The sequence below is a fragment of the Blattabacterium cuenoti genome (assembly GCF_014251735.1).
In the GTDB taxonomy this organism is placed as follows: domain Bacteria; phylum Bacteroidota; class Bacteroidia; order Flavobacteriales; family Blattabacteriaceae; genus Blattabacterium; species Blattabacterium cuenoti_C.
On the sequence record NZ_CP059197.1, the window covers coordinates 593,187 to 642,499 of the forward strand.

The following is a 49,313-nucleotide window of genomic DNA, read 5'->3' on the forward strand; positions in this document are numbered from 1 at the left end:
CTCATTGGATTATTTGATAATTCCAAAACTATTTTTTCCAAAAAGAAAATCATATCAAATAATTGACATATTTACAATATCTAATTACTGAAACTATTTTATATTTTATTGTCAATCAAATCAAATAAAAAAATACAATTACAATGTCAAATCATAATAAATTAGATCATCTTTTTCTATTAATTCAATCTTTATCAAAATCAGAAAAAATAAATTTCAAACTTTATGCAGGTCGGATAAAACGAAATAAAAATGCAAAGTTTATAAAACTATTTGAGATTATGAGCAAAATACATTTTTATAATGAAAAAAAAATTTTGGAATACACCCATATAAGCAAAACGCAATTATCCAATATGAAAGCCCATTTATATAAGCAAATTTTAATTAGTCTCCGATTACAACATACTGAAGAAAACTACGATCTACAAATACGTGAATATTTAGATTTTGCTAAAATATTATACCACAAAGGGTTGTATATACAAAGTTTAAAATTTTTAGGAAAAGCAAAAATCATTGCTAGATGTTATGAATCCAATACCATTCTTTTAGAATTAGTGGAATTTGAAAAAATGATAGAATCTCAACACATAACTAGAAGTATTTATTCTAGATCTGGAGAATTATCTGTAGAATCTAAAGAATTAATTGAACGAGTTCAATGTCATGATGCTCTATCCAGTCTTTCCTTGGAATTATACGGATTGTACTTAAAAGTTGGATACGTAAGAAATGAAAAAGATAAAATATTTATAGAAACCTACTTTCGTACTAATCTTCCAAAATTTGATATCGAAAAACTTAGTTTTTATGAAAAATTATTTTTATATCAAGCTCAAGTTTGGTATCATTATATTAGACAAGATTTTATCATGTGTTATAGATCATCTTGTAAATGGGTAGAATTATTTCAAAATCATGCACAAGCAAAAAAAATAGCTCCTGTAAGCTATCTGAAAGGATATCATTATTTGTTAGATACTTTATTTTATTTAAATCACTATTCTAAATTCACTAAAGTTTTAGAACAGTTTGAAAATGAAGTTCAAAATGAGAAAATAATTTTAAATGGAAATACTAGAATATTAATTTTCATGTATAAATATACTAATCGTATCAATAAGCATTATATGGAAGGGACTTTTTCAGAAGGAGTAAAAAAAGTCATTCCTCCATTATTAAAAGATTTTAAGAAAATTTCTAATCGTTTGGATTCTCATTATATCATGGTCCTTTATTATAAAATTGCTTGTTTATATTTTGGAAGTGGAGATAATCAAAATACTATTTTATATTTATTAAAAATTATGGAAAATCAAGAAAAAAATATACGACAAGATTTACAATGTTTTGCCAGACTTTTACATCTAATCGCTTGTTACGAAAGTGGATTAGATGAAAATATGGATAAAAAGATTCAATCAGCATATAAATTTTTTATTCAAATGGATGATTGGTACATTGTACAAAAAAAAATTATCCATTTTTTTAAAAATTTAGGCAATGTATATCCACATCAAATCAAAGGACAATTCAAAAAATTGAGAGAAAAACTACTGAAATATTCTGATCATCCTTATGAAAAAAGGACTTTCTTGTATCTAGATATTATTTCTTGGTTAACTTCTAAAATAGAAAATAAATCTGTGGAGATGATTATAAAAGAAAAATTTATAAAAAACCATTGCTAGTTCATTTTCTTCATTAAGAAAAAAGTTCTAAAAAAAAGAATCATAAAATATGAAAAAACGAAATCCAAAAGATTCTTAAATAGATTCAAATATTCCAGGATAAAATAAAAAAATACATAAATACTTAAAAACAACTTTATAATTACACCTATATAAATAGATACAGCGATATTGGCTTTTTTAGTTATTGTAAACAACGAAAAATAGAAAAAAAAACTACTGACAGGTAATAAAAAAATATATATTTTTAACAAAAAAAAATCTTTTTCAAAAAAGATTAAATTGCTAACTATATGAATGCAAGCAAAAAAAACAGTTAAACAATTATAAAGTATAATTTTTTTTATCATTATGCAAAAATTCATCAAACTGGACAAAACATAAATAAAATAATATTTTATTGTTATATTTTTCACATGCAAAACATTATTGATGAACTCTCCTGGAGGGGATTAATACAAAATAAAGTTCCTGGTGTAGAAAAACAATTAAAAAAGCGTACTACTATATATATAGGTTTTGATCCTACATCGGATTCTTTACATTTAGGTAGCTTACTTCCTATTATTATATTGATACATTTTCAAAAACGGGGACATAAATCCATAGTATTAATTGGAGGAGCTACAGGTTTTATAGGAGATCCATCCGAAAAAAAAGATCAAAGGATTTTTTTAAGTATAGAAATTTTACAAAAAAATACAGAATCTATAAAAAAACAACTATCGAGATTACTAGATTTTTATTCAGAAAAGGTAGAATTATTAAACAATTTTAATTGGATAAAAAAAATTTCCCTTTTAGATTTTATACGCAATGTAGGAAAACACTTTACTATAAATTACATGATGTCTAAAGATTCTGTAAAAAATAGGATTTATAACAATAAGAATAACGGAATGTCTTTTACAGAATTTTCTTATTCTCTTATACAAGGGTATGATTTTCTTTATTTGAACCAAGAAAAAAACTGTCTACTGCAAATAGGTGGATCCGATCAATGGGGAAATATAACTACTGGAATAGAACTTATTAGAAAAAAAACAGGAAAAAAAGCATATGGAATAACATTTCCTTTAGTTACAAAAGCTGATGGAATAAAGTTTGGAAAAAGTGAAAAAGGAGAAAATATATGGTTAGATAGAAAACGTACTACTCCATACAAATTTTATCAATTTTGGATGAATGTTTCAGATAAAGAAATTGAAAAATTTATTAAGATTTATACTTTTTTTTCAAGAGAGAAAATAGAATCTTTGATTTTAACACATAGAGAAAATCCTGAAAAAAGATTTTTACAAAAAAAAGTAGCGGAAGAAATAACTAAATGGGTTCATGGAAAAGATGCTTATGAAGAAGTAGTTAAAATATCGTATGTTTTATTTGGAAAAAAATATATCAACGAGCTATTACTTTCTCTAGATGAAAAAACATTGTTCTCTATATATGAGAATATTCCACATATGAAACTTTCTTATAAAGAATTTGAAAAAGGAATTTTTTTATTAGACATCTTGAAAAAAAGCAGTTTGTTTACTTCTAAAAGTGAAGCCAATCGTGCTTTGAATTTAAATTCCATTTATATCAACAAAAAACTCATCAAAAAAAACATTCTTCTTCATAGAGAAAACTTAATAGGAAAAAAATATATTTTATTTCAATTTGGAAAAAAAAACTTTTTTATTATTAAAATTGAATAAATTTAATATCCAAATTTTTTTAATAATTTGTAATCTGAACGCCAATTTTTGCATACTTTTACATCTAATTTTAGCCATACCTTTTTCTTAAAAAATTTTTCTATTCCTTTTATAGATAAAGCTCCTAACTTATTTATATAAGTTCCTTTTTTTCCAATTATAATCCCTTTTTGAGAATTCCTTTCTACATATATAGAAGAAAATATATGTATACAAATCTCATTTTTCTTGAATTTTTCTGTGAAAATTTCTACAGAATAAGGAATTTCTTTTTTATAAAGAAAAAATATTTTTTCTCTGATTATTTCATTCACAAAAAATCGTTCTGATCTGTTACTCAATAACCCATTAGGATAATAAGGAGGATGCTCCGATAATAAACCTATAATTTTATCCATTAGTAAATCTTGATTTATGTTTTTCAATGCAGATATTGGTAATATTTCTGAATGAGGAAAAATTCTATGCCAATAATTGATTGTCTCATATAATATTTTTTCATCATATTCTACTCCAATTTTATCGATTTTATTGATTAAGATAAGAAAATGTTTATTTTTATTAATATTTTTAAGAGAATTAAAAATAGAAAAATATTTATCGGAAATAAAAAATTTTCCTATTTCTGTTGTAAATAAAATAATATCCGCATCTTCTAAAGATCTTTCTATATATTTCATCATAATTTTTTGCATAAAAAATGCTGTTCTTATCATAAAACCAGGAGTATCAGAAAAAATAATTTGAGCATTATATTTATCCACTATTCCTAGTATTCTATGACGAGTTGTTTGTGGTTTAGGTGTGATGATAGAAATATCCTCTCCTACAAGAGAATTCATTAATGTAGATTTTCCGACATTAGGAAATCCTATAATATTCACAAAACCAGACTTATGTATTAATTGTTCATTGCACATTAACAGGATCAGATTGTCTAAATACAATTCCTTGTTCTCTAAAAAAATCCACTAATATCTTATTGTTATCATGTATTTTTCCTTTCAATATTTCTTTAGAAAGATTGTTAAGAATATCGTGTTGAATGACCCTTTTTAATGGCCTTGCTCCAAAATGTGGGTCATAACCTTTTTCGGATAAATAATCTATGGCTTCATTGGTCGCTTCTATACGAATATTTTTATGAGATAATAAATCAGCTAATTTTTTCATTTGTAATTTAACAATATCTCTAATCTCTTTTCTAGAAATAGGTTTAAATAAAATAATTTCATCAATTCTATTAATAAATTCTGGTCTCACTATATTTTTTAACAAGTCTATCAAAGCCTTTTTTGTTGTTTCCATTCTATTGATAGACATTTCCGGTTCTAAATTTTCATGAATAATATCTGCACCTATATTGGAAGTCATGATAATAATAGTATTGGTAAAATTAACAGTACGACCTTTATTATCTGTTAATCTTCCATCATCTAATACTTGTAAAAGTATATTAAATATATCTGAATGAGCTTTTTCTATTTCATCTAAGAGAATAACGCTATAAGGACGGCGACGTATAGCTTCTGTTAATTGTCCACTTTCTTCATATCCAATATATCCAGGAGGTGCTCCAATAAGTCTGCTTACAGAATGACGTTCCATATATTCACTCATATCTATACGTACCATGTTATTTTCGTTATCAAACAGATATTCAGCTAATGTTTTGGCTAATTCCGTTTTTCCAACTCCTGTACTTCCCATAAAAAGAAAAGAACCTATGGGTTTTTTTTCATCTTGAAGTCCTGCTCTAGAACGTCTTATTGCATTTGCAACAGATTGAATGGCATCATTTTGACCTATAATCCTTTTATGTAACTCTTTTTCTAAAAAAAGTAATTTGTCCCTTTCGCTTTGCAACATTTTAGTAACAGGAATTCCTGTCCACTTAGATACAACCTGAGCGATATCTTCTTTAGAAACTTCTTCTTGTATCATTTTTTTTCCATTATCTTCCTGCTTTTTTAATTCTATTTCAAACGATTTGACTTTATTTTCTTCTTCCTTAATTTTTCCATATCTTAATTCCGCAACCTTTCCATAGTCTCCGGATCTTTCTGCTTGTTCTGCTTCAAATTTGAAATTTTCTATTTTTTCCTTAGCCTTTTGGATTCCTTCAACCAAATCTTTTTCCTTTTGCCATTGAACTTGTAATTGCATTCTTTCTTCATTCAATTTTGCTAATTCTTTTTTCAAAAGAACCAATTGTTTTTCGTCTTTTTCTCTTTTGATAGCTTCTATCTGTATTTCCATTTGCATAATTTTTCTATGCAATACATCCAATTCTTCTGGTTTAGAATTAATCTCCATTCTAAGTTTCGAAGCAGCTTCATCAATAAGATCAATAGCTTTATCCGGTAAAAAACGTTCATTAATATAACGCTGAGATAATTCCACTGCAGCGATAATAGACTCATCTTTAATTCTCACTTTATGATGACTTTCATATTTTTCTTTAATTCCACGCAATATGGATATGGCATCAGTGACTGAAGGTTCATCTACATATACTTGCTGAAATCTTCTTTCTAAAGCTTTATCTATTCTAAAATATTTTTGGTATTCATTTAAAGTAGTTGCTCCTATAGCACGAAGTTCACCTCTCGCCAATGCAGGTTTTAGAATATTTGCCGCATCCATAGCTCCTTCTCCTCCTCCTGCACCTACCAAAGTATGTATTTCATCAATAAATAAAATAATTTCTCCATCTGAAGAAGTCACTTCTTTTACAACAGCTTTTAGACGTTCTTCAAATTCTCCTTTATATTTAGCTCCTGCAATAAGTGAAGCCATATCCAATGAAAAAACTTTTTTATCTTTTAAATTATCCGGAATATCTCCATTAATAATCCGATGAGCTAATCCTTCAGCTATAGCGGTTTTTCCAACCCCTGGTTCTCCAATTAAAATAGGATTATTTTTCGTTCTTCTGGACAATATTTGCAAAACTCGACGAATTTCTTCATCACGTCCAATAACAGGATCTAATTTTCCTTTATATGCCCAATCATTAAGATTTTTTGCATATTTATCTAAAGCATTATAAGTATTCTCTGCTGTTTGAGAAATAACATTTCCGCTTTTTTTTCTAATATTTTCAATCAAATTTTTTATTTTAAATTCTGTAATTCCTTGATTTTTCAAAACTTGAGAAGTTGCATCCGAAGTCATAAAGATTCCATAAAAAATATGTTCAATAGAAATAAATTCATCTTTTAATGTTTGAGCATAATTTTCTGCTATATTGAACATTTGTGTAACTGAATTGCTTAAATGTTGTTGAGTCACTGTTCCACTTACTACTCTAGGATAAGAATATATAATTCGATCCAAACCGATCATAATTGCTTGATGGTTCACATTTAATTTTTTTAGAATAAAAGGAATGACATTTTCCTCTTTTTCTAAAAGAGATTTTAAAATATGTGCATTTTCAATTGAAGGTTGATTGTTTTTTAAAGCAATACGTTGTGCTTCTTGTATTACTTCTTGAGTTTTTATAGTAAATTTATTATTGAAATTCATAATAAAAGTGGAATTATTAATAGACAATTAGTTCCATATATTTCTGGATGATTAGATTTAGTTTTTCTTTTCTAACCAGAATTTACAAAAAATTCAAGAATTAATATAGAAAAACAGTGTTATAACTTAGATGTAATTATTTTTTTTACGAAAAAATTTATTTTCGTATTATGATAAAAAAGGAAGACATTCAATCTATTTCAGAAAGAATTAATAAACTTCAGGAAGTTCTAAACATAGATCAAATCAAAGATTCTATTAATAAAGAAGAAATAAAAATTTTAAATCCAAATTTTTGGAAAAATTGTAAAAAAGCTAAAAATTTTACAAAACGTTTGCATGCTATGAAGACATGCATAAAAGATTTTTTTGAATTAAAAAACGCTTTAGAAGAATTAGAAATACTTTTCTCTTTATCTAAAGAAGAAAATATAGAAAAAGAGCTTCAAATTCAATTAAATAAAACGAAAAACCTACTGTCAAATATAGAATTTAAAAATCTTCTTTCGGAAGAAGAAGATATTTTAAACGCTGTATTACAAATATCCTCTGGAGCAGGAGGAACTGAAAGTTGTGATTGGACTTCTATGTTAATGAGAATGTATATTATGTGGGCTGAAAAAAATAAATTTTCTGTAAAAAACATTCATCATATTCCTGGAGATATTACAGGAATAAAATCGGTTACTCTAGAATTAGATGGATTATATGCTTTTGGATATTTAAAAGGAGAAAATGGAGTTCATCGATTAATACGTTTATCTCCATTTGACAATAATTCAAAACGTCATACTTCTTTTTCTTCGGTTTATGTATATCCTTTAGTAGATAAAGATATCGATATAAACATAAATATATCTGATATTCAATGGGAAACATTTCGTTCTAGTGGATCTGGAGGACAAAATGTAAATAAAGTGGAAACTGGGGTCAGATTACGTCATCATCCTACGGGAATTATTATTGAAAATACAGAAACCCGTTCGCAAATGCAAAATAGACAAAAAGCCTTGCATCTATTAAAATCTAGATTGTTTGAAATAGAAATTTCAAAAAAAAATGAAAAAAAAAATAAAATAGAATCCAGTAAAAAAAAAATTGAATGGGGATCTCAGATTCGAAATTATATAATGCATCCTTATAAATTGGTAAAAGACTTACGAACAGGTTATGAAACGACACAAATCCATTCTGTAATGGATGGAGAAATAGATATTTTCTTGAAAAAATTTTTGGTATACAATAAAAAAATAGAAGAAAAGTAAAAATAATGAAAAAATTAAAAATTTTTAAACTAAACCTTACTTTTATCTAACCATAAAATTAATTTTTCTTTAATGAAAATTCGCTATGCAGATCTTATCGATCAAACTTTTGATTTTCCTACCGAGGAATTTTCTCTCAAGAATAATCTTCTAGAATTTCATGGAATTCCACTAATGGATATTATTCAAAAATATGGAACTCCATTGAAATTTACTTTTTTACCAAAAATATCTCAAAACATACAAAAAGCTAAAAAATGGTTTGAAAAGGCCATCCATTCTAATAAATATAATAATAAGTATACTTATTGTTATTGCACAAAAAGTTCTCATTTTTCTTTTGTATTAGAAGAAGCCTTAAAAAATAATATTAGCATTGAAACTTCATATGCTTATGATATAGAAATTGTGAAAAATCTTTATCAAAAAGGAAAAACGAATAAAGATATTGAAGTTATTTGCAATGGGTTTAAAACCCATAATTACATAGAAAATATATCATATTTGATTAATAATGGTTTTTATAATACTATTCCTATATTAGATAATTCCGATGAATTGGAAAAATTAAGTTTTTTTATCCATTATCCATTTAAATTAGGAATACGCATAGCTTCTGAGGAAGAACCAAAATTTGAATTTTACACTTCACGTTTAGGAATAGGATATAAAGATATTATTGTTTTTTATTTGAATAAAATAAAAAACAATCCAAAAGTGGAACTCAAAATGCTCCACTTTTTTATAAATACGGGAATTAAAGATACGGCTTATTACTGGAATGAACTTTTCAAATGTTTACATATTTACGCTAAATTAAAAAAAATTTCTCCAGAATTAGATATTTTAAATATAGGAGGAGGTTTTCCTATTAAAACCTCTATGTCTTTCAAGTATGATTATGAATACATGACTAATGAAATTGTTTATCAAATAAAAAAATTTTGCCAAGAAGAAAATATTTCCGAACCTCACATATACACAGAATTTGGAGCTTATACAGTTGGAGAAAGTGGAGGAATTATCTATAGAATACTTAATCAAAAAAGACAAAATGATAGAGAAAAATGGAATATGATAGATAGTTCTTTTATGACTACTATTCCTGATACTTGGGCTATTAGTCGGAGATTTATTATGATGGCCATAAACCGTTGGAATGATTCTTATGAAAGAGTTTTCTTAGGAGGTTTAACGTGTGATAGTGACGATTATTATAATTCTGAACAGCATATGAATGCAATATATCTTCCTCGTTTTCGTGAAAAAACTCCACTTTATATTGGTTTTTTTAATACTGGAGCCTATCAAGATACCATCAGTGGATATGGAGGAGTCCATCACTGTTTAATTCCACAACCTATTCATATTTTAATTGATCATGATGATCAAAAAAAATTGGTATATAAAATATTTCGTCATTCTCAGAGTCCTGAAGAAATATTGAAAATATTAGGTTATTAAAGTGATTAAAAAAAATATTATGAAAAAAAAAACATTCGCAAAAATTCCTCTAAAGTATGCTACTCTTGAAAAATCTCAAATAGTGCTTATTCCCGTTCCATATGATTATACAGGAACATGGAAAAAAGGATCTAAAAAAGGACCTAAAGCTTTTTTATCCGCATCAGAACATATGGAATTATATGATATCGAAACTAATTCCGAAGTATACAAAAGAGGAATTTTTATTGTTCCATCTGTTGTGAATTCTTCAATTTCTTCCAGAAAAATGGTAAAAAAAGTCTACAATATTACTAAAAAATATCTTTTAAAAGAAAAATTTGTTACTTTCATTGGTGGAGAACATTCCATTTCCATAGGAAGCATCAGAGCTTTTGGAGAAAAATATATGAATATGAGTATTCTCCATATGGATGCACATGCAGACTTACGTCCTATTTATAATGGAGATCCTTATAACCATGCATGTTCAATGCATGAGGCGTCTCAAAAATACCCTGTAATCCAGATAGGAATTCGGAGTATGGATATTTCAGAAAAATCGTACATACAAAATGGGAATATCTTTTATTTTCATGAAATCTATCAAAATGATTTATGGATGAAAAAAGCTATTCAAAGACTATCTGAAAACGTATTTTTAAGCATAGATATAGATGTTTTTGATCCAAGCATAGCACCTTCTACAGGAACTCCGGAACCAGGAGGTTTATCTTGGTACACCACTTTAAAATTTTTGAAAATGGTTTTTCAAAAGAAAAAAATTATAGGTTTTGATATCGTGGAATTTTTGCCAAATGAACAAGAATCTTCTACAGATTTTTTAGTTGTTAAACTTTATTATAAACTATTGTCATATAAATATGAATTAATAACTTATCAATCATGAATCAAAAAATAATCATAACTATAGATGGATATTCTTCTTCTGGAAAAAGTACTTTAGCTCAAGCACTTTCTAAAAAGTTAGCATATTCCCATATAGATACTGGAGCTATGTTCAGGAGTATAACTTTATTAGCTATTAGAAAAAAAATTTTCAACAGTGACTTATGGAATGTCAAAAATTTTATACCTATTTTGAATCATTTAAATTTCCAATTTAAATGGAACAAAAAATTGAATCAGACAGAAATTTTTTTAAATCAAGAAAATGTTCAATCCGAAATTAAGTCTATAGAGGTTACAGATAAAGTAAGCTTAATAGCCAGAATACCAGAAGTTCGGGAAAAGTTAGCAGTGATACAAAAAAAATTTGGAAATCGAAAAGGAGTTATTATGGAGGGTAGAGATATAGGACATAGAATTTTTCCTCATTCAGAATTAAAAATTTTTATGAAAGGATCTATAGACGTTCGTGCTTATAGAAGATATCAAGATTTTCAAAAAAAAGGAAAAAAAGTTTCTTATGAAGAAATACGAAGAAATATTTTCCATAGAGATATGATGGATATTTCTCGTAAAATTTCTCCACTTCAAAAACCTATAGATTCTGTAGAAATAGATAATACATTTCTTAATATTGAAAACCAGTTAGATCTTATACTTCAATTAATAGATAAAAAAAAAAATAAAATATGAAACTTCTAAATAGAAAAATAGCCATAGTTACAGGTGGTTCAGGAGATATAGGACAATCTATAGTAAAAACATTTGTAAAACATGGAGCCTATGTTATTTTTACATACTTTTCATCAAAAACATACGCTAAAAAATTAGTTAAAGAATTAGGAAATTCTGTAGAAGCTTACGAAATAGACCTAAAAGATTTAAATTCTTCTCAAACATTTGTTCAAACAGTTATAGAAAAATACGGATGTATAGATATATTAGTCAATAATGCTGGAATTATAAAAGATAATTTTTTATTTAGAATGTCTGAAAAAAATTGGGATACAGTTATTCGTACAAATATTTATTCTGTTTTTCATATGACTAAATTTGTTATGTTTCCTATGATTAAACAAAAAAATGGAAGCATCATTAATATGAGTTCCGTGATCGGAATAACAGGGAACCATGGACAAGCAAATTATGCAGCATCTAAAGCTGGAATTATTGGATTTACTAAATCTATAGCTAAGGAATTAGGAAAAAAAAATATACGTTGTAATGCCATCGCTCCTGGATATATTTCTACAAAAATGAATTCTTATTTTTCTCCCAAAAAAAAAGAAAATTGGATAAAGAACATTCCATTAAAAAGACCGGGGATCCCTCAAGATGTAGCTAATTGTACTCTATTTCTAGCATCGGATTTATCTAATTACATAACTGGATCTGTTTTAAATGTTAACGGTGGATTAATTTAATTTAAATGTATTCAAATAAAAAAATTGTACAAAGTTTAGGAGAAATCCTGAAAGCTAAATCCATATCTCATATCATAATCTCTCCAGGTTCTAGAAATGCTCCAATAATTATCCACTTTACACAACATAGATACTTTAAAACTTATAGTATTGTAGATGAACGCTGTGCTGGTTTTTTTGCTTTAGGAATCGCTCAAAAAATAAATAAGCCTGTAGTTCTTAGTTGTACTTCTGGATCTGCTGTAGTTAACTATTATCCTTCAGTTACAGAAGCTTTTTATCAAAATATTCCACTTATTTTTATTACAGCAGATCGTCCTAAAGAAATTATAAATACTCTAGAAGGACAAACTATTCATCAAGAAAATATTTTTCAAAACCATGTAGAATCATCTATTCAATTAACAGAAGATGAAACCCAATTAGGATTATGGTATAACGACAGATTAATCAATGAATCTATTAATAAATGTATTGAAAAAAAAAAACCTATACATATTAATATCCCTTTTTCAGAACCTCTTTATGAAACCACTAATCTTTTACACGTAAAACCTAAAATAATCAATACTTTTCCTGTAAAAAATTGTATTGAAAAACCTAAATATTATCGAAAAGAAAAACATATATGGAAAAAATCTAAAAAAAAAATGATTTTATTAGGTTTATATAATACAGGAAAAAAATTAGAAAAAATTTTAAATAAATTAAGTATAGACCCTTCCATAGTTATTTTTACGGAAACAACATCTCATGTATACGGAAAAATTTTTTTTTCCTGTATAGATCAACTGCTTTTCAGTATGAAATATCCAGAATGGATAAAGTTAAGACCTCACATTTTATTAACTATTGGTGGAAATATTATATCCAAAAAGATCAAGTTCTTTTTAAGACAGAATCCTCCCAAGTATCATTGGCACATAGGAGAAAATAATAGCAAAAATTATCCAGATACCTATTATCGATTAACTACCTATTGGCCTATAAAACCAGAAATTTTTTTCAAAATATTCCATTTATCCAGTTTAAAAAATTTAGAATCATCGGATTATCGATATAAATGGGAAAAATTGAGAAAATATAGAAGAAAAAAAAATGACTCTTTTTTTAAAAAGGAGAAAAGTTTTTCAGATCTAAAAGTTTTATTTTGTGTATTTAAATCTATTCCTAATCATTCCGTTTTACAATTAGGAAATAGTACTATAATAAGATATTATCAACTTTTTGATGATAATAAAAAATATTCAATAAATTCTTATTGTAATAGAGGTACTTCTGGGATAGAAGGAAGTGTTTCTACTGCTATAGGTTATGCTGTCAGTAGCAAGAAAAAGGTAACTTTAATTATTGGAGACATAAGTTTTTTTTATGATAGTAATGCATTATGGAATAATTATACTCCAAATAATTTTCGCCTTATACTTATTAACAATGGTGGGGGAAATATTTTTAGATCTATTTCAGAATATGAAATACCTGAAAAAATATTAAATTTTTTTGAAACAAAACATTTTTTTACTGCAGAAAAAATTTGTGAAATGCATAATTGGAAATATGAAAGAGTATCAAATAAATTCTCTTTGAAAAAGAGTTTAGATATTTTTTGGAATAAATCGGATGTTCCTTGTTTATTAGAAATAGACACTCAAAAATCTAATAATGCAAAAATATTGAAAAAATATTTATCCTATCTTTCTTGATTTTTTTAAAGATAAAAAAATATCCCATATAGCTTTTATTCTAGCTAAAAGTTCTCGAAATTGTGTTTTACAGTCAAAAGAGAGACTTTTTGCGTTAAAACCTATAACATCTAAACCTAAACAATTTCCAATGAATATGGCTCTTTCATTATGAAATCTTTGAGAAATTATAGTAAACTTTTTTTGATTAAAAACTTTGTATACTCTTAATACAGAATGTATCGTGCTGATTCCAGAAAAATCTTCATATATAAAATAAGCAGGTATCCCCTTACTTATTAATTCCTTTTTCATCATTTTTGGTTCATTATAATTCTTTTCTCTATTATCTCCACTCACGATAATATAACGGATTTTTTTATGATAAAACAGAAAACAAGCGGCGTCCATCCTATATTTGAAATAAGCGTTCAATCCCCCCCCGTGTAAATACTTAGAAGTCCCTAAAACCACTCCAAATGTATTATATGGAATTTTTTCAATATTATCATAGCTTTTTCTTATAGACCACAAACTAATTCCAAGATAACAAATAACTATGATAAAAATTATAATAAAGAATATACGTTTTATTTTTAGTTAACACAATCGTATTCTAAAAAAGATCGTCTTCTATGACCCATTCTCCCTTTTCTAAAAAAAAATCCACTTGTTTAAATTTTATGTTTTTAGTTTCTCCTGTAATTAGATGACGGATATTAATTCTATTATTTCTTCCTAATTTTTTCCCATTTTTTACCTTTAAAAAAGGATCTATCATTCTATGATGATTTGGAATACATAAAATATCACTTGTCATTATAGTAGACTTTAACAAAAAAGAAATTACCTGTTTATTAATTTCATAAACTCTTTCTTGAAATAAATTAAAAGCATTCTGCTTATAAACAATCAGAGGATCTTTTTGTTCAAAAACGGCATTTTGCACTGAATATCGCAAACTATCCATTTCTCGTAAATGTTCTTTCCATTTCTCATCTAAAAAACACAATATAGTTTTTTTTTCAAATATAGATAATAACGATAATCCACGACTATCATAAATTTCTTTTAAGTTAGATGCAGAAATAATATTATTAATGCCATCCGTAAACATAACTTGAATTTGATAATCAGCTTCTCCCTTTCCTATTATATTAGATATAACAGGAATAATTTCTTTAAAGATCATTCTTTCTTTTTTTTTCTCATAAAAATTTATAATAAGATCATGAAGATAATTGATACAATCACGTTCTTTATAAGAAAAAAAATCACTCTCTTTTATAGGAAACTCTAGTCCAAAAATTTGGATGAATTCATATTCCAAATTTTTAAAATCATTCAAAGATTTGTTTACCAATATCATATTATCTAATAAAACATAGATCATATTGGAAATATCTAAACTTAACTCTTCTCCACATAAAGCATTTATACGTTTTTTATAAATAAATTCTCGTTGTTTATTAATTACATCATCATAATCTAGCAAACGTTTACGTATACTAAAGTTATTATCTTCTATTTTTTTTTGTGCTCTTTCTATAGATTTTGTTAATAAAGGATGTTGAATGATATCTCCTTCTTTGTGTCCAAAACGATCCATTAATTTAGAAAGTCTTTCTGAATCAAGGAACAAACGAATTAAATTATCTTCTAACGATACATAAAACTGAGAACTTCCTGGATCTCCTTGACGTCCAGAACGTCCTCTTAATTGATTATCTACCCTTCTAGAATCATGTCTTTCCGTACCTAAAACAGCTAAACCTCCATATTTTATGACTTCTTTGGATAGCTTTATATCCGTTCCTCTACCCGCCATATTGGTTGCTATAGTTACGGATCCAGGTAGGCCAGCTTTTTCTATAATCTCCGCTTCTTTATCATGTAATTTAGCATTTAAAACATTATGTACAATTTTTCTAAATTTCAAAGCTCTGCTAAGAAATTCAGAAACTTCAACAGAAGTTGTTCCAACAAGAACAGGACGTTTTTCATATTTAGATAAATGAATAATTTTTTCTATAATAGCGTTATACTTTTCACGTTGTGTTTTGAAAACTAGATCTTGTAAATCCCGTCTTTGCATAGTCTTATGTGTAGGAATGACTACTACATCTAATTTATAAATATGCCAAAATTCTCCAGCTTCTGTTTCTGCAGTTCCAGTCATTCCAGAAATTTTTTTATACATTCTAAAATAATTTTGTAAAGTGATGGTAGCAAAGGTTTGACTAGAAGATTCTATTTTCACTTTTTCTTTAGCTTCAATAGCTTGATGAAGACCATCTGAATAACGTCTTCCTTCCATAATACGACCAGTTTGTTCATCAACTATTTTCACTTTTCCATCCATAACTACATAATCTATATCTATTTCAAATAAAGTATAAGCTTTAAGAAGTTGATTAACAGTATGTATACGTTGTAATTTTACAGTAAAATTTTTTAAAAGTTTTTCTTTTTCTTTTGTTTCTTTTTCTTTTGAGTAATTTTTATTCTCTAATTCAGTAATTTCCACATTAATGTCAGGTAAAATAAAAAAACCTACATCTTCTACATTTTTAGATAAGAATTCAATTCCTTTGTCTGTTAATTCTACAGTATTATTTTTTTCATCAATAACAAAATAAAGATCTTTATCTACTTGATGCATTTCTCTCCCATTATCTTGTAAATATTGACTTTCTGTTTTTTGTAAAAGCAAACGTATTTTATCTTCACTTAAGAATTTAATCAAGGATCTTTTCTTTGGCAAACCACGGTAAGCCTGAAGAAGTTTAAATCCACCTAATTTTTTTTCTCCAGATTTAATCAAATTTTTAGATTCTTGAAAAAATTTTGTAACTTCTATATTTTGTTGATTAACAATGTTTTCTACTTTATCTTTTAATAATTTAAATTCCTCTTTATTATCTTTATGAGGATGAACTGGTCCTGATATTACTAAAGGAGTACGCGCTTCATCTATTAAAACAGAATCAATTTCATCTATAATAGCATAATTCAAATTCCTTTGAACTAATTCTTCTTTAGAACAGGCCATATTATCACGTAAATAATCAAAACCAAATTCATTGTTTGTTCCATAAGTGATATCCGCTTGATAAGCTTTTTTACGCATATATCCAGATGGATAATTATCAATACAGTCGACTCTTAATCCATGAAATTCCATTAAAGGAGCCATCCAATTTGCATCTCTTTTAGATAAATAATTGTTTACTGTAACAATGTGAACACCCCTTCCAGATAGAGCATTTAAATAAGCAGATAAAGTAGCCACAAATGTTTTTCCTTCTCCAGTTGCCATTTCCGCTATTTTTCCTTGATGTAAAACTATTCCTCCCATTAATTGAACATCATAATGAACCATATCCCATATGATAGATTTTCCATATGCATCCCATTCATTCTTCCAAATCGCCCTATTATTTTGCAATAAAACATAAGATTTTTTTTTAGACAATTCTTCGTCAAAAAGAGTCGACTTGACTATAAGTTGCTTTTTTTCTTTAAAACGTTTGGCAGTTTCCTTAATAACTGCAAAAGCTTTCGGTAAAAGATTCATTAAAACTTTTTGTTCAGTTTTATAACATTCTCTTTGCAGTTTTTCTATTCTCAAGTAAATTTCCTCTAAAGTGCTTATAGAATAAGATTTTTCCTTTATTTTTTTTAGAAAAAATTTTTCCTTTTCATAAAATTCTTTTGTAGATTCTTTTATGATTATTTGAAATTCTTGAGTACGATTCCTTAATTCATCATCTGATAAAAACGATATTTTTTTCTCTTCTTCTTTTATATGAATGATTAATTTTTTCATTTCTTGAAGATCTCTATCATTTTTATTTCCTAATAAACTTTTTAATATTTTTTTAAAAAAACTCATTAAATACAATGATTAAAATATAAATCGAAGTCATATTATTAAAGTTCATATTCATCTCTATTCCAATAAAAATCTTCGTCATCACGTGGATAATCTGCCCATATATCTTCTATAGATTCAAAAACTTCTCCTTCTCCATTTTCTAATTGCTGAAGATTTTCCACCACTTCTAATGGAGCACCAGTACGAATAGCGAAATCGATTAATTCCTCTTTTGTTGCCGGCCAAGGAGCATCTTCTAAATGAGAAGCTAATTCTAAAGTCCAATACATATATTTTATTGATATTTTATTTATACTGAATTATATTTAATAATAATCATCAAAAAAATCCCTAAAATTTTTTGAAAAAATGATATTTGTTTGATTTTCAAAAATCAATAAAATTTCTCATATACAAGATAAAATTAGTGTATTTAAATTACAAATAATTTGATATTATTTTAAACATATGTTAAGATGAAAAAGTTTCCTAGAATTGTATTTATAGGTTCAACTCCTTTTTCTTTTTTCTCTTTGAAAGAATTATATACTCGAAAATATAATATCGTAGGAATAATAACGGCTCCTGATCCTCCATTTTCTAAAAGAAAAAAAAATTCTTTTCCTGTCAAAGAATACGCTTTAGAAAATCATATTCCTCTTTTACAACCAAAAAATCTTTTGGATTCTTCTTTCTTAAGAAATTTCACGATGTGGAAAGCGGATATACAAATTGTTGTTTCTTTTCGTCTTTTACCTAGAGAAATTTGGTCTCATCCAAAAATGGGAACTTTTAATTTACACGCCTCACTTCTTCCTCAATATAAAGGACCCGCTCCTATAAATTGGGCAATTATTAATGGAGAAAAGAAAACTGGATTAACTACTTTTTTTATTTCTAATCAAGTAGATTCTGGAAATATTCTTTTACAAAAAGAAATAGAGGTAAAAGGAGATGAAACAGCTGGAGAACTTGAAAATAAATTAAAAAAGATTAGTGGATCTATAGTTAGAAAAACATTAGAAGGAATTTTGCAAAAAACAATTAAACCTATTCCGCAAAAAATCATAAGTTCTTCATCATTAAAATATGCTCCAAAAATATCTTCTATAAATTGTAAAATTCATTGGAAAGTATCATCTATAGATGATATTTATAATAAGATAAGAGGATTGAGTCCTTATCCATCAGCATGGACTACCTTATTTTTTAAGGAAAATAGATTTGTAAGATTCAAGATTTTCTTGGTCAAGAAAATACGTAAAACACATAATTTTCCAATTGGATCAGTAATTATTTCTTCCTGCGAAATGAAAATTTCGGTAAAAGAAGGATTTATATCTGTTATTGAAGGACAAATAGAAGGGAAAAAAAAAATGAATATAAAAAATTTAATTAACGGAATAAAAATAAGAAAAAACCTTTTTGTTCGATAAAAAAGTATTTTTTTTTACTGCGTCAGCCATTTTATCCATGATAAATCTTTTATATTTGTTATCGAATAAATAAATGTTTTATAGTTAATTCAAATTAAATTAATTATACATGAACAAAACAGAATTGGTAAATTCAATATCTGAAAAAACAGGTATTACGAAAATAAAAGCAAAAAACGTTACGGATGCATTTATTGAAACGGTTATTGAATCCCTAAAAAAAGGAGATAAAGTTACCTTAGTTGGATTTGGAACATTTTCTGTTGTAGAAAGAAATCCCAGAAATGGGATAAATCCTAGAACAGGGAAAAAAATTCATATTCCAGGAAAAAAGGTAGCTAAGTTCAAAATAGGTGCAGAATTGACAAATTTGTAATTTTATTTTTTCAATAGAAGATAAAGTAGCATAGTGCTTTTATCTTCTATTTTTTTCTTAATCTTTTCATGGAGATAATCTATACAAATTCCATTTATTAGTTTTTTTAGTTAAACTATAAACCAATCTATCATGAAGTCTATTCTGTTGTCCTTGCCAAAATTCCATTTTATAGGGTTTTACGATATAGCCTCCCCAATCAAAAGGACGCTTTATTATATTTTTTTTAAAGAATAAACTCCACTTTTGATATTGAATCAATAAATGTTGTTTAGATGGAATAACGGTACTTTGTTTAGAGGCCCAACATCCCACTTGGTTTTCCATGGGTCTTCTAGAAAAATATTCATCTGATTGATTTTTTGATAATTTCATTACATCTCCCTTAATAATAATTTGCCTTTCTGTATTTGGCCAATAGAAAGATATACATGCTTTTGGTTTATTTTGAATGGATCGACCTTTAAAACTCCGATAATTTGTGTAAAAAATAAAACCCTCTTCAGAATACATTTTAAGCAAAACAATCCTTGTTTCAGGAACCCCATCTTTTCCTATAGTTGAGATAGACATCGCATTATGTTCTTCATTTGCTTTATTATGAATATTTTTTTCTTCTTGAAACCATTTATGAAATAATCTGAAAGGATCTAAGGGCGCATCAGTTTCTATCAAAGAATTTTTTTGATAAATTTTTCTACAATTACTTAAATCAGAAATCATAATATTTTATGTAAAAATGTTGACTTATTATCTATCAAATAAAAATATATTAACTTTATTACACAAAAGTTCTCTATTACCTGTTTCATTATTATATGAGGCGTGATAGCTCAGTTGGTTAGAGCGTTGGATTCATAACCCAGAGGTCGGGGGTTCAATTCCCCCTCACGCTATTATTATCTGTATTATGTGTAAAGTTAAAAAGTATCACATGCACTTTTCCGTTTCTAGCTTTTCTCTTTTACAAGAATTATATTTTTTACATAAAATTATAAATACTAAATATTCTCTTTTTAAGTTAAAAATTTTTGGGAAAAAATTGGTGATCATGGTTTCTGATTCAGAAAATCATTTGATTACTACAGAGATACAAGTATATGTAAAAAAAGCATCCGAAGAAAAAATAGCTATTCATCCAAAATTAATGATAGAAATTTTAAAAACTTTTCCGAATGAAACTATTTTTATCAAAAAAGAAAAAAATACACTTAACATTTATTCCAAACAGGGAGATTACCCGATTCCTATTATCTGTCATGAAAATAAAAATAGGCATCATATAACTATTTTTTCCAGTATGGAAAATTTTGAAAAAGGTAATACTTTGAAAATTACTTTATTTTCCAAAATACTTTTAAATATCTTGAATAAAACTTTATTTGCTATGGGAAATGAAGAAATAAAACCTGTTATGAATGGAGTTTTTTTTCGATTCTCTCCAAACGGAGCTACTTTTGTATCCACAGATACTTATAAATTAGTCAAATATACCTTAAAAAATATTAGATCTAATCAGTACATAGAGTTTATTATTTCTAGAAAATCCCTTAGGATACTTCAAAATATTTTATTTAATGAAAAAAAAAGTGTGACAATTGAATACAAACAAATCGGAATGCTCAAATTTAGCTTTGAAACTAAAACTTTTCTATGTGGACTAATAAACGAAAAATATCCAGATTATAATTCTGTGATTCCTAAAAATAAAGATATATCATTTATTATTAATCGTCTTTTTTTTTTAAATTCTATTAAAAGAATATCTCTTTTTTCTAAAGAAGAAACAAATTTTATTCGATTTAATTTAAGTGATAATACATTAAAGATTTATGAAGAAAATACAAGAATTTCTAGTTTTTCAAAAATTCGATGTAAATATATTGCTGATTATTTTCGAGATGAGTCTATAATAAAAATGGGTTTTAATTCAAAATTTTTAATAGAAATCTTATCCTCTTTTAAGGAAGATTTTGTTAGTTTTGAATTATACAGTTCAAATAGAATAGGTATTTTAAAACCATTTTATTCTTCAAAAAAAGAAGAATCGATTTTAATATTGATTATGTCTATAATAGTATGAAAATATCATATAATTGGCTTAGAAAATATATTTCTATTGATCTTAGCGCAAAAAAAATATCAAATATTTTAACGGAAATAGGTTTATCAGTAAAACATGTAATAAAAAAAAAAACAGGAGAAACAGAAGATTCTATTTTTGATGTAGAAATAACTCCTAATCGTTCTGATGCAATGAGTCATTACGGAATAGCTCGTGACTTATATGCGGTTTTAACATTTCGTGGTTATAAAACCCATTTGTTAAAACCCATAATAAGTAATTATCAAAAAGACATTAATAAATATTGTTTTCAAATTTATATTGAAGAAAAAAATAAATGCAGAAGATTTTCTGGACTAATTCTTTCTAAAATAGAAATAAATTCATCTCCAAATTGGTTAAATAATCAATTAAAATCTATTGGAATAAAACCCATAAATAATATAGTAGATATCACAAATTTTGTAATGAATGAATTAGGACTACCTATACAGGTTTTTGATATGGACCAAATAGAAGGACAAAGCATTATAATAAAAAATGTAAGAAATAAGATGAATTTCAATTCCGAAGATAATCGAAAAAGAATACTAAATGAAAAAGATTTTATCATTTCTGATAAAAAAAAACCTTTATCAATAGCTGGAATTATAAATGAAACTAACTTAAATGTTAGTATAAAAACTAAAAATATTTTCTTAGGATGCGCTTATTTTAATCCTGTAGATATCCGTTCTATTGGAATAAGACACATGATAAAAACGGATGCAAGATTTCGATTTGAAAGAGGAGTAGATCCTAATCTAACAGTATATGCTTTACAAAGAACCGCTCTTCTCATAAAAGAAGTGACAAAATGTAATATTAGTTCTGACATAATGGATATTTATCCTAATCCAATAATTCCTTCGAAAATAAAACTTCGTTATCAAAAAATATATGATATTATCGGAAAAAAAATTTCCAAAAAAAACATCAAAAAAATTTTATTACTACTTGAAATAGTCATTCTTGATGAAAATATAAAATCTCTGCTAGTTATTGTTCCTCCTTATCGAATAGATGTACAACGAGAAGTAGATTTAATAGAAGAAATATTACGCATTTATGGGTTAACAAAAATAAAAATTTCTAATAAAATACAAATTTCTCCACTTCCCAATTTTTTTTATAAAACAAAAGAAAAAATACAAAAAACTATTTTCAATCAATTAGTAAATTTTGGATTTCAAGAAATTATAAATCCTCCTATCATAAATAAAAATAAAGATTCTTTATTATTGAATTCTTTTTTCAATAGAGAAGAAATTAAAATTTTAAATTCTGTAAATAAATCCTATAATTCCATGCGTCCAAGTTTATTATTTGGAATGATAGATTGTATTAAACATAATTATAATAGAGGAAATCAAGAAATTAAATTCTTTGAAATAGGGAAAATTTATTATAAAAGTAATAATCAATTTTTAGAAAAAACCTGTTTGAGTATTGCTTTATCGGAAAAAGATAAAAACAAAAAAAAAATCATGGAACCAAGAAGTTCTTTATTTTTTGATTTGAAAGGAATTATAGAACAAATTTTTCAGAGAATCGGGATTTTCCATTATACTCAAATAAACTCTCCTCATCCTTTTTTAAGAGAAAGTATATCTATTAAATATAAAAATAAAAATCTAGTAAAATTAGGAAAATTAAAAGAAGAATTACTCAAAAACCAGAAAATTTTTTACGCAGAAATAGATTGGGAATATTTGATTTCTATCATTCAAAAAAAAAGAGTAATATTTGTTCCATTTTCTAAATATCCTACTTCAAAAAGAGACTTATCATTCTTAGTGGATAAAACTATTTCCTTTGAAAAAATTTATCAGTTAATAAAAGAAAAAGAAAAAAATTTCATCAAAAAAATTGAAATATATGATTTATATGAAGGAAAAGATTTACCAAAAGAAAAAAAATCCTATACAATAAGTTTCTTTTTTGAAAGTCAAAAAGGAACGTTAACTGATTTAATTATTAATGATGTCATGAAAAAAATAGAAAAATTTATAACAAATGAGTTAGGAGCAAAAATTAGAGGGATATCTTAATAATTTAAGAAAAATAAATTCTAGATAAACTGAGATAATTTTCTTAAAATTTTTTTCATTCCGGTTTCTTTTTCTATAATTTTGGAAATTTCTTTTATATGAACTCTTTTTTGTAACATCGAGTCTCTATATCTTATTGTTACTGTATCGTTATCTATGGTCCCATAATCTACTGTAAAACAAATAGGAGTTCCAATAGCATCTTGTCTACGATATAGTTTGCCAATAGATTCTTTTTGATCATAAACTAATCTATAATCTATTTTCAAATCCTGAAATATTTTCTTCGCAATTTCTGGTAATCCATCTTTTAAAACTAATGGAAATATAGCTGCTTTTACAGGTGATAAACAGGGTGGAATTTTCAATACAACCCGTTCCTTTCCATTATCCAATTTTTCTTTTTTAAGAGAAGAAGAATATATGGCAAGAAAAAAACGGTCTAAACCTAGTGAAGTTTCTATTACATAAGGAATATAGTTTTCTGGATGATCTCCAAAAACTCTTAGTTTTTTTTTGGAAAAAAACTCATGTTTTTTTAAATCGAAATCTCTACGAGAATGGATTCCTTCTATTTCTTTAAATCCAAAAGGAAAATGAAATTCTATATCCGCTCCTGCACTCGCATAATGAGCTAGATGATCATGATTACGCAACTGATATTTTTTATCTCCTAATTTTAATCCTAAATGCCATTTTAATCTAATATTTTTCCAATACTCATACCATTTCATTTCTTCTTCCGGAAGGATAAAAAACTGCATTTCCATTTGTTCAAATTCACGCATTCTGAAAAGAAATTGTCTTGCAACAATTTCATTTCTAAATGATTTTCCTATTTGAGCAATTCCAAATGGAATTTTCTTTCTACTAGATTTTTTTACATAAATAAAATTAGAAAATATGCCTTGAGCTGTTTCTGGACGAAGAAATAAATCTCCTTTTTCTTCTTTAATCTTAAACATCATATTAAATGAACGAATATTTGTCCAATTATTCGAACCACATATAGGATCAGAAATATTTAATTCATCAATTAAAACACGAATATCTAATAAATCCTTTTTTTTTATAGATTTATCTAAACGAGATAATATTTCATTTTTACTATTATTTATGAATTTAGAAGTTTTTGGTTCTTTTTGCATGAAATTTACATACGTTCTAATTAATATCTCAGGATTATATCTTTTCTTAGAATCTTTGTTATCAATTAACAATTCATTAAACTTATCAATATGCCCAGATGCTTTCCAAATATCAGAATGCATAAGTATAGACGAATCCAATCCGACTATATTTTCATGAAGTTGAGTCATTGATTTCCACCAATATTTTTTGATATTATTTTTTAATTCTATTCCATATGGTCCATAATCATATACTGCATTCAATCCTCCATAAATATCACTAGAAGGAAAAACAAAACCGTAATTTTTAGCATGAGATGCCAAAAAATGGAAAAAATGATCGTTTTGCATTATAGAAATGAAAATTGGATAAAAATTAACACAAACATAAATACTTTTCTAAATCCAAAGCGGCCATACATCCTGTTCCAGCAGAAGTGATAGCTTGTCGATATGTAGGGTCTTGTACATCTCCTGCAGCAAATACTCCTGGTTTATTAGTAATAGTACTTCCTTTTTCTACAACGATATATCCTCTTTCATCCAATTTCAATTGATTTTGAAACAATTTTGTATTAGGAGAATGACCTATAGCAATAAACAAACCACTTATTAAAATAGTTTGACTAATTTTATTTTTAGTGTTAAATATCTGAATTCCTTCTAAAAAATTATCTCCCATAATTTTTGTAATATGAGAACAAAAAAATATATTCACATTATTTATTTTTGAAATTCGATATTGTAAAGCTTTAGAAGCTCTAAAATAATTTTTTCTAACTACCAAATATACATTTCTGCAAATTTTTGACAAATAACTAGCTTCTTCCAAAGCCGTATCTCCTCCTCCTATAACAGCTACATCTTTTCCTTTATGAAAAAAACCATCACAAGTAGCACAAAAAGAAACTCCCAATCCTAAAAATTTTTTTTCTTTATCCATTCCTAAAAATTTAGGACTGGAACCTGTAGCGATAATAATCCCTTTACTTTCTATATTTTCTTTATTTTCCATCATATAAACACGATGTATCCCGCCTTTTTGATCAGAAAAATCTACTTTCGTAATGGTTTTATGAATAATAATAGTATTAAAACGCTTAGCTTGTTTTTTACAATTTTCCATAAGTTCATTTCCGCTAATTCCTGCAGGAAAACCTGGATAATTATCTACCTTTGTTGTAGATGTTAATTGTCCTCCCGGTTGTAATCCGACAAATAGGACAGGTTGAAGATCTGCTCTTGCTGCATATATAGCCGCTGTATATCCAGCTGGACCAGATCCAATGATTACACAATCCATTATTTTTTTGTTCTTTAACATAAAGAAGGCATACTTTATTTTGGATTTTACTTATTTTTAATTTCAAAAATTATCATATATGTCCATTTTTAACTTTTTTATCAATCATTTACATTTAAAAAAAATTCAAAACAAAACTTATGTATTTTGCATGATTCGAAAAAAATGGTATCCCTTTACAAAAGAAGAAGGAATCCGTCAATATATAATTTTTTTTCTAAAAAAAGTAAAAAAATACAGAAGTTCTAATATTCGAGTAGAAGTCCCTTTTCAAATCAATCAATTAAACAAAAGGTTAGACATACTAGTTATTTTGAAAGAAAAACCCCATATCATCATCGAATGCAAAGCTCCGAATATTTTATTAACACAAAAAACTTTCGATCAAGTATCTAGATATAATATAAAGATACAAGCTCCATATTTAATGGTTAGCAACGGGATAAAAAATTTTGTCTTTCAAATAGACGCATATAATAAAAAATTCTCATTTTTGAATCATCTTCCGATGAACGATTCTTCTATTATTCAAAAATCGAAGACATATAATTAATTAAATCTACTAGTTTAGTCGAATAACCTACTTCATTATCATACCATGACACTATTTTGATAAAAGTGGGGCTCAACATGATACTTGAACTTGCATCGAAAATAGACGTTCTTGTATCTCCTAAAAAATCTGAGGAAACTACAGCTTCTTCTGTATAGCCTAATATTCCTTTTAATGAAGTTTCAGACGCAACCTTCATACAATACTTTATATCATCATAAGTAACGCCATTCTTCAAACGAATAGTGAGATCCAATACAGAAACATCAGAAATGGGAACCCTGAAAGCCATTCCAGTTAATTTCCCATCTAAACTTGGAATAACTTTTCCAACTGCATTTGCTGCACCTGTAGATGCGGGAATAATATTAGTTAAAGATGACCTCCCTGCTCTCCAGTCTCTGGTAGATATAGAATCTACTATTTTTTGAGTTGCAGTAGAAGCATGTATAGTAGTCATTAATCCTTCTAATACTCCAAAATTATCATTCAGAACTTTAATTATCGGAGCCAAACAATTCGTAGTACAAGAAGCATTAGATATTATTCTTTGATCATTTTTTATAGTTTCATGGTTCACTCCCATCACATACATGGGAATATTTTCTTCTTTTGGAGGAGCCGATAATATAACTTTTTTTGCTCCTGATTGTAAATGTAAACCTGCTAAATTTCTGGTTAAAAAAAGACCCGTAGATTCCACTACATAATGAACATTTAAATTTCTCCATTTTAAATTATGAGGATCTTTTTCATTAGTAACTTTTATTTTATTTCCATTTACAATTAAATAATTCTCATCTTCTATGCATATATCTCCCTTAAAAATACCATGAACAGAATCATATTTTAATATATATGCTAAATATTCTATGGAAACTAAATCATTGATAGATACGACTTGGATATTTTTTCTATTTAAAGCAGACATTAAAACTAACTTACCTATCCTTCCAAGACCATTTATTCCTATTTTAATTTCGGACATATTTAATAAATTTTTTATAATTATTTTATAAGTTTTTAACTTTTAAAAAAGTCATAAAAGCAGATGATGGGATCTCTACTTTTCCTATTTTACGCATTTTTTTCTTTCCTTTTTTCTGTTTTTCTAAAAGTTTCCGTTTTCGAGAAACATCTCCTCCATAACATTTATCTGTTACATTTTTTCTTAAAGCTTTAATAGTTTCTCTAGCTATAATTTTTCCAGAAATAGAAACTTGAATTGGAATGCTAAATTGATGTTTTGGGATCAAAACAGATAATTCTTGACATATTTTTTTTGCCATAAAAAATGCTTCATTTTTATGAACCAAAAGAGATAGTGATTCTACTTTTTGATGATTGATTAATACAGTAATCTTTTTTAAATCAGAAATTCTATAATCTAAAAAGGTATAATCAAAAGATGCATAACCCCTAGAAATTGTTTTTAATTTATCATAAAAATCAAATATTATTTCAGATAAAGGCATTTCAAATGTCACTTTAATCCTTCCAGATGGCAAATAATCTTGATTCCCAATTATTTTTCCTCTTTTTCCAATACATAGAGAGATGATACTTCCTATAAAGTTTTCTTTAGTAAGAATAGAAACTAATACATAAGGTTCTTCGACTCGTTGTATTTTTTCTACTTCTGGAAAATTTGAAGGATGGTTCACGATAATCATCTTTTTTTTCATAAAAATTCTATAAGAAACATTAGGAATGGTAATAATAACTGAAATTCCATACTCTCTTTTTAGACGAGCTATAACAATTTCCATATGAAGTAGACCTAAAAAACCGCAATGAAATCCAAACCCTAAAGCTGGGGAAGATTCTGGACTAAAAGTAAGAGCTGCATCGTTTAATTGCAATTTTTCCATAGAAGAACGTAATTCTTCGTATTTATCAGAATTTATTGGATAAACACTGGAAAAAACCATAGGTTTGACTTCTTCAAATCTACTTATGGCTTTTGAAGCTGGATATTTAGCATCTGTAATAGTATCCCCCACTTTGACTTCATAAGTATTTTTGATTCCAGAAACTACATATCCAACATCTCCTGTTTCAATTCTATCTTTAGAAATACGTTTCAATTTAAGAGTACCTATTTCATAAGCACAATAAATTTTTCCTGTAGACATAAAACGTAATTTTTGTCCTTTTTGGATATATCCATTTTTTACTCTAAAATAGGCCAATACTCCAGTAAAAGGATTGTATAAAGAATCAAAAATCATTGCTTGTAGAGGTGCATTTGGATCTCCTTTTGGTGGAGGAATCCGTTTGACTATTTGATCTAAAACTTCTTTAATCCCTAATCCATTTTTAGCACTAACAGAAATAATATCTTTCGATTTACATTTTACTAGTTCTATAATTTCTTCTACACATTCAGATCGTGAATGAGGTAAGTCTATTTTATTTAAAATAGGGATAATTACAAGATTTTTTTTCAATGCTAAATAAAGATTAGATATCGTTTGAGCTTGTACACTTTTGGTGCAATCTACAACAAGTAATGCCCCCTCACAAGCTGCAATGGAACGTGATACCTCATTAGAAAAATCTACATGTCCGGGAGTATCTATTAAATTAAGGATATATACTTGATTTTTATACCGATATTCCATTTGTACCGCATGACTTTTAATCGTAATTCCACGTTCCCTTTCCAAATCCATATCATCAAGTAACTGATCTTTATTCCCATATTCTGAAACTGTTTTTGTCAATTCTAACAAACGATCTGCTAAAGTACTTTTTCCATGATCTATGTGTGCAATGATACAAAAATTACGAATATAATCTATTATCATCGTTTTTAGATTTTTATTAACGTTAACGACCTTGAAGGGATTCGAACCCATTCCATAGGAACCGGAATCCTATATTCTATCCGATTAAACTACAAGGTCTTAAATTTTAAAATTTCTATTATTGAATAAATTCATTGTTTTTTGTAAACCATTTAAAACAAATGAAAATATTATTTCTACACTGATTTCTAATCTATTAAACAAATTTTTTAATTCTTCTTCATTCCAATTCCCCAATACATAATTTATTTTATTATCTTGATAAAAATTATTTTTAATCCCAAAACGCATCCGAGCATAATGAGATGTTCCTAATTCTTTTTCAATACTTTTTAATCCATTATGTCCTCCATATCCTCCTTTTCCTCTCAAACGAATTTGACCAAAATTAAGATAAATATCGTCAGATATTACAAGAATATTTTCCAGAGCTATCTTTTTTTTATTCATCCAATATTTTATAGCTTTTCCACTTTCATTTACATAAGTAGATGGTTTTAAAAAAAAAAGTAATTTTTCTTTATAAATCAATTTTGAAATAAAACCAAATTTCTTTATCGAAAAAGATAGAAAATATTTTTCAGAAATTTTATCTACAATCCAAAAACCTAAATTATGTCTTGTTTTTTGATATATCAATCCTGGATTTCCTAATCCAGTTATTAAAAATTTTTTCATTTTTTGAGAAAAAAATCATTGATCCTCTTTTTGGATAACTTCGTGGACTTTCATTCCTATATCTGCTGGAGATGTAACGATATGGATTCCGTTTTTTTTCAAAATATCCATTTTTACTTGTGCCGTCTCTGATTTGTTTCCTATAACAGCCCCAGCGTGTCCCATTGTACGCCCTTTAGGAGCTGTCACACCAGCAATAAAACCTATGATTGGCTTTTTATTTCCTGAATTTTTCATCCACCACTCAGCTGCATCAATCTCTAATTTTCCTCCTATTTCTCCAATCATTACAATACATTTTGTTTCTGAATCTTTCAAGAATAAATTCAAGATATCCGTGATATTCATTCCAATAATAGAATCTCCTCCTATTCCAATAGCCGTAGAAATACCATAACCATATTGTACTATTTGATCTGCTGCTTCATAAGTAAGCGTTCCAGATCTAGAAACTATACCTACTTTTCCTTTTTTATTGAAAACCAAATTTGGCATAATCCCTACTTTAGACTCTTCTGGAGAAATAATTCCAGGACAATTCGGGCCAATCAAGCGTGATTTTTTTCCTTTTAAAAAATTTTTTATTTGAATCATATCCGAAACTGGAATACCTTCAGTGATGCACACAATTATTCTCATATTCATACTAATCGCTTCTAGAATTGCATCTGATGCAAAAAAAGAAGGAACAAAAATAACACTGACATCTCCTCCTGTATGGTGAACGGCTTCATCCATAGTATTAAAAATAGGAACTCCTAAATATTTTCTTCCTCCCTTTCCTGGAGTGACCCCTCCGACTATACAGGTCCCATAATGAATCATCTGTTCAGTATGAAATAAACCTTCTTTACCCGTTAAGCCTTGTACAATGACACGAATATGTTTATTTATCAAAATACTCATAATAATCTTTTAATAAAATTGATATTATATTAATTACACAATTATTTTCTAACTCTTTCTATATAAGATTTGCTATCCGTATTTATCTTAATATACTCGCCAGTATTTATAAATAAAGGAACCAATAACTTAGCTTCGGTTTCCAAAATAGCAATTTTACTGGAAGTATTAATGGTATCTTTTTTTCTTACTTTTTCTGTATATTTCACTTGTAAAATAACAGTAGGAGGCATTTTTACAAATAAAGCTATTTGATTATTATTACTTTTTACATGAAAAAAAATAGTTAATTTTATTCCCTCTTTTAAAAAATCAGTATGATTTTTTATCAGTTTGTTATCAATTGGGATTTGATCATAGTTGTTTGTATTCATAAAATAAAAAATATCTCCATCCCTATACAAATATTGGTATAATTCAGATACTATTTTTGCTTCTTTTACTCGATGTTTTGCTGAAAAATTATTTTCCAAAACATGACCTGTAATCAGATTTTTCAATTTAGTTCTTATAAAAGCATATCCCTTACCAGGTTTAACGTGAAGAAAATCAATTATTTTATACACTTCATCATTATATTGTATATGCAACCCCTTTCTAATATTCGTATACATTTTATTCTCTATTTTTTTTTTAAATATATCAGTTTTATGATGATTCCTGAATTTTTACTATTTTAGCCATAACTTCCGCTTCAACTACAAGTTGATTATTGACATATCCCTTTCCTTGCATATGGACGATCCCCCTTCTTATTGGTTCTAACAAATCTACTTGAAAAACTAACAAGTCTCCAGGAATTACTTTTTTTTTAAATTTTACTTTATCTATTTTTAAAAAATATGTAGAATAATATTCAGGATTTTTAACTTTGTTTAATACAAGAACTCCACCAACTTGTGCAATAGCTTCAATTTGCAATACTCCAGGCATGATTGGTTCTTTAGGAAAATGTCCTATAAAAAAAGATTCATTCATTGTTACATTCTTAACTCCTATTACATAATCATCGGTCAACTCCATAATCTTATCTACTAATAGAAATGGAGGTTTATGAGGTAAAATTCTCATAATATTTCTAATATCCAAAATAGGCTTTTTTGTTAAATCAAATTTTGGAATATCTTTATGTATTTGAATATTTTTATTTTGTATTAACTTTCTTGCAAACAGTGTATTTATATGATGATCTGTGTTGTAAGCGATTATTTTTCCTTTTAATTTAACTCCTATTAAAGTTAAATACCCCATAATATCCAAAAGATTATGTTTTGCTATTTCATTATAATAAGAGGGAGTACGGAAAATATTTCCGTTTTGTATCTTCATTAGATTTTCTTTTTCGTAAATAAAACAGAAAGTCCTTGAACTCGCTATTTGTTTAAATTGATCTGGATATTTTAGTACAGCATTTTGTATATTTATAAATTTAGAATCAAAATCAACCATGGTGACTATTTCTAATTTTTTAGAAGGTAAAGCAATAATCTCTCCTCCTGTTTTTGAATCCACATGAGATATAATTTCTTTGATCGAATAATATCCTCTTTCTGCATTTTGTTCTATGACTCCTGCTTTTTCAATAGCCTCTACAAAATATTTGGAAGAACCATCCATGATAGGAAATTCCATGTTATCCAATTCTATGATGACATTATCTAAATCCATTCCCATAAGAGTAGCCAAAACATGTTCGATCGTACAAATTTTTAATCCATTTTTTTCTAGAATAATCCCTCGATCCGTTGTTTCATTAAACAAAAATGAAAGATGCGCTTTTATACTAGGTTTTTCTTCTATATCCGTTCTTACAAAAAGAAATCCTGAGTTTTCAGGAGCTGGTTTAAAAGTTATAGTAACGTTTTTTTCCGTATATAATCCTACTCCTTGTAAGGTTATTTTTTTTGCAATGGTTTTTTGCTTATCAAACATAATTTGATGATTATACTAAAAAAAATATTTACTTCATTTTTATAAAGAAAAAATTTTATTTTCCATATTTGAAAATATGAATTCTTTAATGAAAGTAAAGAAAAATAAAAAACTTTATGTAATTTAGGGAGTTACAAGTGTTCTTTTCATGAATTTTTTTAGACGCTTTATTTGTTTATTAACAGGTTTTATTATTGGTTTTCTGATTTTATTATACTGCACACCTACTACCTCTTATTCTTATCATCAAAGAATATTAGATAATAATATAAAAAGGAAAAAAATAATATTTGATGAAAATATAATTAGAAATTGTAAAAAAAAATACATGTTTTGTAACCCGATTTTCATCAAATCCGAACTTTTAAAGAAAGGAAAAATCATCTCAATAAAAAGATTGTTAAAAACAAAACTATATCCGATGATTTACCATATTGAGATAAAAGATAAAAATAGGAAAAGAATCTTTGTTATCGAAGAATATATAGATGTTATATATATAAAAAAAATAATTTTTTTTTAGATAAAATATAAAATAATATGAAAAGAACTTATCAACCTTCTAATAGAAGAAGAGTAAATGTTCATGGATTTTTAAAACGGATGTCCACAAAAAACGGTCGCAAGATTATATCTAGAAAAAGAAAAAAAGGTAGAAAAAAATTAACAGTTTCTAACTTTAAAAAATAAAATCATAAAATATCAAACAATTCTATATCTCCAATTATAGGATAATTTCTTCCTTTTATATGAAATTTTTTTCCATGACAAATGGAATCTTCATAGGAAAAAAAATTAGACAAATCTCCTATATCAACTATTTTTGAAATTAAATCAATATCGTTTTTAACAAAATTAAATTTTTCTATATTCCTTATCCCTATATCAACCAACAACTGATATTTTCCTCTTTGAATTTCTACTCCTCTATAAATTTTGTCTAATAGTTTTTTTTTATTTTCAGGTATAGTAAAATAAGAAGAATATTCTTTTTCAAGATCTATTTCTTGAGTAGAAAGAATATATAATCCTATAAGAATAGATAAAGCATTATATTTTCTAATTATATCTTTTTGAGGATCTTCTGGATAATTTCCGGCTTCAAAAAGAATACAAGGATAACCCTTTTTTTGTAAATTATCTCCAGTAGCTGTAGGGTAGAATTCATCTGAAAATCTTCCTATTGAACCGATAGATGGCAAAATGGATCTCATCCTTTTTTCAATAGAAGCTATCAGTCCCATAGCCTTTTTTCTTTCAGGAGAAATTTTTGTATCCTTTTTCTCTTTTACCGATGGGCATAAAAAAGACAAAATAGCTGGATTGAAATTTGTGTTTCCAACATTATAAATACTTCTTTGATCATGTAAATTAAATAAAATATTGGGTTTGTTATATTGTATTTCATGAAATAGTATTTGAATTTCTGGAGATTGTAAACGAAGAGCATCTCTATTTAAATCAATGTTTACAGCATTTCTTCTTTGATATTTTTCAGAACCATCGGGATTTAACATAGGAATAAACAAAATGGTTAAATTTTTTCTTATAAATCTAACTAAATCATAGTTTTTTTCTTTTAGAAAAAAGTGAAGAATATCAAACATGGCTTTTGTTCCCGTTGTTTCATTTCCATGCATTTGAGACCATATAAAAACTTTGCAATCTCCAGATCCCCATTGAATTTTAAAAATTTTTCTATTTTCTATAGAAAATCCTACAGGAACAATAGAACATATACTTTCATATGTTTTTATCATTTTTAATAATTCAGAGTATTTAAAAATTTTAGAAGAATTAAAACTTCTCTCTTGAAAACAATTATAATTTTTAAATAAAGAATGTATATCCAAGTCTAACATAATCATGGTAGATTTAATTCATTAAATAATTTTCTTTTTTATTTTCCTAATCTAAGAAAGAGTTAAACAATTTTATTAAAAGTTTTTTATTTTCGTAAAAATACAAATAAACGAGGATCAAGAAAATATTAACATCAAGCGGACAGTTCCCTCAAGTAGGAAAAAAAATATAAATACGTTTATAAAAAAAACTATTCTTGAGATCCTTTTATTATAAATGGAACGAATTTTTACTTATTATGAAGAAATATTTTAAAATCAACTACACTGAATCAGTTCTATTAATTTTAGCATTTACAGTTTTGAACTTTTTTAACATAATTTTTAGAAAACTATTGATGGCTATACATTTACCCGATAGTATGATATTTTCTATATCATATACAATCCCCTTCATTTTTTTATTTATTTTTATTTCTCATCAAGCTCAAAAAAAAAATCTAATCATAGAATTATCATTTAAAATTTCTCCATGGTATATTTATCTTGTTCTTTTTTGTATGATGCTTTGTATGATTATACTTAACGATTACGTGACTTCTTTCGTTCCAAAAGAGGGTCCATTGTTAGGAAATATGTATAAAGAAATTGAGGATTTTTTAAAAGAAGAAGCTAAAAATCCAATTCCATTTTTTTCCACTACAGTCTTGTTAGCTCCTATATGTGAAGAAGTTCTTTTTAGAGGAATTATTCTAAATGGAATGTTAAAAAATAAAATACATCCAATTAAAGCCATCCTATTTTCTTCTTTTTTATTTGGAATCACTCATATGAACCCTTGGCAATTTTTAGGAGGAATTATTATTGGAAGTTTCATTGGGTTTATTTATTTCACTACTTCTTCTATAATAGATTGTATATTATTACATGTTTTTAACAATGCTTTTGCCATATTTACTATGTTTTTTTTCATGAAAAATGAAGAATTTATTTCAAAACAAATAAATTTTAATTTATGGTTAATTTTGATAATTAGTTTTACCATAATTATGGGTTGCGTTTTTCTTTTTAAAAAAAGAAGAAAAGAATGAAACAAATTGTTTTTGTTACAAGAAATTTTTTTAAAGAAAGAGAAATAAAATATTTTCTTTATGCTAATGATAATCAATTGAATATTTTATCCTTAAAAGATATTCTATTTCCATACTCCATTAAAGAGAACGGAAATTCTTTTCAAGAAAATGCTTTAATTAAAGCAGAATTTTTTTTTCAAAAAACACATATTCCTTGTTTTTCTGAAGATTCTGGATTGAGAATAGAATGTTTAAATGGAGCTCCAGGTATCTATTCCTCTAGATATCTTCAAAAAGAAGATAGTCTAGAAAAATTACTTCTTAATATAAAAAAAACTTCATCTAGAAAAGCAGAACTTTTTTGTGTTTTTTGTTTAAAAACAAATAAAGAAAAAAATTATTTTTTTGAAGGAAAATTAACCGGACACATCTCGGAAAAAATCATGGGAAAAAAAGGTTTTGGATATGATCCTATATTTATTCCAGACAAACATAAAAATACTTTATCTCAAATAAATATTCTTCAAAAAAACAAGATCAGTCATAGAATAAAAGCTTTTAAAAAACTCATGAAATTCATGAATCATCATCTATAATGGATAAAACTTCATTAACAATTTTGGGATGTCATTCCTCAATTCCAACGGAAAAATTTTATCCTACAGCTCAAATATTAGAGATGAAAGGTGCTTTTTTTCTTATTGATTGTGGAGAAGGGACACAAGTTCAATTAAGAAAAGCGAAAATAAAATTTAATAAAATAGTACATATATTCATATCTCATTTACATGGAGATCATTTTTTTGGATTAATTGGATTGCTTTCTACTTTTCATTTACTAGGAAGAGAAAAATCAGTACACATTTACGCCCCAAAAGGATTAAAAGAAATTATAGATGTTCATTTTAAATGGTCATATACACGATTAAAATTCTGTATTGATCATATTGAATTATCTTCCAAAAAATTGGAAAAAATTATGGAAAACGAAAAAGTAGAAGTTTATACCATTCCATTAAAACATAGAATTTACGCCAATGGTTTTCTTTTCAAGGAAAAACCTTGTAATAGAAAATTGAATATGGAGGAAATAAAAAAGATTCCTTATATCAAAATAGAAGACTATAAGAGTTTACAACTTGGAAAAGATTTTAGAACAAAAGAAGGGAGAATCATTCCGAACGATCAACTCACATTTGATCCCCCAAAAATATTATCTTATGCTTTTTGTTCAGATACTTCCTATTATTTGCCTATTATTGAACAAATAAAATATGTAGATTTATTATATCATGAGTCTACTTTTTTGAAAAAAGAAGAAAATAGAGCGATTAAGACAGGACACTCTACCGCAAACCAAGCTGCTTGTATAGCTAAAAAGGCTCAAGTAAAAAAATTATTATTGGGACATTATTCGAATAGATTTCCTAATATAAAAGCATTTGAAGAAGAAGCAAAAGAAATATTTGATAATGTAGAAGCTTCGGAACCATTAAAAACATACTACCTAGATGAATAATTCATTTCAATTTTTTTAGAAGAAATGAAAGAGATAAAAAAACCCACTGTTAAAATAATACATGTCATCATTCCAAAATCCTCTATGGTGAATTTCATAGGAAATGGAATTTTTCCTCCAATTTTCAATAAATGATATTTATCTTGTAATAGAGATAGGATATAAGTTGTTAATATTCCAATTCCCCATCCAAATACACTGATAATAACTCCTATATGAAAGAATATTCTTCTTATTCTATACAAAGAATAACCAAAACTCCATAAGAGAAAAATATTTTCTCTCTTATCTAACTGTAAAATAAAAATAGCACCAATTAAGTTAAATGCCGTCATTATAGTTATTAAACTAAATAAAAAATAAATAAATATTTTTTCTGTATTAATTACCTTGTAAAAAGCTCTTTTTTCTTCTGTACGTGTTTTTATCCTAAATTTTGGACCAAATTTTTTTTTTAAAATATTTTTTATCTTGTCTATATTTTCCTCTTGATGAATTTTTATCTCAAGAGAATGAAAAACATTTTTATTAATCAAATTTTGAATATCAAGAATATCACAAAATAAATATTTTTGATCTATTTCTTGGTTAAAATGAAAAAGACCTTTTATTCTAACTTTTTTTTGCATTAAAAATGGAACAAAATCTTTTTTATTTTTATAGGAAAAAAAACTAATACTCATAGAGTCTGTTTCTATTTCATCCATAAATAAAAATGGAAAAATCGATGAGATCCCTACATATAGATCCAATTTATTATGGGATAAATTTTTATCATTTTTGATAGTTATTTTTTTAAATTTATTCATCACTTCTTCATATTTTGAATCTACTCCTTTTAAGTGGAAAAAATATTTTTCATTTTTATAATGAAAAAAAACTTTTTTTTCCATTGTTTTAGAAAAACACATAATTCCTTTTATTGATCTCATTTTTTCATTGAAAATATTTTCATGAAAGAAGATATCTTTTCCATTAAAAGAAGAAATAATAATATCAGGATAATTATTTTGATAGAACTTAATATTTAAGTCTTCTAATCCTGAGAAAACAGATAAAATAGTAGATAAAGAAAATGTCGATATACTGAGTGATATAGTAGACAAAAAAATTATGATGTTAACAATGTTAGTTTTTTTTTTGGAAAAAAAATAGCGTATAGTTATGTAAAAAGAAGTCCTCAAAAAAAATGATTCAATTTCGAAAATTGACTACACGAAAATCCAATTCTGGAATTTTTTTTACACGATATCTAAGTTTTTTGGAAAGTAATTTTCTATAAAATCCAGATTTGGAACGAATATTTTCCAAAATTTCTTGATCTAAAAAAGGATACATAGATATATAACTCTTTATTAAACTCAGATCAGGAGTCATACGAATCTTGATTAGAGTAATCAGAAAACCTTTTTTTGTTTTATCTTTCATCAAGATTTCTGCTATTTCCATGTAAAATATTGAAGATAATCTTTGATTTCTAATAGAATTCATTTCTATCATGTTTTTCTTAATTTAACAAAAAATGAAGAATAAAACTTTTTCATCATAAAATTTGTAATCTGAAAAATATTGTTGTAACATTGTATTTATTTTTAGGTCCCATAGCTCAGTTGGTTAGAGCACCTGACTCATAATCAGGGCGTCGCTGGTTCAAATCCAGCTGGGACCATTTCTGTTTTTGTGACCGGGGAGGGATTCGAACCCACAACTTACAGTTTAGGAAACTGTTGCTCTATCCTATTGAACTACCCAGTCCATTTCATTTTTTTGATGAAATAACAGATACAATGGATTTATTTTTAGTTCTTTTTTTAAAAAAAACAAAACCTGTTTTCAGGGCATATAAAGTGTGATCTTTTCCCATTCCGACATTAATTCCAGGATGATGTTTTGTTCCACGCTGACGAACAATAATACTTCCACATTTAACATGTTGATTTCCAAATATTTTTATTCCTAATCTCCTTCCTTCTGAATCTCGTCCATTTCTAGAACTTCCTGAACCTTTTTTATGAGCCATTTTTAATAGATTTTTTTTCTAAAAAGGAAATTACTTTAATTTTTGTAAAAAATGGTCTAAATCCATTTTTGACCTTATATCCTTTTCTTCTCTTTTTTTTGAATATAATTATTTTATCTCCTTTTAAATGTTGTAAAATTTCTACTTCCACCTTCACATTTTCTAATAAAGGAGTTCCTATTTTAAGAAAACCATTTTTATAAAAAAAAATAACTCGATCCAACAACATTTTTTCTCCTAAACTCATAGAAGAAAAACGAGGAACATAAACGTATTTATTTTCAATAAGTTTAAATTGTTTTCCTTGAAAATCTACAATTGCGTATATCATAATAATACAATTTTTACTTTAGTAAAAACTTTCTCGCTTTCAAAAGCCCTTCCAATAAATAATCTATTTCTTTAAAAGTGTTATAAATAGAAAAACTAACACGAACCATTCCTGCAACATTGAAGAAATTCATCAAAGGCTGAGCACATAAATGTCCCGTACGAACGGCAATCCCTAGACGATCCAGGATACTTCCTATATCAAAACAATGCAATTTACTCAAATTAAAAGATATAATACTCAATCTTTTTTTATAATCTACTCCTCCATATAATTGGATCCCATCAATAGTACTTAAACGCTGTATAGCATAAATTAAAAGTTTTTCTTTATAAGATTGTATATTTTCCACACCTATTTTTTCTACAAAATCTATAGCAGATCCCCAAACAATAATTCCTTCTATATTTGGTGTTCCAGCTTCAAACTTAAATGGTAAATCGGAATAAGTGGTTTTTTCAAAACTTACATTCTTAATCATTTCACCACCTGCTTGATAAGGAGAAATACTATCTAATATTTTCTCCTTTCCATATAAAACTCCAATTCCAGTAGGTCCATACATTTTATGCGCAGAAAATACATAAAAATCGGTATTTAAATCTTGTACATTTAAACTTAAATTAGAAGGAACTTGAGCACCATCAATCAAAACTAACGCCCCATATTCATGAGATTTATCAATAATGTTTTTAACTGGATTCACAATTCCCAAAACATTAGATACATGTGTTATTGCTACTAGTTTAGTTTTTTCTGAAATTAATAATTCGAAATCTTCCAATTGCAAAACACCATTTTGATCAATGGGAATAATTTTTAATAAAGCACCTTTTTTTTTACAAATAATTTGCCATGGAACAATATTGGAATGATGTTCAAGATAAGAAATAATTATTTCATCTCCTTTTCTAATATTAATACTGGATGCTACTAAATTAATAGATTCAGTAGTCCCTTTTGTAAAAATAATTTCTGAAGAATGTTTCGCATGAATAAAATTTTGAATTTTTTTTCTTACATTTTCTACATGATAGGTAGCTTTTTGACTTAAAAAATGTAGACCTCTATGAACGTTAGAATTTATCGTAGAATAATAATTTTCACAAGCATGAATCACTTGCAAAGGCTTTTGAGTCGTTGCTGCATTGTCTATATAAACTAAAGGATTGGAATAAACTGTTTTTTTTAAAATTGGAAATTGATTTCGTATTTCTTGAATTATTTTTTGTGAAAACATAATTATAAATATATCCCTAATTTTTTTTTCATCTTGTCATGAACTAAATTTCTCAATTTCAATATATTCATGGTTTTTAATACTTCTTCTAAAAAAGAAAGCAATAATAAAACTTTACTTTCTTTTTCCGGAATACCTCTTGATTGACAATAAAATAAATCAAGTTCATGAAAAGTTCCAACAGTACAACCATGTGAACATTTCACATCATCAGAAAAAATTTCTAACTGAGGCTTAGCATATATACAAGCTTCGTCAGAAAGAAGAATATTATTATTTTTCTGAAATGCTTTAACTTTTTTTATACACTTATCAACGAGTATTTTTCCATTAAAAATTCCTATCGATTTATTCCATAAAATATTTTTATATAATTGAAAACTATGAGCATTTGAATATAAATGCTCCATTGAGGTATGATGATCTACTAATTGTCCCTCTGATAATAGAGAAATTCCATATAGATAAGAATAAGTAAATTTTCCATGAGAATAAAAATTTAGATTGTTTCTAATAAATTTTCCTTGAAAAGAAAAGGTATAAAATGAACATTTACTACGTAAATCTTGTTTCACAAACGTATTATCTATAATGGATAATTCGTCCAAATCATCTTGAATTTTATAATATTCTATTTGACTATTGGAAAAAGCATAGATTTCACTAACAGAATTATTAAACAATAAATGTTTTTTTAAACATTTATGATGTTCAATAATTTGAACATAAGAAGATTCTCCAACTATAATTAAGTTTCTTGTATTTAACATAATTTTTGACTCGATTCCCGTATATATATGCAATATCTCTATAGGGTTTTTCAAAAAAATATTATCAGGAATGTAAATATATCCTCCATCTTTTGAAAAGATGGTATTTAAAATGTTAAAAGCCTCATTAGGATTAGATAATTTTCCATAAAAATTTTTAATTTCTCTTTCTTCTTGTGAAGCGAGATTAGATAATCTAATTTTACTAGATGTAGATGTATGAGAATAAATAGATTGATATTTCCCATCAATAAAAATTATAAGAAAAGAATCGTCTAAATAAATCAATTCTTTGATCTTTTTATATGTTAAATCTTTTCTTTGTTTAGAAAAAAGATTGTATTCTTGATTAAGAATTGAATGAACATCTGTATTTCTCCATTCTTCATCTGTAACAGATGGAAATCCTTTTTTTAGAAAAAGATCTATAGATTTATGTCGTAAACTAGATATATAGGAATATTCTCCATGAATGTTTTTTTCGCGGCACTTTGAAAGTGAAGAAAAAATTCTATCTCTTAATAGCATGAACCCATCAATTTCAATTAATTTTATTTTATTTGATTTTTAATCCAATCATATCCTTCTCTTTCTAATTTTTCAGATAAATCCTTATTTCCTGATTGAACTATTTTACCATCATACAAAATATGTATAATATAATCTGAAAATAAATAATCTAATAATCTTTTGTAATGAGTAATAATAATCATAGAATTTTTTTCGTTTTTTAACGTATTAATTCCTTGTGCTACAGTTCTCAAAGAATCTATATCTAAACCAGAATCTACTTCGTCTAAAATAGATAACAAAGGATCTAACATGGCCATTTGAAATATTTCATTTCTTTTTTTTTCTCCTCCAGAAAATCCTTCATTTAAAGAACGATAAAAAAAATCTTTTTCCACATTTAAAAGATCCGCTCTTTCCTTCATTTTAAAGAGCATTTCTTTAGCAGACATTTTACCTACCCCTCGTGCTTTACGAGATGCATTCATCGCTGTTTTAATAAAATTAATTACAGAAATTCCAGGGATTTCTACCGGATTTTGAAAAGAAAGAAAAATTCCCAAATGTGCACGTTCTTCTGGAGAAAGAGAGATCAAATCCTTATTCTGAAAAATAATATTTCCTTTAGTTATATGATATTCTTCTTTTCCAGCGATAACAGAAGCTAGTGTACTTTTTCCAGAACCGTTAGGTCCCATAATTACATGAATTTCTCCTGAATTAATTTGAAAATCAATTCCTTTAAGAACTTGTTTCCCATCAACAGAAACATGTAAATTTTTTATACTCAACATAGTTAAGCTATTATTTCCCTAATAATTAATACAAATGCATTATCCAACAGACCCTTCCAAGGTAACTTCTAAAAGTTGTTGAGCTTCTACCGCAAATTCCATTGGCAATTTTTTCAAAATTTCACTACTAAAACCATGAACAATGAGAAAAATTGCTTTTTCTGTATCAATTCCACGTTGATTACAATAAAATATTTGATCTTTTCCAATTTTTGAAGTAGTCGCTTCATGTTCGACTTGGGAGGTTGAATTATATACATTGATGTATGGAAATGTATGTGCTCCGCATTCATGTCCTATTAATAAAGAATCACATTGGGAAAAATTACGTGATTTTACGGCTTTAGGAGATATATTCACTAATCCTCTGTAATTATTTTGAGCTTTTCCAGCAGAAATGCCCTTTGAAATAATAACACTTTTTGTTTTCTTTCCCAGATGAATCATCTTAGTACCCGTATCCGCTTGTTGAAAATCTTTAGTTAAAGCTAAAGAGTAAAATTCTCCAATGGAAAAATCTCCTTTCAGAACACAAGATGGATATTTCCAAGTAATAGAAGATCCGGTTTCTACTTGAACCCAAGATATTTTAGCTCTTTCTTCACATAATCCACGTTTTGTCACAAAATTGAAAACCCCTCCTTGTCCTTTTTTATCACCAGGAAACCAATTCTGAACGGTAGAGTACTTAATTTCAGACTCTTCCAAAGCGACTATTTCTACAACTGCAGCATGTAACTGATTCTCAGCTCTTTGCGGGGCTGTACACCCTTCTAAATAACTAACAAAAGATCCTTGATCTGCAATAATTAAAGTTCTCTCAAATTGACCAGTTTGATTTTCATTAATACGAAAATAGGTAGACAATTCCATAGGACAGCGAATTCCTTTTGGGATATAACAAAAAGAACCGTCTGAAAAAACAGCTGAATTAAGAGCTGCATAAAAATTATCTTCCCTTGAAACTACCGAACCTAAATATTTTTTAACGATATCTGGATATTTTTTCAAAGCATCACTAATGGAACAAAATAGAATTCCCTGGCCTTTTAGTTTTTCTTGAAACGTCGTAGCTAAAGAAACAGAATCTAAAACTATATCTGTTGCAATTTCAGAAACGTGTTTTTTTTCTTCCAGAGGAATTCCTAATTTATTAAATGTATCTAATAATTCTGGATCCACTTGATCTAAATTATTCAGATTTATTTTCTTTTTTGGAGCAGAATAGTAACTGATATCCTGATAATTTAGTTTATCATATTTTATATTTGCCCAAGTTGGTTCTTTCATTTTTTTCCATATAGAATAGGCTTCTAATCTCCAATCTAACATCCATGTTGGTTCATCTTTCTTTTCTGAGATCTTTTGAATAACATTTTCACTTAATCCTACTGGAATTTTATCCGATTCTATTGGAGTATAAAAACCATACTTATACTCATAATCAGAACCAGTAAAACTTTCTAATATTTTATTATTTTCTTTCATACACTCACTATGATGAAAAACTTTTTCCGCATCCACAAGTATGTTTAGCATTAGGATTTTTAAAATAAAACCCTTTTCCATTTAATCCACCTGAATACTCTAACGTCGTTCCTGCTAAATAAGGAAAACTATTTTTATCTACCAATATTTTCATATCTCCATGTTGAAAAAGTTTATCTTCTTTTTTTTGTTTTTGATCAAAAGTCAGCTCATAGGATAAATTAGAACATCCTCCTTTTTTAACCCCAAATCTAATGAAAGAAATTTCTTTAGAAATTCCTTCTTCTTTCATAATAGAATTCAATTTATTTTTAGCTTGATCTGATATAAAAACCATAATATTTAAATTTTTTTTTATCTATGTTTTTTTATTAAAAAAACCTTTGTCATTCCTTTTTTAATTCCCCATTTATCTGACATTCCTGCATTAATTTCCAAAATATATTTAATCGAAGGGGTATTAATAACTTCTACATTTCTCATAGGGGAAACATATTTATTAACAAAAATAACTGTGTTAAAATGATCAATATAAACAATATCTAAAGGAATTCGCATATTTTTCATATTCATTTGTTGAATTTCTTCTTTTTTATCTAAAATAAATAACATTCCTCTGTCCTCTTTCATAAAAGATCGATACATTAGTCCGTTTTTTTTTTCTATTTCTTTATTAACTAATTCTATTTCAATTTTTTTGAAAAAAAAATTTTTATTTTTCATGTATAATTCTCCATGTTTCAAAAATTGAATTTCCAATTGATCTCCTATATCTATGAATAATTCATTCTCATTTTCACTTTTTTCAGAAGATAAAAAAAAGAAAATAACTATTAGAGAAAATAAAATTTTCACTTTATTCATGAAAAAAATATTTTCTTTTTATTGAAAGACTAAGAATAATTATTCCAAAAAAAACACATGGAATACTTAGCCATTGTCCAGTGTTTAAAGAAAATAAATTGATAATCTCATTTCCTTGTGGTTCTTTTATAAATTCTAACAGAAAACGAACAGACCAAAGAAAAGTAAAAAAAATTCCAGATATATATCCAACAAGATCTCTTATATTTTTTTTTCGGTATAAAAACCATAAAAATAAAAAAATAAGTAAATAACTAAGAGCTTCATATATCTGAACAGGATGTCTAGGTACTATATCTCCATATGCAGTATCCATTTGTACGAATTTAACAGACCAAGGAAAATCACTAGGCTTACCGACAATTTCAGAATTGAAAAAATTTCCTATTCGTATAAAAAAAGCAGCTAATGAAGCTACAATACATAATCTATCACATATCCAAAAAAATGATTTATTTTTATTTTTTAATATTTTTTTTTTATAAAAAAAAATAGATAAAATAATTCCTATAGTAGCTCCATGACTAGATAAACCTCTATAACCAACAAATTCATAACCTTTAATCATTCCTAACAAAAGACTCGAAGGGTTTTCTCTCACAGGAAATAAAGCTTCGATCCAATGATCGGAAAAATATGATAAATCATAAAAAAATACTTGTCCTAATCTAGCTCCTAGAATAGTCCCTAAAACCGTGTATATCAATAGAGGATCTAAATATTTATGATGAATATTCTCAATTCTATAAATATATTTCATTACATACCATCCAACTAAGAAAGAAATAACAAACATTAAACTATAAATATGAATAGATATTCCCTTCCATAAAACAAATTTTGTAATTGGATCCCAATTAATATATTCTAACATAATTGTGAATTTAATTTTATTTTTTATTTAATAGGATCATATCCTGATTTACCCCATGGATGACACCGAATAATTCTTTTAAAAATTATTAAAATAGCTCTACATAGACTATATCTCGTTAAAGATTGAATCATATAATCCGAACAGCTAGGGATATATCTACAATGTTTTCCTATCCATGGGGATATTCCAATTTGATAAAATTGAACAATTTTTAAGAGTAAAATATTGAATATTTTCATACGTTACTTTTTTTTATGTTTCTGATAAAAAATCAGATACTTCTCTGTAAAAATCTATAGGATTATCCACATGAATCCAATGATTTGCTTTTTCTATAAGAACAATTTTTGCATTTGTAAAAAGTTTCTGTATGCGAAAAAAGTCTTGAGGGATAAGATAATCCGAATATTCTCCACGTAAAAAAAGAGCAGGATTATCAAAATTTCCTCCTTTGATTTCCTGTTGAATTAAATAGGAATAATTATTTTCAATTCCTCGCAAGAAAAAACGAAACGCTAATTTTTCGTCTTTTTTTCTATAAGTACATTTAGAAAAGAAGGACCGAATTTCTGGAGAAGAAATAAAATGTTTTAGAAAAGAATCAAGATCTTTTCTTGTTTTAAGAATATCAAAATCCACGTTTTTCAACACTTGAATAATTTTTTTATGATAAGTGGAAGAATAGGACCTAGGACCTATATCTACAATGATAATCTTTTTAGGAATTGATGGATAATTTATAGAAAATTTCATAACAGCTCTCCCTCCCATAGAATGACCTATCAATATAGGATGAATGATATGATAATAATTAATATATTTTAATATATCTTCTGATATAAGATCATAATCCATTTTTTCGGAAATAAAGCTTTTTCCGTGATTTCTAATATCTAACAAATGTACTTGATATGTTTGAGAAAATTTTTCTGCAAAAGAAATCCAATTGTCTCCACTTCCAAATAAACCATGAAAAACCAAAATAGGCATTCCTTTTCCTAAAATTCTAGAATGTAATATCATATTTGACTATTTTCATACGCTTTATAAATACGTTTTAAATAAGTTTGAATAGTATTTTCTAATCCCATATAAAGAGAATCACTAATTAAAGCCTGTCCTATAGATACTTCTACAATTGAAGGTATATTTTCAATTAAAAAAGAGATATTTTCTAAATTTAAATCATGTCCTGCGTTAACTGACAAATGATAATTGATAGCCTCTTTGGAGGTTATAATATAAGGATCAATACAATTCCATCTTTTATTAGCGTATCCTACAGCGAAGTTCCCTGTGTATAACTCTATCCGATCTGTTCCTGTACTAGCTGCATACGGAACTAATTTTGGATTTGGATCTAAGAAAATAGAAGTGCGAATTCCGTGATCCTTTAGTTTCTTAACGGTTTCAGTCAATAAATCTTGATAACGAATAGTATCCCACCCTGAATTTGAAGTAATAACATTATTTGAATCCGGCACCAATGTGACTTGATTAGGTATAATATCTAATACCAAATTCATAAACTTATTAATAGGTCTCCCTTCAATGTTTAATTCTGTTTTTACAATAGATTTCAAATCATAAACATCTTTATATGTAATATGTCTTTCATCAGGACGAGGATGAATAGTAATTCCATGTGCTCCATACTTTTGGACATCTTTTGCAATCTGTAAAAGATTTGGAATATTCCCTCCTCTTGCATTTCTTAATGTAGCTATTTTGTTTAAATTCACGCTTAATTTTATCATGTTAATGAGGTACGTTTGTAGTTACTTGTGTGACTTTTAAGTTAAATTCTTTAGCCGCTGTTAATAAATGATCAAAAACACTAGCTTGTATTTGTTCATATTTAATGGATTCAGAAGTATTTGTAAAACAATATAACTCTATAGGCAGACCATAAGGAGTAGGTTCTAGATGTCTAACCATTAATGTTTCCGATTGTGATATCCGTGGATGTTGATGTAAATACTCTAATGCATACTGACGGAAAAGTCCTATATTAGTTAATCTCCTCCCATTAATATCCAGACTAACATCAATATTATTTTCTTTATTAAAAATTTCTATTTCTTTTTGTTTTCTATGGATATAATTCTTAATTAAATAAAAATGTTGAAATTTTTCCAATTTAGCTGAATTACAGAAATGAAATGATTGGATATTAAATAAAATAGATCTTTTAATTCTGCGTATGTTTTTTTGACGCATGACTTCAAAATTTGTTACAGCCGTAGATATCAAATCATAAGTTGGGACGCTTGTAATCGTTTTATCAAAATTTTCTATTTTTGCAGAAGTTAAGTTAATTTCTCTTACTGTTCCTTCTATGCTGTATTTGTGTATTCCTATCCAATCTCCTACTTTAATCATTTTTGTCGAAGCCATTTGCACTCCGGATACAAATCCAAGTATGGTATCTCTAAAAACTAAGATAACAATAGCTGTTATAGCACCTAGACTAGTAATAACGGTAATAAGATCATTTTTTGTTAAAATAGCAATAATGACTAAAACGCAAAATATAACAGATACAATTTTTAATAATTGTGAAAAAGAACGTACAGCTATTGTTTGATGATTATTTTCACTGGTAGCAATTCTCATAATTGAATTAACTACTCGAATTAAAAATTGTAAAATAATCAGAACAAACAAAATGTCGAATATTTTTTCTAGATAGATGATAATCGTATGATAACTTTTAAAAAATGGCTTGATTAAAAGATATCCAATTGATAATGGGAAAAAATGAGCTAAACTGTCAAAAACTTTATTCTCATATAAGATATTATCCCAAATAAAATGAGTAGAATTGACGATTCTCCTTCCAATAAAACGAACTCCTCTATTGAATATCCATTCTAATATAATTAATAATATGCTGAATACAAGGATTTTACTAATTATAATAATAGTTATACTTCCCCATTTTTTGAGATCTAAATAATGGATGAATTCATAAAACCATTCATAATACTGAATATTGAATTTTCCTAATATTTCCATAATAATTTTTTACAAAACATAGATAAACTCTTCTATTATCACATTAACTTAGTATAAGTTATTTTCAATAATTTTATCCTTTAATTAGGATTTCATATTATTTTTTGTCTATATGATTCTTGGTAGATTGAAGAATATAATAGATATTGAATTTCGTTATAGAAATATAAAAAATTTTGATTCAATTTTTAAATTTAAAAATT

47 protein-coding genes and 4 tRNA genes are annotated in these 49,313 nt (G+C 26.6%); 19 read left to right on the forward strand and 32 right to left on the reverse strand.

Annotated features, from left to right (window positions below):
• Positions 1-143 precede the first annotated feature (143 nt).
• Positions 144-1,694 carry a hypothetical protein gene (locus tag H0H60_RS02905; protein ID WP_185862659.1) on the forward strand — a complete coding sequence of 517 codons (1,551 nt, stop codon included), beginning with the start codon at positions 144-146 and terminating at the stop codon, positions 1,692-1,694.
• Between the two features lie 416 nt (positions 1,695-2,110).
• Positions 2,111-3,394 (forward strand): tyrosine--tRNA ligase, encoded by a 1,284-nt coding sequence (gene tyrS / locus H0H60_RS02910; protein ID WP_185862660.1) that lies wholly within the window; start codon positions 2,111-2,113, stop codon positions 3,392-3,394.
• 2 nt (positions 3,395-3,396) lie between these two features.
• Here the strand turns inward: tyrS and era are convergent, their stop codons facing one another.
• The gene (gene era, locus H0H60_RS02915) at positions 3,397-4,314 is read right to left on the reverse strand and encodes a GTPase Era (protein WP_185862661.1); all 918 of its coding nucleotides are present in this window, start codon (positions 4,312-4,314) and stop codon (positions 3,397-3,399) included.
• Positions 4,304-6,925: an ATP-dependent chaperone ClpB gene (clpB, locus tag H0H60_RS02920; protein WP_185862662.1), complete on the reverse strand. Its 2,622-nt coding sequence runs from the start codon at positions 6,923-6,925 to the stop codon at positions 4,304-4,306. The genes era and clpB overlap by 11 nt, the downstream gene beginning before the upstream one ends.
• A 170-nt stretch (positions 6,926-7,095) precedes the next feature.
• On the opposite strand from clpB, the gene prfB reads away from it, so the two are divergent.
• The 6 genes from prfB (at position 7,096) to menD (ending at position 13,669) form a co-directional block, all read left to right on the forward strand.
• Entirely contained in the window at positions 7,096-8,190 is a 1,095-nt protein-coding gene (gene prfB / locus H0H60_RS02925) for a peptide chain release factor 2 (RefSeq protein ID WP_185849760.1), read from the forward strand.
• Between the two features lie 72 nt (positions 8,191-8,262).
• Complete coding sequence (locus H0H60_RS02930) at positions 8,263-9,654, forward strand: type III PLP-dependent enzyme domain-containing protein (RefSeq protein ID WP_185862663.1); 1,392 nt, start codon at positions 8,263-8,265, stop codon at positions 9,652-9,654.
• A 19-nt stretch (positions 9,655-9,673) separates the two neighbouring features.
• On the forward strand, positions 9,674-10,543 hold the full coding sequence (speB, locus tag H0H60_RS02935) for an agmatinase (RefSeq protein ID WP_185862664.1): 870 nt from the start codon (positions 9,674-9,676) through the stop codon (positions 10,541-10,543).
• Entirely contained in the window at positions 10,540-11,235 is a 696-nt protein-coding gene (gene cmk / locus H0H60_RS02940; protein ID WP_185862665.1) for a (d)CMP kinase, read from the forward strand. Before speB ends, cmk begins: the two co-directional genes overlap by 4 nt.
• The gene (gene fabG / locus H0H60_RS02945; RefSeq protein WP_185862666.1) at positions 11,232-11,966 is read left to right on the forward strand and encodes a 3-oxoacyl-[acyl-carrier-protein] reductase; all 735 of its coding nucleotides are present in this window, start codon (positions 11,232-11,234) and stop codon (positions 11,964-11,966) included. The genes cmk and fabG overlap by 4 nt, the downstream gene beginning before the upstream one ends.
• Positions 11,967-11,971: 5 nt before the next feature.
• The gene (gene menD / locus H0H60_RS02950) at positions 11,972-13,669 is read left to right on the forward strand and encodes a 2-succinyl-5-enolpyruvyl-6-hydroxy-3-cyclohexene-1-carboxylic-acid synthase (protein WP_185862667.1); all 1,698 of its coding nucleotides are present in this window, start codon (positions 11,972-11,974) and stop codon (positions 13,667-13,669) included.
• Here menD and H0H60_RS02955 read toward each other — a convergent pair.
• From H0H60_RS02955 to H0H60_RS02965, 3 genes are all read right to left on the reverse strand, one after another.
• On the reverse strand, positions 13,652-14,182 hold the full coding sequence (locus tag H0H60_RS02955) for a SanA/YdcF family protein (protein ID WP_238784895.1): 531 nt from the start codon (positions 14,180-14,182) through the stop codon (positions 13,652-13,654). The genes menD and H0H60_RS02955 overlap by 18 nt on opposite strands.
• An 82-nt stretch (positions 14,183-14,264) precedes the next feature.
• Complete coding sequence (secA, locus tag H0H60_RS02960; RefSeq protein WP_185862668.1) at positions 14,265-17,543, reverse strand: preprotein translocase subunit SecA; 3,279 nt, start codon at positions 17,541-17,543, stop codon at positions 14,265-14,267.
• A 38-nt stretch (positions 17,544-17,581) separates the two neighbouring features.
• Entirely contained in the window at positions 17,582-17,815 is a 234-nt protein-coding gene (locus H0H60_RS02965; protein WP_012821710.1) for a DUF2795 domain-containing protein, read from the reverse strand.
• Between the two features lie 186 nt (positions 17,816-18,001).
• Here H0H60_RS02965 and fmt point away from each other — a divergent pair, with 186 nt between their 5' ends.
• Positions 18,002-18,961, forward strand: a complete 960-nt coding sequence (fmt, locus tag H0H60_RS02970) for a methionyl-tRNA formyltransferase (protein WP_185862669.1) — start codon at positions 18,002-18,004, stop codon at positions 18,959-18,961.
• A gap of 109 nt (positions 18,962-19,070) precedes the next feature.
• A complete protein-coding gene (locus H0H60_RS02975; protein WP_185849768.1) occupies positions 19,071-19,337 on the forward strand; it encodes an HU family DNA-binding protein in 267 nt (88 codons plus the stop codon).
• A 66-nt stretch (positions 19,338-19,403) separates the two neighbouring features.
• Here the strand turns inward: H0H60_RS02975 and pdxH are convergent, their stop codons facing one another.
• Entirely contained in the window at positions 19,404-20,060 is a 657-nt protein-coding gene (gene pdxH, locus H0H60_RS02980; protein ID WP_185862670.1) for a pyridoxamine 5'-phosphate oxidase, read from the reverse strand.
• A 99-nt stretch (positions 20,061-20,159) separates the two neighbouring features.
• Here pdxH and H0H60_RS02985 point away from each other — a divergent pair.
• The 3 genes from H0H60_RS02985 (at position 20,160) to pheT (ending at position 23,492) form a co-directional block, all read left to right on the forward strand.
• Positions 20,160-20,233: transfer RNA gene (locus H0H60_RS02985), tRNA-Met, on the forward strand.
• Positions 20,234-20,271: 38 nt separating this feature from the next.
• Positions 20,272-21,420 (forward strand): DNA polymerase III subunit beta, encoded by a 1,149-nt coding sequence (gene dnaN, locus H0H60_RS02990; RefSeq protein ID WP_185862671.1) that lies wholly within the window; start codon positions 20,272-20,274, stop codon positions 21,418-21,420.
• Positions 21,417-23,492, forward strand: a complete 2,076-nt coding sequence (gene pheT, locus H0H60_RS02995) for a phenylalanine--tRNA ligase subunit beta (protein WP_185862672.1) — start codon at positions 21,417-21,419, stop codon at positions 23,490-23,492. The genes dnaN and pheT overlap by 4 nt, the downstream gene beginning before the upstream one ends.
• Before the next feature lie 20 nt (positions 23,493-23,512).
• Here pheT and H0H60_RS03000 read toward each other — a convergent pair whose 3' ends face one another.
• Both H0H60_RS03000 and trxB read right to left on the reverse strand, forming a co-directional pair.
• A complete protein-coding gene (locus H0H60_RS03000) occupies positions 23,513-24,976 on the reverse strand; it encodes a glycine--tRNA ligase (RefSeq protein ID WP_394366735.1) in 1,464 nt (487 codons plus the stop codon).
• A 22-nt stretch (positions 24,977-24,998) separates the two neighbouring features.
• Positions 24,999-25,946, reverse strand: coding sequence for a thioredoxin-disulfide reductase (gene trxB / locus H0H60_RS03005; protein ID WP_185862674.1), 948 nt, complete (start codon positions 25,944-25,946; stop codon positions 24,999-25,001).
• Between the two features lie 130 nt (positions 25,947-26,076).
• On the opposite strand from trxB, the gene H0H60_RS03010 reads away from it, so the two are divergent.
• The gene (locus H0H60_RS03010; RefSeq protein ID WP_238784896.1) at positions 26,077-26,478 is read left to right on the forward strand and encodes a type I restriction enzyme HsdR N-terminal domain-containing protein; all 402 of its coding nucleotides are present in this window, start codon (positions 26,077-26,079) and stop codon (positions 26,476-26,478) included.
• Here the strand turns inward: H0H60_RS03010 and gap are convergent.
• From gap to fabZ, 7 genes are all read right to left on the reverse strand, one after another.
• The gene (gene gap, locus H0H60_RS03015) at positions 26,450-27,466 is read right to left on the reverse strand and encodes a type I glyceraldehyde-3-phosphate dehydrogenase (RefSeq protein ID WP_185862676.1); all 1,017 of its coding nucleotides are present in this window, start codon (positions 27,464-27,466) and stop codon (positions 26,450-26,452) included. The two genes, H0H60_RS03010 and gap, sit on opposite strands and share 29 nt — an antisense overlap.
• Positions 27,467-27,491: 25 nt before the next feature.
• Complete coding sequence (gene lepA, locus H0H60_RS03020) at positions 27,492-29,282, reverse strand: translation elongation factor 4 (protein ID WP_317168477.1); 1,791 nt, start codon at positions 29,280-29,282, stop codon at positions 27,492-27,494.
• Positions 29,283-29,314: 32 nt separating this feature from the next.
• A tRNA-Arg gene (locus H0H60_RS03025) sits at positions 29,315-29,387 on the reverse strand.
• Positions 29,388-29,966: an aminoacyl-tRNA hydrolase gene (gene pth / locus H0H60_RS03030; protein WP_185862678.1), complete on the reverse strand. Its 579-nt coding sequence runs from the start codon at positions 29,964-29,966 to the stop codon at positions 29,388-29,390.
• 15 nt (positions 29,967-29,981) lie between these two features.
• Entirely contained in the window at positions 29,982-30,872 is an 891-nt protein-coding gene (gene sucD, locus H0H60_RS03035; protein WP_185862679.1) for a succinate--CoA ligase subunit alpha, read from the reverse strand.
• A gap of 41 nt (positions 30,873-30,913) precedes the next feature.
• Positions 30,914-31,486, reverse strand: coding sequence for an elongation factor P (gene efp, locus H0H60_RS03040; protein WP_185862680.1), 573 nt, complete (start codon positions 31,484-31,486; stop codon positions 30,914-30,916).
• A 34-nt stretch (positions 31,487-31,520) separates the two neighbouring features.
• Positions 31,521-32,804, reverse strand: coding sequence for a 3-hydroxyacyl-ACP dehydratase FabZ (fabZ, locus tag H0H60_RS03045; RefSeq protein ID WP_185862681.1), 1,284 nt, complete (start codon positions 32,802-32,804; stop codon positions 31,521-31,523).
• Between the two features lie 540 nt (positions 32,805-33,344).
• Here fabZ and rpmH point away from each other — a divergent pair.
• The gene (gene rpmH / locus H0H60_RS03050; RefSeq protein WP_185849782.1) at positions 33,345-33,494 is read left to right on the forward strand and encodes a 50S ribosomal protein L34; all 150 of its coding nucleotides are present in this window, start codon (positions 33,345-33,347) and stop codon (positions 33,492-33,494) included.
• A 2-nt stretch (positions 33,495-33,496) separates the two neighbouring features.
• On the opposite strand, the gene H0H60_RS03055 is transcribed toward rpmH, so the two are convergent.
• Positions 33,497-34,672 (reverse strand): M14 family zinc carboxypeptidase, encoded by a 1,176-nt coding sequence (locus tag H0H60_RS03055; protein ID WP_185862682.1) that lies wholly within the window; start codon positions 34,670-34,672, stop codon positions 33,497-33,499.
• Between the two features lie 356 nt (positions 34,673-35,028).
• Between H0H60_RS03055 and H0H60_RS03060 the strand changes: the two genes are divergently transcribed.
• From H0H60_RS03060 to H0H60_RS03070, 3 genes are read left to right on the forward strand one after another with little or no spacing between them, the layout of a single operon-like run.
• Positions 35,029-35,697, forward strand: a complete 669-nt coding sequence (locus H0H60_RS03060; RefSeq protein ID WP_238784897.1) for a CPBP family intramembrane glutamic endopeptidase — start codon at positions 35,029-35,031, stop codon at positions 35,695-35,697.
• Positions 35,694-36,275, forward strand: coding sequence for an RdgB/HAM1 family non-canonical purine NTP pyrophosphatase (gene rdgB, locus H0H60_RS03065; protein ID WP_185862684.1), 582 nt, complete (start codon positions 35,694-35,696; stop codon positions 36,273-36,275). Before H0H60_RS03060 ends, rdgB begins: the two co-directional genes overlap by 4 nt.
• Entirely contained in the window at positions 36,275-37,198 is a 924-nt protein-coding gene (locus H0H60_RS03070; RefSeq protein ID WP_185862685.1) for a ribonuclease Z, read from the forward strand. The genes rdgB and H0H60_RS03070 overlap by 1 nt, the downstream gene beginning before the upstream one ends.
• On the opposite strand, the gene H0H60_RS03075 is transcribed toward H0H60_RS03070, so the two are convergent.
• Positions 37,183-38,304, reverse strand: coding sequence for an ABC transporter permease (locus H0H60_RS03075; protein WP_238784898.1), 1,122 nt, complete (start codon positions 38,302-38,304; stop codon positions 37,183-37,185). The genes H0H60_RS03070 and H0H60_RS03075 overlap by 16 nt on opposite strands.
• A gap of 88 nt (positions 38,305-38,392) precedes the next feature.
• A complete protein-coding gene (locus tag H0H60_RS03080) occupies positions 38,393-38,689 on the reverse strand; it encodes a ribosome-binding factor A (RefSeq protein ID WP_238784899.1) in 297 nt (98 codons plus the stop codon).
• A 104-nt stretch (positions 38,690-38,793) separates the two neighbouring features.
• Here H0H60_RS03080 and H0H60_RS03085 point away from each other — a divergent pair.
• Positions 38,794-38,867 (forward strand) — tRNA-Ile (locus H0H60_RS03085).
• 12 nt (positions 38,868-38,879) lie between these two features.
• Here H0H60_RS03085 and H0H60_RS03090 read toward each other — a convergent pair.
• The 14 genes from H0H60_RS03090 to H0H60_RS03155 all read right to left on the reverse strand — a co-directional run bounded on the left by H0H60_RS03090 (position 38,880) and on the right by H0H60_RS03155 (position 49,110).
• A tRNA-Arg gene (locus H0H60_RS03090) sits at positions 38,880-38,953 on the reverse strand.
• A 4-nt stretch (positions 38,954-38,957) separates the two neighbouring features.
• Positions 38,958-39,218, reverse strand: a complete 261-nt coding sequence (gene rpmA / locus H0H60_RS03095) for a 50S ribosomal protein L27 (RefSeq protein WP_185849789.1) — start codon at positions 39,216-39,218, stop codon at positions 38,958-38,960.
• Positions 39,208-39,549 carry a 50S ribosomal protein L21 gene (gene rplU / locus H0H60_RS03100; protein WP_185862688.1) on the reverse strand — a complete coding sequence of 114 codons (342 nt, stop codon included), beginning with the start codon at positions 39,547-39,549 and terminating at the stop codon, positions 39,208-39,210. Before rplU ends, rpmA begins: the two co-directional genes overlap by 11 nt.
• A 13-nt stretch (positions 39,550-39,562) precedes the next feature.
• Complete coding sequence (locus H0H60_RS03105) at positions 39,563-40,789, reverse strand: aminotransferase class V-fold PLP-dependent enzyme (RefSeq protein ID WP_185862689.1); 1,227 nt, start codon at positions 40,787-40,789, stop codon at positions 39,563-39,565.
• Positions 40,790-40,791: 2 nt separating this feature from the next.
• A complete protein-coding gene (locus tag H0H60_RS03110; protein ID WP_185862690.1) occupies positions 40,792-42,087 on the reverse strand; it encodes a SufB/SufD family protein in 1,296 nt (431 codons plus the stop codon).
• A 23-nt stretch (positions 42,088-42,110) separates the two neighbouring features.
• Positions 42,111-42,863 carry a Fe-S cluster assembly ATPase SufC gene (sufC, locus tag H0H60_RS03115; RefSeq protein ID WP_185862691.1) on the reverse strand — a complete coding sequence of 251 codons (753 nt, stop codon included), beginning with the start codon at positions 42,861-42,863 and terminating at the stop codon, positions 42,111-42,113.
• A 39-nt stretch (positions 42,864-42,902) separates the two neighbouring features.
• Positions 42,903-44,351: a Fe-S cluster assembly protein SufB gene (gene sufB / locus H0H60_RS03120; RefSeq protein ID WP_185862989.1), complete on the reverse strand. Its 1,449-nt coding sequence runs from the start codon at positions 44,349-44,351 to the stop codon at positions 42,903-42,905.
• Between the two features lie 7 nt (positions 44,352-44,358).
• Positions 44,359-44,688 (reverse strand): HesB/IscA family protein, encoded by a 330-nt coding sequence (locus H0H60_RS03125; RefSeq protein ID WP_185849795.1) that lies wholly within the window; start codon positions 44,686-44,688, stop codon positions 44,359-44,361.
• A gap of 17 nt (positions 44,689-44,705) precedes the next feature.
• Positions 44,706-45,215: a DUF192 domain-containing protein gene (locus H0H60_RS03130; protein WP_185862692.1), complete on the reverse strand. Its 510-nt coding sequence runs from the start codon at positions 45,213-45,215 to the stop codon at positions 44,706-44,708.
• Positions 45,208-46,089 (reverse strand): prolipoprotein diacylglyceryl transferase, encoded by an 882-nt coding sequence (gene lgt / locus H0H60_RS03135; RefSeq protein WP_185862693.1) that lies wholly within the window; start codon positions 46,087-46,089, stop codon positions 45,208-45,210. Before lgt ends, H0H60_RS03130 begins: the two co-directional genes overlap by 8 nt.
• A 23-nt stretch (positions 46,090-46,112) precedes the next feature.
• A complete protein-coding gene (gene yidD / locus H0H60_RS03140; protein WP_185862694.1) occupies positions 46,113-46,331 on the reverse strand; it encodes a membrane protein insertion efficiency factor YidD in 219 nt (72 codons plus the stop codon).
• Positions 46,332-46,344: 13 nt separating this feature from the next.
• Positions 46,345-47,115, reverse strand: coding sequence for an alpha/beta fold hydrolase (locus H0H60_RS03145; protein ID WP_185862695.1), 771 nt, complete (start codon positions 47,113-47,115; stop codon positions 46,345-46,347).
• On the reverse strand, positions 47,112-47,849 hold the full coding sequence (locus H0H60_RS03150; protein ID WP_185862696.1) for a pyridoxine 5'-phosphate synthase: 738 nt from the start codon (positions 47,847-47,849) through the stop codon (positions 47,112-47,114). Before H0H60_RS03150 ends, H0H60_RS03145 begins: the two co-directional genes overlap by 4 nt.
• A gap of 1 nt (position 47,850) precedes the next feature.
• Positions 47,851-49,110 carry a mechanosensitive ion channel family protein gene (locus H0H60_RS03155; RefSeq protein ID WP_185862697.1) on the reverse strand — a complete coding sequence of 420 codons (1,260 nt, stop codon included), beginning with the start codon at positions 49,108-49,110 and terminating at the stop codon, positions 47,851-47,853.
• Between the last annotated feature and the right edge of the window lie 203 nt (positions 49,111-49,313).

Coding starts and splice junctions, on each gene's coding strand:
- H0H60_RS02905 (WP_185862659.1), top strand. CDS start 144: ATGTCAAATCATAATAAATTAGATCATCTTTTTCTATTAATTCAATCT.
- tyrS (WP_185862660.1), top strand. CDS start 2,111: ATGCAAAACATTATTGATGAACTCTCCTGGAGGGGATTAATACAAAAT.
- era (WP_185862661.1), bottom strand. CDS start 4,314: ATGTGCAATGAACAATTAATACATAAGTCTGGTTTTGTGAATATTATA.
- clpB (WP_185862662.1), bottom strand. CDS start 6,925: ATGAATTTCAATAATAAATTTACTATAAAAACTCAAGAAGTAATACAA.
- prfB (WP_185849760.1), top strand. CDS start 7,096: ATGATAAAAAAGGAAGACATTCAATCTATTTCAGAAAGAATTAATAAA.
- H0H60_RS02930 (WP_185862663.1), top strand. CDS start 8,263: ATGAAAATTCGCTATGCAGATCTTATCGATCAAACTTTTGATTTTCCT.
- speB (WP_185862664.1), top strand. CDS start 9,674: ATGAAAAAAAAAACATTCGCAAAAATTCCTCTAAAGTATGCTACTCTT.
- cmk (WP_185862665.1), top strand. CDS start 10,540: ATGAATCAAAAAATAATCATAACTATAGATGGATATTCTTCTTCTGGA.
- fabG (WP_185862666.1), top strand. CDS start 11,232: ATGAAACTTCTAAATAGAAAAATAGCCATAGTTACAGGTGGTTCAGGA.
- menD (WP_185862667.1), top strand. CDS start 11,972: ATGTATTCAAATAAAAAAATTGTACAAAGTTTAGGAGAAATCCTGAAA.
- secA (WP_185862668.1), bottom strand. CDS start 17,543: ATGAGTTTTTTTAAAAAAATATTAAAAAGTTTATTAGGAAATAAAAAT.
- H0H60_RS02965 (WP_012821710.1), bottom strand. CDS start 17,815: ATGTATTGGACTTTAGAATTAGCTTCTCATTTAGAAGATGCTCCTTGG.
- fmt (WP_185862669.1), top strand. CDS start 18,002: ATGAAAAAGTTTCCTAGAATTGTATTTATAGGTTCAACTCCTTTTTCT.
- H0H60_RS02975 (WP_185849768.1), top strand. CDS start 19,071: ATGAACAAAACAGAATTGGTAAATTCAATATCTGAAAAAACAGGTATT.
- pdxH (WP_185862670.1), bottom strand. CDS start 20,060: ATGATTTCTGATTTAAGTAATTGTAGAAAAATTTATCAAAAAAATTCT.
- dnaN (WP_185862671.1), top strand. CDS start 20,272: ATGCACTTTTCCGTTTCTAGCTTTTCTCTTTTACAAGAATTATATTTT.
- pheT (WP_185862672.1), top strand. CDS start 21,417: ATGAAAATATCATATAATTGGCTTAGAAAATATATTTCTATTGATCTT.
- trxB (WP_185862674.1), bottom strand. CDS start 25,946: ATGTTAAAGAACAAAAAAATAATGGATTGTGTAATCATTGGATCTGGT.
- H0H60_RS03010 (WP_238784896.1), top strand. CDS start 26,077: ATGATTCGAAAAAAATGGTATCCCTTTACAAAAGAAGAAGGAATCCGT.
- gap (WP_185862676.1), bottom strand. CDS start 27,466: ATGTCCGAAATTAAAATAGGAATAAATGGTCTTGGAAGGATAGGTAAG.
- pth (WP_185862678.1), bottom strand. CDS start 29,966: ATGAAAAAATTTTTAATAACTGGATTAGGAAATCCAGGATTGATATAT.
- sucD (WP_185862679.1), bottom strand. CDS start 30,872: ATGAGTATTTTGATAAATAAACATATTCGTGTCATTGTACAAGGCTTA.
- efp (WP_185862680.1), bottom strand. CDS start 31,486: ATGTATACGAATATTAGAAAGGGGTTGCATATACAATATAATGATGAA.
- fabZ (WP_185862681.1), bottom strand. CDS start 32,804: ATGTTTGATAAGCAAAAAACCATTGCAAAAAAAATAACCTTACAAGGA.
- rpmH (WP_185849782.1), top strand. CDS start 33,345: ATGAAAAGAACTTATCAACCTTCTAATAGAAGAAGAGTAAATGTTCAT.
- H0H60_RS03055 (WP_185862682.1), bottom strand. CDS start 34,672: ATGATTATGTTAGACTTGGATATACATTCTTTATTTAAAAATTATAAT.
- H0H60_RS03060 (WP_238784897.1), top strand. CDS start 35,029: ATGATATTTTCTATATCATATACAATCCCCTTCATTTTTTTATTTATT.
- rdgB (WP_185862684.1), top strand. CDS start 35,694: ATGAAACAAATTGTTTTTGTTACAAGAAATTTTTTTAAAGAAAGAGAA.
- H0H60_RS03070 (WP_185862685.1), top strand. CDS start 36,275: ATGGATAAAACTTCATTAACAATTTTGGGATGTCATTCCTCAATTCCA.
- H0H60_RS03080 (WP_238784899.1), bottom strand. CDS start 38,689: ATGAATTCTATTAGAAATCAAAGATTATCTTCAATATTTTACATGGAA.
- rpmA (WP_185849789.1), bottom strand. CDS start 39,218: ATGGCTCATAAAAAAGGTTCAGGAAGTTCTAGAAATGGACGAGATTCA.
- rplU (WP_185862688.1), bottom strand. CDS start 39,549: ATGATATACGCAATTGTAGATTTTCAAGGAAAACAATTTAAACTTATT.
- H0H60_RS03105 (WP_185862689.1), bottom strand. CDS start 40,789: ATGTTTTCACAAAAAATAATTCAAGAAATACGAAATCAATTTCCAATT.
- H0H60_RS03110 (WP_185862690.1), bottom strand. CDS start 42,087: ATGCTATTAAGAGATAGAATTTTTTCTTCACTTTCAAAGTGCCGCGAA.
- sufC (WP_185862691.1), bottom strand. CDS start 42,863: ATGTTGAGTATAAAAAATTTACATGTTTCTGTTGATGGGAAACAAGTT.
- sufB (WP_185862989.1), bottom strand. CDS start 44,351: ATGAAAGAAAATAATAAAATATTAGAAAGTTTTACTGGTTCTGATTAT.
- H0H60_RS03125 (WP_185849795.1), bottom strand. CDS start 44,688: ATGGTTTTTATATCAGATCAAGCTAAAAATAAATTGAATTCTATTATG.
- H0H60_RS03130 (WP_185862692.1), bottom strand. CDS start 45,215: ATGAATAAAGTGAAAATTTTATTTTCTCTAATAGTTATTTTCTTTTTT.
- lgt (WP_185862693.1), bottom strand. CDS start 46,089: ATGTTAGAATATATTAATTGGGATCCAATTACAAAATTTGTTTTATGG.
- yidD (WP_185862694.1), bottom strand. CDS start 46,331: ATGAAAATATTCAATATTTTACTCTTAAAAATTGTTCAATTTTATCAA.
- H0H60_RS03145 (WP_185862695.1), bottom strand. CDS start 47,115: ATGATATTACATTCTAGAATTTTAGGAAAAGGAATGCCTATTTTGGTT.
- H0H60_RS03150 (WP_185862696.1), bottom strand. CDS start 47,849: ATGATAAAATTAAGCGTGAATTTAAACAAAATAGCTACATTAAGAAAT.
- H0H60_RS03155 (WP_185862697.1), bottom strand. CDS start 49,110: ATGGAAATATTAGGAAAATTCAATATTCAGTATTATGAATGGTTTTAT.